Source organism: Anthropogastromicrobium sp. (assembly GCF_037349415.1).
Taxonomy (GTDB): Bacteria; Bacillota; Clostridia; order Lachnospirales; family Lachnospiraceae; genus Anthropogastromicrobium; species Anthropogastromicrobium aceti.
The window spans coordinates 1-51,649 of record NZ_JAXWCK010000019.1; the positions used below are offsets into that span (position 1 = coordinate 1).

The following is a 51,649-nucleotide window of genomic DNA, read 5'->3' on the forward strand; positions in this document are numbered from 1 at the left end:
CTTTGCTTACTCCTGACGGTGCATTTATTTTTGCCGTAACTCGGTAGCCCGATGCGCTAAGTTCCGTAATAGAAACGTCACCGATTGAAAGGCTTGATGACGCAGATGTCGATGCCGGAACTGTTACATTTTCGCCCTTTAGCGCAAACTGTCCCTGTCTGTCGTATACATAAATATGCGTAATATATGCACCGCTTTCTCCTTTATGGGCACTGACTGGAACATAGAATGATGCAGTATTACCACTAACACTTGCCTGATGCCACACAATGTCATCCTGTCCGTTTGCCTCTGTCCATGTCGGCATCATAACACGGCTCACACCTGCATCTGCCGAAAATGTTACATTTACACGATAGCCTAACGAAGACTGTTCTGTTATGCTTGTTGATACAATTCTCACTGGCGCCGCATTTGTCACCACCGGCGCTGCTCCTACTAGCAGTGATGCCGCCAATAGTCCCGCTGCTGTTTTTCTCCTTTTCATACTTTAAAACCTCGCCTTTCCAAAAATAATTACGTTACATTTTCCCTCAGCCACATTATACCGAATGAAGACGACAATTGCAAGAGAAAGAAAGACTGCCCGCGGGCAGTCTTTCTTTTATAAGTATTCATATATCTTTTTCGAATTGTTATTCAGATTTTATGCTTCCTGCAAAGCCTCCTCGTATTTCTCGAGAATAATCTTCTGCACATAATCTCTTGTCTCTGAGTTAATGGGATGTGCGATATCTCGGTATTCTCCTGTCGCCGATTTACGGCTTGGCATCGCAACAAATACTCCCTTTTCTCCTTCGATCACCTTGATATCGTGAACCACAAATTCATTGTCCAGCGTAATAGAGACGATTGCTCTCATCTTACCATCCAGTGCAACTTTGCGCACTCTCACATCTGTAATTTCCATCCCAGTATTGCCTTTCCGTCCTCTGCACGCCTTTGTGCAGCTAATTTTTATTCTTCTTTTATAAATATATAATCCTCATGTTTTTGGCGGGGATCAAGGTCACAAGCTTTCTCATGCAAGCATGATTCGCTTGTGACTTTGATCCCCTGGTATTATCAAATGATGAAGCGGTCTTTCTTCTCTACAACAATGCGAATATCACCTGGCTCTGACTTATAGCATGCATTTGCTTCGATGGTTCCTCTGCTCTCTACGATGCAGTTTTCAATGACTGCATTGTCTCCGATATAAACATCGTTCATGATAATAGAATTTTTGATAACACAATTGTTTCCAATATATGCCTTCTTGAATACAACAGAGTTTTCAACTGTACCGTTTACAATACTTCCACATGCGATCAGGCTGTTTGAAATATTAGCACCCGGATTATATTTTGCCGGCGGCAGATCATCTACCTTTGTGAATACACTGTTGCCTTCCTTGAAGAAATAACTACGGACATCTCTCTTTAAGAAATCCATATTTGTTCTGTAGTAAGCCTCAACTGAGGAGATGTTGTTCCAATATGTTTCAAGCTGGTATGCATAAATTCTCTTGATATCCTTATAACGGATCAGAATATCCTTGACCAGATCATATCTATCTTCCTCTGCTGCACGCTCAATTAACTCAATCAAAAGACGTCTTCTGATTACATAGATACCACATGAAACATTTCTGGAAGTCTCAATCATTGGCTTTTCCTCGTAGCCTCGGATTCTTCCGTCATCATCTGCCTTCACTTGTCCAAAGCGGCTTAAATCCTCTCCCTCTGGCATTTCCTTGCAGACAACAGTGATATCAGCACGCTTCTGAATGTGGTACTCCAGAATCTTATTATAATCCAGCTTATAAATTCCATCGCCAGAAGCCAGAACCACGTATGGTTCATGGCTTCCTTTGAGGAAATGCAGGTTCTGATACAGGGCATCGGCTGTACCCCGATACCAGTTACTATTTTCAGCGGTTATAGTAGGGGTGAATACATATAAACCGCCCTGCTTTCTTCCAAAATCCCACCACTTTGAAGAGTTTAAATGCTCATTCAAGGATACGGTGTTATACTGTGTTAAAACTGCTACTTTCTGAATACGGGAGTTTGACATGTTACTCAGCGCGAAATCAATGCTGCGATAGGTTCCTACCATTGGCATAGCAGCGATCGCACGGTTATATGACAGCTCCTTCATTCTCTTGTTGTTTCCACCGGCTAAAATTATACCAATCGCTTTCATTCTTCCTCGCCTCCCTTGATGATGTATCCGCCGCTTACAAGATTTCCATCCGGATAATCTTCAATAGCGGTCTTTCCGGCAATTGCTACGTTCTTTCCAATTGTAACGCCATCCGGAATTTCGGAGCCTTCTGCAACGGTTACAAGATCACAGCAGTAAACCTTCTTATTATACTGGCTGTCTGCATACTCACCGACACCAATCGTACAATTTTCTCCAACAACTGCATCCTGTGCGATGATTGACTTGTAAATCTTTGTTCCCTTCTTGATTACAGCACCCTGCATCAAAATGGAATCATAAACTTCTGCACCTTCTTCAACAATAACTTCTGGTCCAATAACGCAGTTTCGTACTCTTCCATAGATTTCAGAGCCATCACCTATGATACAGCGCTCAATCTGTGCCGTATCTGCAATATACTGCGGCGGCTGATTATCAGATTTAGTATATATCTTCCAGAACTCTTCATACAGATTAAATACAGGAACGATATCAATCAGCTCCATATTTGCTTCCCAGTAGGAATGAAGTGTTCCAACATCCTTCCAATATCCATTAAATTCATAGCAGAATACTCTGTCACCACGCTTATGGCAATATGGAATGACATGCATACCAAAGTCGCAGTTTGGAATATCTTTATTTGTGATCAATGCCTCACGAAGCACAGACCATGTAAATATGTAAATACCCATGGAAGCTAAATTGCTTCTTGGATGTGCAGGCTTCTCTTCGAAATCAGTGATACGGCCTGTATCATCTGTGATCAGCACGCCAAAACGGCTTGCCTCCTCAATCGGAACAGGCATAGCAGCCATCGTAACGTCTGCATTGTTTGCCTTATGATAATCAAGCATCACTTGATAATCCATTTTATAAATGTGATCACCGCCTAAAATCAATACATACTCTGGATTAAAGCTATCGATATAGCGAATGTTCTGGTAAATTGCATTTGCAGTACCAGTATACCAATCACTGTTCTCGTTTGCTTCATATGGAGATAGTACTGTCACTCCGCCATAATTACGGTCGAGATCCCACGGAATACCTATGCCGATATGGGTATTCAAACGAAGTGGCTGATACTGTGTTAACACACCTACTGTATCCACCCCTGAATTAATGCAGTTACTTAATGGGAAGTCAATAATGCTGTATTTCCCGCCGAAGGATACAGCTGGCTTCGCTACTTCTGAAGTCAAAACTCCAAGACGGCTTCCCTGTCCGCCCGCCAATAACATGGCGATCATTTCCTTTCTAACCACAAAATCACCCCTTTGTTCTTTAATTGTTGTGTTATCAGTTCACCAAGCGCCTGTCATCAAGTGAAATAAACTGTCTAACAGTGAAGGCACATAAGTGCAGTCTTGTGAATAGGCGTTTGGGGAACTGTAATCTTTTAGTACTTGTCGTTATTATAGCACATCTCTTTCAAAAAGTGAACAATTTACAGAAAAAAATTATGCATTTTTATTTATTTGTTACAGTTCACACAACCTGCTAGATCTGGACAAATTTCATGCTTGCATTGAAATTTGACAGATCAGCAGGATGTGGTGAACTGTAATGCAACTAATCCGGCTCATGAAATCCATTCACCTTCGGGCATACTGTAAATATTGCGGTTTTGTGAATAGGCGTTCATTCGCACAGCATAATAACATTTACGCTTTACATTCCTCCAAAATCGAGTATACTTAAATCAAGCAGAATTTGTGTTAAGAAACATCTGTTTTTCAGTATTGACTTTGCTTATTTAACTTGATTATTCGGAGGAAGTACCATGTACCATATTAATTTTAAAAATCCATGCCACATCTATTTTATTGGAATTGGCGGCATCAGCATGAGCGGACTTGCTGAGGTTTTAATGAAGGAGGGCTTTACCGTCAGCGGCTCTGATTCTAAGGAATCACCTCTGACTGACCATCTGTCCTCACTTGGCGCTGTTATCTTTTATGATCAGTCCATCTCTCACATTCCGCAGGGAACAGATGTCGTTGTCTACACAGCAGCGATCCATCCTGAACATCCAGAGATTGTTGACGCAACAAAGCGCAATATCCCGCTGTTAACAAGAGCTGAGCTTCTTGGACAGCTGATGAGAAACTATAAAACGGCAATCAACATTGCTGGAACTCATGGAAAGACAACTACGACCTCTATGGTTACTGAAATTCTTTTGGCTGCTAATACTGATCCGACAATCTCTGTCGGAGGCATTCTTCCAACAATCGGAGGAAATATTCGCGTAGGTGGCTCAAATCTTTTTGTCACTGAGGCCTGCGAATACACAAACAGCTTTTTATCCTTCTATCCTACTATGGAAGTTATCCTGAATATTGAAGCAGACCATCTTGACTTCTTTAAGGACATTGACGATATCCGTCATTCTTTCCGCTTATTTATGGAAAAGCTTCCAAAGGATGGAATACTTGTAATTAACGGTGATATTCATAATCTTTCTGAGTTGATCAATGGACTTGACTGCGAGATTATCACTGTTGGACACGGAGAATCCTGCGATTATCGTGCTTCTAATATCTCATATAATGAATTTGCTCAAGCTTCCTTTGACGTCACAGATGCAAGCAACACTATACTTGGTCACATTCAGTTAAGTGTTCCTGGAGAGCATAATGTTTACAATGCACTTGCTGCCGTTGCCCTTTGCAAAAAGCTGAATATTTCAATGGATGCCATTGTTTCCGGTCTTTTGAATTTCCATGGCACACAGAGACGCTTTGAAAAGAAGGGTGTCGTAAATGGAATTACTATTATTGACGATTACGCACATCATCCGCAGGAAATCACAGCGACACTTACTGCTGCAAAGAAGTATCCTCACAAAAAGATCTGGTGCATCTTCCAGCCGCACACCTATACAAGAACAAAAGCCTTGCTTACTGATTTTGCAAAAGCTCTGTCCTTAGCAGATGAGGTCGTTCTTGCAAAAATTTATCCGGCAAGAGAAACTGATGATCTTGGCATAAGCTCCGACAATATCCGCGTTTTGTTAGAGCAGGCCGGTACAAGTGCTCATTATTTTGAAACCTTTGAAGAAATTGAAAAATTTATTTTGCAGCATGCAGCCTCTGGTGATCTGGTGATCACTATGGGCGCCGGTGATGTTGTAAAAATCGGAGAAGACTTAATTTCTAAATAAGGTATTCGCAAAATCCCCAATTGCTTGCCCTGATCCTAAGGGAAATAATTGGGGATTTTTTATCGCTTTTCAAAAGAAATAACTTGTGCTATACTTTACAAAGATGATACTTGGATTTTGGAGGTTTTTTATGTCCTTTCTTTTACTGGAGAACCGGCTCAGCATAGATACCCTTGTTGTTCCCGGCTATTTTATAGACCGTTTTCTTCCTGCCGCCTCCGGTACGGATGTAAAGGTTTACCTATATTTGCTTCGCGCTGTCTCGACATCAGCCACTGGTTTAAGCAGTGCTTCAATTAGTGACAGGCTTGATATTTCAGAGCGCGAGGTACTTCGTTCTCTTAGTTATTGGGAATCTGTTGGTTTGATGCGCCTTAGCTTTACATCGGGTCACGAATTGTCAGGAGTTGCATTTACAGATCCATCTATTCAGGCAGAGACAGAGGCTTCTGCACAGACTGCACCTACACAGACAGCTGCACCTGCTCCAAGCGTACAATCTGTAATTCCTACGCCCACTCCTGCTTTAGTTTCTCCTGCAAATACAACCATTGCAAATGCTTCTGGCTCAATGGCTTCCACACAAACTACTACACATTCTGCTGCAAATGCGACCCCTTCTATACAGTCACTTCATCTTTCCCAAGAGGAGCTGATTCTTCTTGAGAACGATCCAGAGTTTAACATGTATATGTCGGCATGGCAGCAGTATTTTTCGCATCCGCTTAATTATGCAGACACAGAATCATTTGGCTATTGGTATCTTCAGTTTAACCGCTCACCAGATGTCATTGATTATCTTGTTGATTACTGCGCTAATCACTGCAAGGGCAAGCTTAATATGAAATTTATTGATTCTGTTGCCCAGTCCTGGCATCAAAAGGGTCTTCATACACTTGATGCTATTCGTCAGTACAACCTGCTTCATAATGATACTGTCTATGCTATCATGAAGGCATATGGCTTATACAATCAGACTCCTGCTCCGGCTCAGCTTGAATATATCAATAAATGGATCAAGGATTACAGTTTTCCTACAGATGTCTATGTTTATGCCTGCAATATCACGATGAAAAAATGTCAGCGCCCAAATGTTAATTTTACAGAAAGCATCTTAAAGCGCTGGAAGGAAAAAAATGTGCATTCACTTGCTGATGCACAGGCTGCTGAAAATCAGCGCGATCAAAAGGTAAAAAGTGATGCTGCAAAGCGCACCAGTTCAAACCGTGCTTCTTCTGTCGCAAAGGGTACACAGCAGTTTCGTAATTTTACTGAGCGCAAAAATAATAATTACATGGAAAAGATTTTAAAGCAGTATAGTCAGGATTCAAATGAATGATTATCACAGAAAGGATTGACTTTTTATGGCTCTGACCAATTCACAATATAATGAACTGATGCGCCGCTACAGCCGCATCCGTTTCCAACACCAGCATGAGATGGAAGAACGTCTGCGCCATATATATGCGCAGTGCCCAAGACTTCTTGAGATTTCAAAGCTTCTTCCGACATCTAGCGCTGCTCTTGCAAAGGCTAAAATCACTGGCAATAAAGCGCAGGCTCTAAATGCGCAGATGCAGATTGATGCACTTAGACGCGAGCGCGGTGCGCTTCTTTCTTCTCTTCACTATACACTTGATGATCTTCAGCCAAAGTATAGCTGCCCGGACTGTAAAGATACTGGATATCTTGACGGAAACCGCAAATGTCACTGCTTTGAGCAGGCTGGCATAAGCTTACTCTATGAACAATCTGGCATTAGAGACCGTTTGGAACGTGAAAATTTTAACACATTTGATATAAACCGCTATTCAGATGCACCAAATCCACTTCTTGGCGGAATGAGTAATCGCGCCCATATGCAGCGTCTCAAACTTATTTATGAAAAATATGCTTATCAGTTCAAGGATGGAAACCCTAGTCTTTTAATCTTTGGAAATCCAGGCGTTGGCAAGACATTTCTTTGTAACTGTATTGCAAAGGTTGTTCTTGACAAAGGCTTTTCTGTCTTATATATGACTGCTCCTGAATTTTTTGAATCAGCTATGCAGCATTTTCATTCTAACAACGATGATTCATCAGAAAATGATTCATATGCACTCACATGCAGCCTGTTGATTATTGATGATCTTGGGACTGAAAATCTGACTCCTTTTGTAATCAGTCAGCTGTTTCATGTGATCAATTCGCGTGATCTGTCAAGGAAAACAACTATTATCTCAACAAATCTAAGCCCAGAAGAGCTTCAAAGTACCTACACTGAGCGAATCTCCTCACGACTTATGGGGCAATATACGCCTATCCCTGTTTTTGGAGAAGATTTAAGAAATTCGTAGACATATCTTTTTTTCTAAAAAATAACATGACCCCTGCTAATTCGCTTATGACTTTGATTCTCTGGGGTCATGTTGCACAAATTTTTCTTTCTTTTTACGTAAATTTCTTTTTTATCCATTTCGACGTAAGGCTTGAATCTTCGACATCTTCATGTTATGATTAGTTAAGGTTCGTACTTTTGGACGCAGGTAAGCTGCATATTATAATCATGGAGGTCATCATGCCAAACGAAAAGAATCTGAACACGATACCAGTGGGCACACTGGGTCTTATCCCACTTGAAAGCTGCGCAACCCTTGGACAGAAGGTTAATCAATACCTGACTGAGTGGCGGGCTGAGAGAAGTCATGCACAATCTACTGCGCTTCACTTCTCTGAATACAGCAAGGACAGCTATATTGTCAAAGCAAAGAATCCTCGCTTCGGTTCCGGTGAAGCAAAGGGCGTTATCGAGGAATCAGTCCGCGGCTGCGATCTGTATCTTATGGTGGATGTTTGTAACTATAGCCAAACGTATTCTCTGTGCGGATATGTGAATCACATGTCTCCAGACGATCATTACCAGGATTTAAAGCGTATCATTGCTGCTGTTGAAGGCAAGGCACGCCGTATCAATGTAATCATGCCATTCCTGTATGAAAGCCGCCAGCACAAGCGTACTTCCCGCGAGTCTCTTGACTGCGCTATGGCTCTTCAGGAACTTACAAAAATGGGTGTATCCAACATCATTACTTTTGATGCTCATGATGCACGTGTTCAGAACGCAATTCCACGTGATGGATTTGAGAGCGTTCCGTGTGTATACCAATTTATCAAAGCACTGCTTCGTGCAGAGCCAGATCTGCAGGTTGACAATGAGCATCTTATGGTCATCAGCCCAGATGAGGGCGGCATGGGCCGTGCAATCCAGCTGACTAACTATCTTGGTGTTGATATGGGTATGTTCTACAAGCGCCGCGATTACACCCGCATTGTAGACGGAAAGAACCCTATCGTTGCTCACGAGTTTTTAGGTACCAACGTAGAAGGAAAGGATGTCATCATTATCGACGACATGATTTCTTCTGGTGACAGCATTCTTGATGTTGCACGCGAATTAAAACGCCGTAAGGCACGCAAGGTTTACGCTGCTGCTACTTTTGGTCTGTTTACAAATGGCCTGGCAAAGTTTGATGCTGCTTATGATCAGGGTATCATTGATCATATCCTGACCACTAACCTTGTTTACCAGAGACCAGAGCTGCTATCTCGTCCGTACTATGTAAATGTTGATCTGAGCAAGTATATTGCACTTTTGATTGATAACTTAAATCACAATGTATCAATTCATGGTCTATTAAATCCGACTGACAGAATCAACCGTATTCTTGAAAAGCATCGTGCTGCGCAGGCACAAAAAGCTGCCGAGAATAATATCTCTGAGGAAGCATAATACAAACAAAAAACCTTCAAATACATTTTTTATCGAATGTATTTGAAGGTCTTATTTTTATACTGCTTTATAAACAAGTCCGCATACTGTTCCGTCGGCTGCTGCTGTTGTCAGCTGACGCACCGTCTTAGTACGGCAGTCTCCTGCAGCGTAAACTCCCGGTGTCCTTGTTTTACAATTTTCACCGGCAATTACATATCCAGCCTCATCAAGATCTACGAGATCTCTAAATACTTCATTGTGAGGCTCCATTCCTATTGCAACAAATAAGCCATCTGCCACAAGTGTCTTCTTTTCACCTGAAAGATTTGTAACTTCAAGTTCTGTCAGCTTCTTTTCACCAATAAGTGCAGTCACACGACTTTCCATCACACACTCAATATTCTCTGCAACCATTACCTGATCAATAAGACTCTTCTCAGCGCGGAATGTATCTCTTCTGTGAATCAAATACACCTTGCTGCAAATGCCTGCCAGATACAGCGCATCCTGAAGAGCTGCGCTTCCTCCTCCTACAACAGCCGCTGTTTTCTCCTTAAAAAACGGTCCGTCACATACAGCACAGTAAGAAACTCCTCTTCCAATCAGCTCCTGCTCTCGCTCGATTCCTAGATGACGATGTGCCGCACCTGACGCAATAATAAGATTTTTGCCCTCATATGTCTCACCATCCTCAGTGCAAACTTCAAAGCCATTATCTATTTTTCGTGCCGAAATTACCCTGCCATAAGTAACCTCACCGCCAAGATTTGTCAACTGTGCCATCAGTCCATCTGCAAACTCCATTCCGCTGATCTTTTCAATACCTGGATAATTTTCCACACATGGAGACAATGTAATCTGTCCGCCCATAGCCTCACACTCCAGAATAAGCGGCTTAACGCCAGATCTGAGCGCATAAATTCCTGCTGTCAGACCCGCTGTTCCAGCCCCTACTATAATCATATCGTACATATTCTCTTATTTCCTCTTTTCTTAGTTAATAAATGGTATATATCCTCTAGCTTAATGAATAAATTTCGAGATAAAATCTCTTACCAGACGGCGCGTCTCATCAATTCCATCCGCATGGCCAAATTTTCGCTCTGGATGCCACTGAACACCTAAAATCTTCATCTGTTCAGACTGATATGCCTCGATGGTGTGATTATCTTCATCTATTGCAAGCGGCTCAAAGCAGTCTGCAAGTGCATCCTCGAAAATGACATCCTTATGATAATTGTTAACGTAAATGCTTCGATTTTCTTTTAGCAAACGTACCTTATGATCCTCACCGCGCTCTCTAGGACACGGCAGATCAGGATGATATGCCAATTTTCCGCCGAATAGAACATTCACATACTGCATGCCTCGGCATGTACCTATAATCGGTATTCCATGATTAACACAGTAGTGAATAAGCTTTTCTTCCATCTTATCACGGTATGGCTGTACCGTTTCCTCATGTTTACGGTCATACCACTGCGGTCCAAGTGCACCGCCGCCAACTACAATCAAAAGATCTATTTTTTCATCAAACAGACGCTCGAAGTTTTTAGTATGGTTTGCAACAGGACGCGGAATAAAACCAATAGACTCATAAAATTCAACATATCCAGCCTCTAGTATATCGGTTGGGTCTCCATAATCATTGACACCCTCTCTCTGCGTGATAAGTGCATGGAGATTTGTATATTGAATGCCTTCCTTGATCAGACCATTTCTGCAGTCCATTTCCAAATAGTCAAGCTGTGATACCGTGTCGTAAATTTTCTCACCGCAGCCTATTGCTGCCGGAATATTAAACTCTGCACATCGAATTGCCATGTGAGAAGCAGCACCACCGTACTTTGTGATAAATCCTTTGATATTTTTTGTAAAAATCCATTCGTAGCCTGGGTCAGCTTTTGGCACTACAACAATTTTTCCAGTGATATCAGCATCCGGCTCCTCATCAAGCAACACTACCTCGCCCTCGACTGTCTTTGCCGTGATGAAATTAGGGCGTGCCTCATACACAGGAATCACATCTACGCTCGCACCTGACAAAATAACTTCTGGAAGAAGAATTAATCGGCTGTCATGATTTAAACGGCGCCGCTTTGTGATTAGCTTCATCCAAAGCTTTTTTAAATTTTCTGGATCACAGCCTGACTCATATAGCTTAAAGTCATCTACACACAGCCAAGACAAATCCATAGTACGAATCTCCAAAATTGAGCCAAGCTTACGAATCAGTTCTAATACCATACTAAGCGATTTTGTAAATTCAAATTTAAAATACTCTCGCTGTTCAATTGCGCTGATCCAAAATTTTGCCATACGCTCTGCAGACACATCAAGCTGTGTATCTTCCAGAGCCTGCGTCAAAATACTGATATCAAGATCTTTTTGAATCTTTACCTTATCTTTTTTAATACGCGATGGCGCAGGGCGAAAATTCATCGCATCGTAGCGGTCTGAACGAATATCATATGTTCCGCTTCGAAGATGTCCATACTTAAAGTTAAACTCCTCGCGGCTTATAAGGCCCTCAGAAAAGCGCTCAAAATCATCGTTAAATTCTGATGATACTGTAGAAATTCCCTGCATGAAAGTATCCACATTTTCACTTGTATAGTAGCCAGCATCTACAAGCGTGCGAAGAAATGCTCTTGCGATAAAGGCAAGTCTTGCCTGGCGGGCAAATTGCGGAGTACCATTTGTGCGAATTTCTTTTAACAAAGTCAAAATACTGTCGATGATTCTGTCAATTGACACATCTTGGTACAACAGCTTTTCAATTTCCTCACGGCAATTTTCAAGACGCTTTAGTGCTTCAAGATCTTCTTTTAAAATCTTTTCCTGATTCATTACAGCATCAATCGTAAGCTTTTTTACTTCGCGCACAAGAAGTTTACGTTCTTCCTCGGTAAAACCATAACGAAGCAATTTCTTTGAATTTTCTTCCGTCATAAAATCATAGCTGCTGAAAATGATCTCAAACTCAATTTTATCGTGTGCAGAAAGGTCTTCCTCAAGCCTTGTCTGATAATACTGAACAAGACGAAGTGCGAGCGGTTCCGGAATACTTGCTGGAATCAGTGAATAATAGGAATATGTCAGGTTAATATATGGCTTATTTCCAACCTGATACATAAGATCCTCATTAAATGCACGATAGCCTAATGTACGGATTCCTTCATTCCATGCATGATGCGTTATGATCTCGCGGTACAGTGAATAATCTAACGCCCTTGGATTGCTTCCAATGATCTCAGATGGATTCCAAAAAGCCATATCAGAAAGCTTCATCGGCTTTCCTGTAATTGCATCAAGGTGCTCCTCATACTCCCGGCGAATCTGACCCTTTCTTGCAAAGAAAGAATAATCATCAATATAACGTCCTTCACGATAGCCTGCTGCAAGCGGACGAACCTGAAATAGAATCACCTGATTATGGCTGTCTATGGCAAATTCAATATCAAGCGGAATATCCTCTATGATGCTCTCTACTTCTGTTACTGCTGTAATCAAATTGCGCCAGCGCTCCTCAAGCTGATAAAGTGAAACATTTCTCGCAATCCAAAGCGTTTTGCCGCCACGACCGCTTGTTACACTGTCTGTTGACCCCAAGTCATCGTAATTAACAAGATAATATGGTCGCTTTCCTTTTAAGTCACGTGAAAAGACAACACCGCTGACACACACGTCCATTGCCTGGCGCTGGATCAGTACCTGCTCATTTGAAATACCCTTTATATCTTTTTCATATGACTGAATTACAGCCTCGATTGATTCTACGATCTGCGCACGACTCGCCGAATCTACATCAAGAATACTTTTATAATGTCCTGCATTAGAGGACTTCATACAGTCTTCCTGCGTAGAGGAGCTTCGCACAACGATTCTGCAGCCACCAAATTTTTCCATAATCTCTGTGCAGACTTGATTTTTATTGCGCCAGAAGTCTTCAACTCTAAGGATATACATTTCCTCAATGCTTGCCTTTTTGATCAGGTTTTTCATCGCATACAATGTATTTGCCTTTGTCGAAATAATCTTATTGATACGATTCGCCATATTGCATGTCCTCCCTTGCCTGTACTGCTTTGTCTATTTTTTATCCAGATCTATATCACGAGTGTATCTGTTTTTTTTCTACCATACCAGTTTACCACACTTTTGACAATCCCGCCACATAAAAAGGAACCACCTTGCGGTGATTCCCTTTCTTATTGCTTATTACTCATTTTGTATTTTACTTTACTTCCTGCTGCTTCTTCTCAACCAGTTCACGAATAGCCTTAAGATCTTCGGCTGTCAATTCCTGACTGTCAAGATAAGCACGGATGAACTCTACCGCAGAACCACTAAAGCTAGTCTTCTGATAGCGCTTCATCAACTCTTTCTGATAATCTTGTTCTGAGATTAATGATTTATAAACATATGCATGACTTCTCTTTTCATATGTTACATAGCCTTTGTCACGCAGGTAGGACATAAATACGCTAATTGTTGTTCTAGCATACTCTTTACCATACTCTGTCTTCAGACGCTCTAACAAGTCTGCTACAGCTACATTGTCACCAATTTCCCAGATACATTTCATGATCACTTGTTCTGTGTTTGTTAATTCTAACATCGCGATATCCCTTTCTGTACCTTAATTTAGACAACAGTATCTTCTGTTTTTACAGCTGTTTTTTTGCTCCCAGAATAAATCCTGCCATGTGGGCAATACTTTTTTTCTAAGGCAACGAGATTATATTACCGCATTTTCCTAATAATTACAATGAATAAAATTAGCATTTTATTAACTTTTTGTATTTTTTTGATCAAAAACATGACGGTAAATTTAATCTCTTTTGCAATCCTCGTCAAATTCATTTATTTTGTGACAAAATCTGTGCTTAATCCTGTGCCACAATCTGTGGACGATTTAAGATTTCCATAAATTCCTCACCCGTAATTGTCTCGTGCTCATAAAGGAACTTTGAAATTTCATGAAGTTTATCCATATGACTATTTAAAAGATTCTTTGCCTTTTCATACTGCTTCTGCACAAGTGCCACTACAAGATCATCGATCTTCGCAGCTGTCTCCTGTGAACAGCTCATACTGGTGTCTCCACCTAAGTAAACATTATTTAAGCTTTCCATTGCTACCATACCGAACTCACTCATGCCATATCTGGTGATAATTGCACGTGCAAGCTTAGTTGCCTGCTCAATATCGTTTGATGCACCTGTTGTCACATCACCGAACACAAGCTCCTCTGCCACGCGTCCTCCGGTAAAGGTTGCAATCTTGTTTTCAAGTTCTTCCTTTGTCATCAAATACTTTTCGCCTTCATCAACCTGCATTGTGAAGCCAAGCGCACCTGATGTACGCGGGATGATCGTAATCTTCTGCACTGGTGCGGAATTTGTCTGCAGCGCTGCTACAAGCGCATGTCCGACCTCGTGATACGAAACGATCAGTTTTTCTTTCGTTGAAAGAATACGGTTCTTTTTCTGATAACCAGCAATAACTACTTCAACACTTTCCATTAAATCAGTCTGTGTTGCAAATTTTCTTCCATCACGGACGGCACGAAGTGCTGCCTCATTAACAATGTTGGCAAGCTCAGCACCAGATGCACCTGCTGCTGTTCGCGCAATTGCGTTAAAGTCAACATTGTCTGCAATCTTAATCTTTGCCGCATGTACCTTCAAAATATCCTCACGACCCTTAAGATCAGGCAGTTCAACCGGAATACGGCGGTCAAAACGGCCTGGACGAAGAAGTGCAGGGTCTAGAGACTCCGGACGGTTTGTCGCTGCCAAAATGACAACACCCTTAGAACCATCAAAACCATCCATCTCTGACAGCAGCTGATTTAACGTCTGCTCACGCTCATCATTGCCGCCGATTTGACCACTCTCTCTTTTCTTTCCAACTGCATCAATCTCGTCGATAAAAACAATACATGGAGCCTTTTCATTGGCCTGTTTAAACAGATCTCTTACTTTTGCGGCACCCATACCAACGAACATCTCAACAAATTCGGAACCTGAAATGGAGAAGAACGGAACATCTGCTTCACCAGCTACTGCTTTGGCAAGCATTGTCTTACCAGTTCCAGGAGGGCCTACAAGAAGCGCACCTTTTGGCATTTTCGCACCGATCTCGCGATACTTTTCCGGATTATGAAGGAAATCAACGATCTCCTGAAGAAGTTCTTTGGCTTCCTCCTCTCCGGCAACATCTTTAAATTTAATACCATCAACGGATTTTACATAAACTTTAGCATTGCTCTTTGAACCTCCGCCCATGCCAAAGGTCATCATGCTCTCTCCATCGCCCATCTTGCTCATCATTTTTCTGGAAAGAAACCATCCCAAAAGCGCAAAAAGCGCAATTGGAAGAATATAGCTTATCAACATATATTCAAGCATGCCCATCTGCTGAACAATTGGCTTACTAAATACAGCACCAGCTTCCTCAAGACGATTTACAAGATCAGGATCGTTCATTGTTCCTGTCTTGTAAATATGCTCACCACTCTTGTCTGAGAAGGTAATCTGCGTATCTTCTACACTGACTTCTCCAATGTTCTTTTCCTCGATCATTTGGAGAAATGTGCTGTAATCCGTCTGCTCTACCTGTCGTCTAAACAGATTCGGAAATACAAATGTATTTAAAAGCAAAAACACAATGATGGCAATGACCCAATAGGTCAGCATCGGTTTTTTTGGCCTGTTCGGCCTGTCATCTACTTCCATAAGCACCTCACATTCTGCCTTGGATTTCCAAAGCTTTCGGCATATTTTAGCCTATTCGTATCATACCCCTTTTCATTAGCACTGTCAAGGTGAGAGTGCTAAATTTTGTGTGAAATAAATATGAATTATTCTATTTTTCCGACTGTTTACGTGCTTTTTTTGAATGATCTGTGGCCATTTTTCTTTCGTAATAAAACATATATTGCTGCATGACACCGGCAAATCCTTCGTATTTTTCTACTGGGAAACTTCCATTATAATAGGTTTTCTGGATTCGGTCAATCCATACATCTACCGGAAATGCACCTATACGATGATATCCAAACAACGCCACACAATTTGCAACCTTTTCACCAACGCCATAACATGAAAGAAGTGCTTTATGCAAGTCGTCATCACCAAGCATAGCCCATTTTTTTATGTCTAATTCCCCGGATGCTACCTTTTGGGCAGCTTCATACACATATTTTGCCCGATATCCCAAAGAAAGATCCTGCAGATCAGACAAGCTTAATCCTGCTAGCTGCGTTGGCGTTGGAAATGCAAAAAACTCATTTTCCTTATCTATACATGTTCCGCATGTCGTCGATAAGCTTTCCACTGCCTGACGTATTGCTGGAATATTTTTTCTTTGTGAAATTATAAAGGTGATTAGCATTTCCCATGGATCCTGGTTCAAAATACGGATACCTTTTCCATATGCAAATGCAGACTTTAGATAATTGTCATCCGCATCAATTGCCTTTTCATAACTGCGGTAATCAAAATCCAAATCAAAGTAATGACACCAGAACTGCTTGTATTCCTCTTTGCTGCAAAAGAATATCAGATGGACACCATTCTGGCAAACAAAAACTTTTTTATCTGCAGCCATGACTCGATACCATGCCATGCTTTCACAATTCTCCAAACCCTTGCTTTTGCAAAGCTTTTCCTGCTCCTGCAAAGAAAGTTTATAAATTCTGAAGCATTGTCCACTCTCCATGATCTGTTCAAGGTCAAAGCAATCTGCCTCAACATGAACACATTTTGATTCTATATACTCACATACATTTACATTCTCACTCATTGATACATTTCCTTTCTGCATGCGACTTTTCACATACAATACCATGATAAAGCAAATGCAAATATATGTCAATTGTGTTACAAACGAAGGGCACCGCCCCTGCATTTGTCTTTATCGATGAGCTGGATAGTTGCTCCTTCCAGTTCCTCTCCATCGGCGATATCTACCTTGCTGATCTTAACTGATGTGATTGTATCTTCTAAAAAAAGAGCGCACTTTCGTGCGCTCCTTTCAATAATCTAGTTATTACACCAGATTTTTTATTTTTATATCTGATTACTCTACTGTATATGGCATAAGTGCGATATGACGAGCTCTCTTGATAGCTACGGTCATTGCTCTCTGATGCTTTGCACAAGTTCCGGTAATTCTTCTCGGAAGGATCTTTCCTCTCTCGGAAACATACTTCTTTAACATTGCAACGTTCTTGTAATCGATAACGCCGTTGTTCTCTCCACAGAATACGCAAACCTTCTTTCTTCTGCGAGGTGCTCTTCTCTTCATGGAGGAATCAGTTTTTTCTGCCTTATTGTAAGCCATGTTCTTCTCTCCTTTTTGATTTTCAATCTATCAAGCGATTTTCGCTTTGATTATGGACGTTTTCTCCGTCTGTCTTTGACATCATTAGTTAAATGGAAGTCCTTCGTCTTCTACGCCGTCTGGGATGTTCATAAATCCGCTTGCAACTGCGCTTGCCGGCTCTGGTCTGGACTGAGACATTGCCGGTCTGTAACCGCCATTGTCTGAACCTGCACTTGCTGACTTGCTCTCTGCAAACTCCTGATCCTCAACAATCACATCTGTCGTATAAACTTTCTGGCCATCCTTATTGGTATAGCTGCCGGTCTGAATGCGTCCGGTAACCACTAGCTTTGTTCCCTGATGAAAATATTTCTCAGCAAACTCTGCTGAACGGTCAAATGCTACACACTGAATAAAGTCAGCTGTCTGCTCACCATTGGATGTATTTGCGCGTCCTCTGCGATCTACAGCCAGTGTATATCTTGCAATAGCCATCTGGCGTTCTCCCTGTGAGTAACGAACTTCTGGGTCTCGGGTAAGTCTTCCCATTAAAATAACTTTATTCATAGTTAATAACCATGCCCTTTCTAAAATGCTTAAGCCTGATGCCTAAGCGCCCTGCTTACGCTTCCTGCTTAACGCAAAGATATCTGACAACCGGTTCCATAATGCGGATGTGTCTCTCAACTTCACCTGGACACTCTGCATCACCATCAAACTGGATGAAGTAATAGTAAGCCTCTTTAGACTTCTGAATCTCATAAGCCAGTCTCTTCTTACCCCAATCATCAACGTTGGTAACAACGCCGTTGTAACGGGTGATGTAGCCCTGTACCTTCTCGATTGCTGCAGCTCTCTCTTCTTCCTCAAGCTTTGCACTTAATACAACTGCTAACTCGTACTTATTCATGTTTTCTACCTCCTTCTGGTCTCTGGCCCTCCACCTGCTGGAGAGCAAGGATATGATATTACATCACAGTTTTTAACTTTACCATATCTGCAAAGAAAATGCAAGCACTTTTTTATAAAAAAGTTCACGCGTTCAGATGTGTTCGTACAAATCCCATGCTTGCATGAGGATTGGACGAATCAGCTGAACGAAGTGAACGCACGTTAATGAACAAAACAAAGTTGCGAAGCAACGAAAGCACGTTAGTGCGGTTTTGTGAATGGGCGTTCCGTGAACTTTTCTTGGACTCTCATTCCGCCTTTTTAATACTTTTCGTGTTTTTCTCTACAAGCTTTCTCGGCACCATGATCTGGTGATCGCATCCACAGCAGCGAATACGAAAGTCTATTCCAACACGCAAAACTTCCCATTCCTTGCTTCCACATGGGTGCGGTTTTTTCATGATAATTCTATCTCCAACCTCAAAATCCATTTTCATACTCCTAAGACAGGCCTGTAAAAGCTTACTCTACTGCCTCTGAAAGTGCCTCTCCTATCTTTCTTTTTATAATCAAATCTGCCATGCCATCCCTCACTGTCGCTGCCATATTGATTAAAACAAGCTTGTTTCCCCGGTAATAATCAATCAGTCCTGCCGCTGGGTATACTGTCAGCGATGTTCCGCCTACAATTAGCATGTCAGCCTGACTAATATAGCGCACAGATTGCTCCAATGTCTTCTGATTTAGACTTTCCTCATACAAAACCACATCCGGTTTAATGATTCCGCCGCAGCTACACTTTGGCACTAACTCTTTCTTTTCCATAAGATCTTCCAGGCTATAGAATCTGCCGCAGTGCTCACAATAATTTCGAAGTACGCTTCCATGAAGCTCTAGCACTTCTCTGCTTCCTGCCTTTTGATGCAGACCATCAATGTTTTGTGTGATCACTGCCTTTAATTTTCCCTGCTGCTCCAGCCTTGCAAGCGCTTTGTGCGCTGCATTTGGCTGTGCATTTGGAAACAGCATTTTGTTTCGATAAAACCTAAAAAACTCCTCTGGCTTTTTTTTGTAAAAGCTGTGACTAAGAATTGTTTCAGGCGGATAGGCGTATTCCTGATTGTACAGACCGTCTGTGCTTCTAAAATCCGGGATATTGCTCTCGGTTGACACGCCTGCCCCTCCGAAAAATACAATGTTTTTGCTTGTCTTTATCCATTCTTTTAAAAGTTCCATCTCGTCTGCCATAAAATCATACCTTTCTTAAATCAGACCTTAATTTAACTTAAATCCCTTAAGCAGTGCGCCAAGACCAGTTGCTGCTGCACCGTTATCCTCGTACTCAGCTGGTCCTTCCTCCTCTACCTCACGGCTTGTAAGCTCAGCTGCCTCACGGATACTTAAGGAAATCTTATTGTTCTCGATCTTTATAATCTTTACCTTAACCTTATCGCCTTCCTTTAATACCTGACTTGGATGCTTTAATCTTCTGTCGCTGATCTGCGAAATATGAACCAGTCCTGTAATTCCATCACCAATATTTACAAATGCACCGTAATCCTTTAACTGTTCAACTGTTCCTTCCATAACAGTGCCAACTGTATACTTGTTGATCTTCTTGTTCTTTTCTTCCATAACCTTCGCCAAAAGAAGCTCCTTTGCAGACAGAACTACTCTCTTTGCTCCCTCATCCACTGATATTACCTGAACATCAAGCTCCTTATTTAAGTAATCTGCCGGCTCCTCTACATATTCTAATGCAAGCTTCGATGCCGGGATGAATCCGCGCACACCTTCTACATAAGCTACACATCCGCCATTTACAGCACCTGCCACCTTTACATGGTAAACCTTCTTTGTTTTCTGTGCTTCCTGCAGTTTATCCCATGCCAACTCCTCAGCTGCATCCTTGCAGGAAAGAAGCATATTTCCGGCACCATCATCTGTCTTTACAACTGTTGCAGTAAGTGTATCACCAACTGCGACATTTTCCAGTACATGATATGTTGGATCATCGCTTAACTCAGTCACTGGGATTCTGCCTGGTGCATAGTAATTAAAATCAATTGTCACATCCTGATCATTTACATCGATAACTGTTCCTGTCACGATATCACCTGGACGGATTCTGCGATAGGATGCCTCAAGTGCCTCCTTGTAATCCTCCATTGTTTCAGTTGTTCCCATAGTTGTATTCTTTTCTTCCATGATCTATTCTCCCTTATTATTTAATTCGTAATTATTCAAACCAGAAATAACTAATGCCCATAACACCCTTCATAGAAAGTTTCAATGTAATGATTTCATCCACATATCCCCAGACTGCCATTTCCTCAGAAAGGTTTATGCAAACCTCCTGAATCATGCCCTGCGTGTTTAGCGCAAACATCTGTGAATCTTTATCATTTATGGTAATTTTTAACTTACTGCCTTCTATCGCATAAAGCTTCAAATGAAGCTCGCTGCCAAGGCTGTCATTATCACCCATTGTGTACTCCATCATCGCTTCCTGCGCCTTATTGCTGATGCAGACAACTTGAACACCCTCTCGTTTTGAGATTCTCACATTTCTGCACTCATCATAAAGCCAGGCTCCTGTAATATTGGCAAAATCACGACGAATACGAATATCACCCTCAAGGCAGACAATAGCCTGCGCTGGACGCTTAGTGCCATCACTTTCTATTATCTGTGCCTGTGTATCTGCATCCTCTCCTATCCAGATTCGATATCCACCATCGGAAAGCATCATGCTTTCTGTAATCACATCATAGATCATCAGCTCTCTAAATGGAATTTTAATTGTCACTTCCTTAGATTCATTTGCATGGAGCATAACAAATGCAAAACCGACAAGCTTTTTATCTGGTCGTGTAAGTGACGCTTCCTCCTTTGCCGCATAAATTTGGATAACCTTTGCACCATCACAATTTCCAGTATTTCGCACACGAAGCACAGCCTTAAGCTGCTCCTTTTCCTGCTCCACTGCGAAAATATCATATACAAACGAGGTATAGGACAATCCATATCCAAACGGATATTGTTTTTTGCCTCTATAATATTGATAAGTCTGGCGCGTGCGAATAATATCACATTCATTTTTTGCCGGAAGATCTTCAAATGATGAATACCATGTCATATTCAGTCTTCCTGACGGATTATATGAGCCAGACATAACATCTGCAATAGCTCTTCCCAGTTCCTGACAGCCAGACGGCGTAAAGAGAATGGCTTTTGCTTCCTGTAACGGCATCAGATCGTGCGGATAGTTGCTTACAACAACGACGATCACCTGCTCATTCACCTTTTTCACAGCTTCAAACAATGCTATCTGAGCACTTGGAAGTCCATACTTCTCCCTGTCCTGTCCTATCTGACCATTGATCACTGGATTTGTTCCAAGTACAATAACTACTTTATCAGCCTCTGATGCTAAAGTCACTGCACGAGCCGTACCATCCCAAGTCTGCTCAATTCCAAATAATGCACGATTTTCGCCTGGCCAGCCAATGCCAACCTGCTCATCTGTTGCTGCACGAAGCATACCCTCGCTGTCCCAATACACATCACGTCCACGCCATGTTGTCAGGCGAAAACGTCCATCTGACAGCATCTCCACACAAAAGCATTCTTTTACATGACGCCCAAATGCCTCACTGCGGTTTGCAAATAACTTTCCATTCTCATCTACGCTTGTCAGATAGCATCCTGTCGATGCCGCCTGCAGATTCATTTTTCCCTGTCCCCAGTCAGTTATAACAAATTCCTCAGCCTCTGAGCGCGAACCCAGCGCCAGTCGTCCTTCTTGCGTCAGACAGACAAACCTCTCTCCACAACGAAGACAAAGACGCTTTTTTCCATCTGTGTAAGTCACACAATCTTCACCAAATGCATCTCTTATTCCTTCATACGGTGAAATACGATATGGCGGGATACCTCCATTCCAATCCTTAAACCATTCATTTGCCAATGGTCCTATTACTGCAATTTTTTCGTTTTCTTTTGGAGAAATAGGCAATATCTGTTCTTCATTTTTCAAAAGTACAATTGCCTCTCGTCCAGCCTGACGTGACAAATCAGCATGATCACTGCCGCCTAAAAGTGATTCATCTGGATTTGCAAATGGATCATCTTCTTTTTTATTAAACATACCAAGACGAATCCTTGTCGCAAAGCTGCGGCGCACCGCCTGATTAATGTCCTGCATTGAAAGAAGATTTCTGTCGTAGGCACCGCGCACCGCTGCTTCCACAAACTCAGGCTCATCAGCAAAACAATCCACGCCTGCCTTTATTGCAAGAGCTGCTGTATTTTCCCTGTCAGAAAAACGCTCATCCTGACACAGTTCTTCTAGCGAACATTCATTTCCAACGATATGACCGCTAAAACGCCACTCTTTACGAAGTACCTCCTGTAAATGATCGCCCAAAAGTGCTGGTGTGCCATTGATTGCATTACTTGCTGTCATAACGCCTTCCGCACCGCCTTCTATGATGCACCTGCGATACGGCTCCAAATAATATTCATAAAAGCTGCGCGGATCAATTGATACACGAAGTGGCCGATCTTCTGAATTATAACCGGTAAAATATTTAAGCGTAGCTGCTGTTTTTATATAGTTAGGATTATCACCACGCATCCCCTTTATATAAGCAGATGCCATTTGACCACCCAAATGGGGATCTTCGCCAAATCCTTCTTCTGTCCTTCCAAAACGGGGATCACGCTCTGGCTCCGCCATCGGTGCCCAACGACATAGACCGCCATGTTCACCCTCTCGATAATAGAGGATTCGTGCCTCATCTCCAACGGCTGCCCCCATTTTTTCCATAAGCTTAGTATCCCAAGTCTGACTCATACCAAACGGCTGTGGAAATGTCGTTGTCGGCTTCGGTGCTCCCCAGTTTACGCTTCGATCATGCTTTGCTTCCACACCATGAGCAGCTTCTTCACCCAGATAAGTACTTCGGATTCCAAGACGCGCCACTTCTGGTGTAAGCGTCGAAAACATCCTGCATTTTTCATCCAGATTCAGTGCCTCAAGCAGCCAGTCTAACCGTTCATTGATGTCAAGCGAGGCATCCCACAATGGTGTATTCTGGTTTTCCATAATTCTTCAGATCCTTTCACCTCAATAAATGAGAAAGATGCCGCAGGGAACTCTGCAGCATCTTCTTACTTCTTTTCAAGCTCCTTTATCGCAGCTACAACCTCAGCTGCATTCTTCTTTGAAATTCCTTTAGCCAAGCATGCATACTGCACCAGTTCTTCGAGAGATCCGTCAAACCAGAAATTCATGAATTGCTTTACCTGTGCTTCCAAAAACTTCTTATCATTGATTGCTGAAGAATAGTAGAACACACGTCCTTCTCTTCTTCCATTTACATAACCTTTTTCAATCAAATGTGCAATAAATGTACATACCGTTGAACGTTTCCAGTCCTTCTGGTATTTCTTTTCAAGTTCATCCATGATGCCAACCAGACCAATTTCATTATCAGCTTCCTGAATACATCGATAAACTAGCATTTCACAATCCGTAATATCCGAAAACAGCATAACTTCTCCCTCTCTTTCTCCTAATTTGTTGCTTAATGCAAGCTAAACTTCATAAGAAGCACAAAAACAAGAGCAAAACCAGCTAAAAACAAGAGCGCCTTAATTTTTCCAACTTCACCGCCTACGTAGAACAAAATACCAAATACGATAATCGCCACCACACATGCAAGCAGCAGGTACGCACCTGCAAATGTAACAATAATAGGTGAAATTACTGCACTAAGACCTATCATAAGCAATAATCCAAGATTTCCAGTAGCAAGTGTCAAATGCATTGATACTGGTTTTTGTGTGTTCATCCAGTACTTTCTTGCTACACGCACATACTCTGGAAGTACAAGGCCTACGCCGATCACAGCAACACCAAGCACACCCTGCTCTATGTTCAGCGCATGGGTAAGCGCTGCCGTATTATTCATAAGAAGAACACCGCCAAGACCTGCCAGTGCAAGTCCCACAAGCGTAAACACAATTGCCGGAACAAAATCCGTATCAGGACGGCGCTGAAGCTTACGGTTTTTTCCCATAAAATAAGGAAGCATCCACACAGTAAACGCTACTGCAAGAACACAAAGAAAAAGACCCATTCCCCTAGAGATCGTGCTTGCTGGATGACCTTTACTCCAGGTGTAGTTAGTACAAACAATCAGAAGCACAACGCAAACAAGAAGAAGCACAAGATCGCGAAGTGCATTGCCTGCGAGACGGTACGTTCCAGTGATTCCAAGCATTCCATAGATCAAAAGAAGCTGCAGTACACCAGCTGTCAGCGCTGCTGTAAATACCATGTTCCCAAGACCTAATACACCACCTGAGATTGCTATGCTTAAAAATGGCATCAAGCTAAGTGCAAACCAGGAAAAAATTCGCTCCTGCGCATCGGATGTCGGTCCTTTTCTCATAATAGAAATTCCGCCTCCATTGACTAGCTTTGTACTAAATAACAGTAGAACATATCCTAATACCAATAATAAAATATTCGTTATCCCCATAGAAATAACCACGCCTTTCTGTACACATATATACTTATTCTACCTTTATCTACTATTGATTGTCAAGTAAAAAAGATAGCTGTCCGAAGAATTTTCGGACAGCTATGCATTCTTTTATATTTTATTAAGTATTCAGAAGCGCATTTACAATCACTTTTGTTTTTAGATTTCAAACAGAAGATCGCCATATGTTGGCATCGGCCATACCTTGCGCTCTACTAATACCTCAAGCTTATCAACTGGTGCACGTAGCTCATCCATTGCTTCCTTTACAACATCCTTATAATAGAATGCCTGCTCTTTTCCTTCCATAGCAACAGCCTTTGCGTGAACATCACTTAACTTCTTTAATGCCTTATATGTTTCACCAAGAAGCTCGGCAATCTCATGAAGCATACCCTCCTGAGTGGAGATGTTTGCTGCTGCGTATGCAGACTTAATAGTATTTACAGATGCAGCCAGATTGTTCTCATACTTGATAACAGCCGGAATGATCTTCTTTGTTACCATATCAATCATTGTACCTGCTTCAATATTTAAAGTCTTGCTGTATGTCTCATAGAAGACTTCTGCACGAGCCTCAAGCTCTCTCTTTGTTAAGATGTGGAACTTCTCATACATCTCTACTGTCGTTGGCTCTGTAACAGACTTGATGGAGTCAACCCATGTCTTTACATTTGGAAGACCACGTCTTTCGGCCTCTGCAACCCACTCGTCAGTATATCCGTTTCCGTTAAAGTAGATATCCTTGTTCTCACGGATAAACTCTGCAGTCACTTCGCGAACAGCAACATCTGTGTGCTTACCTTCTCTAAGCTTTGCCTCAATTGCATCTGCTGCATCAGAGAATGCTTCTGCCATCATTGCATTTAATACAATGTTTGGCTCTGCAACGTTGCAGGATGAAGCAACCATTCTAAACTCGAAACGGTTTCCGGTAAATGCAAATGGTGATGTACGGTTACGGTCGGTCGGATCCTTATCAACAGCCGGGCACTCCTTTACACCAAGATCAAGCATTCCAGCTGGAATAGATGAATCTGCATATCCCTTCTCGATAATCTGATCAACTACACCACCAATCTGATCACCTAAGAAGATAGAAATAATTGCTGGCGGTGCCTCATTTGCACCCAAACGATGATCATTTCCTGGGTTAGAAGCAGCGGTACGAAGAAGAAGTGCATGCTTTTTCACTGCCTTCATAACGCAGCCAACAACTAACTGGAAGCGAGTATCAGTCTCTGGCTTCTTGCTTGGCTTAAACAGATTAATACCATCATCTGTGGAAAGAGACCAGTTGTTGTGCTTACCAGAACCATTTACGCCTGCAAATGGCTTCTCATGAAGCAAACATACAAGACCGTGACGTGTTGCAACCTTCTTTAAGGTATCCATTAAAAGCAGGTTGCTGTCTGCTGCAACGTTTGTCACAGAGAAAATCGGAGCAACCTCATGCTGTCCTGGCGCAACCTCGTTATGCTGTGTCTTTGCAGTGATACCAAATCTCCACAGCTCTTCGTTTAGCTCCTTCATAAAGGAACCAACACGCTCCGGAATTACACCAAAATACTGATCATCGAGCTCCTGTCCCTTTGGAGCCGGTGCGCCAAACAGTGTACGACCTGTAAATACAAGGTCATCTCTCTGTAAATATTTATCTCTGTCTACAATGAAATACTCCTGCTCAGGTCCAACACCTGCAGTCACCTTTGTAGATGTAGTGTTTCCTAACAGACGAAGAAGTCTGACACCCTGCTCACTTACTGCGTCCATAGAACGAAGAAGCGGTGTCTTTGCATCAAGTGCTTCACCTGTGTATGAGCAGAATGCTGCCGGGATACAAAGAATGGTTCCAATTGCATCCTCCTTTACGTAAATCGGTGAAGTCATATCCCATGAAGTGTAAGATCTTGCGCGAGAGGTATCACGAATACCACCTGACGGGAAGGATGAACCATCTGGCTCGGACTCACACAATTCTTTTCCGGTAAAATCCATCATGACCTTACCATCTTCATCTGGAAGCGAAACGAAGGAGTCATGCTTCTCTGCAGTAAGCATTGTCAGTGGTTCAAATACATGTGTAAAATGTGTTGCACCTTTCTCAATTGCCCAGTCTCTTACTGCCTGTGCAACGATGTCTGCAGATCCCTTATCCAGCTTGCACGCCTTCACTTCATTATAAACCTTCTTCGGAAGACGAGCCTTCATCTCAGCATCTGTAAAAACATTGTTGTTAAATAACTCTGTAATTCTGCCGCTCATGTTTTCAACCCTCTCATTCTATACTGATATAACGCTCTGTCTGCTGCCTTTTCTTCTGTTAAGCTATTCTGCAGAGCCACCTGACTGAACTGATATATTATCGACCACTTTACTATGATAAAGTAAAAGAAAGAGCGCCCTTATCAACTAAGATAAGAACGCCCTTGTTCCAGTCAGGTCGTGATTGTCTGTTTCAATCACTGATGACAATAAAATACACCTTTTCATTCAGAAAAGCAAGTGTTTTTCCAGAATCGTTTCACTTTTGTGAAATGTTCCTCTTTTTCACGCTAAACCTGAACGATAATTGTCTTATTTGTTTCAAGCCTTACCTACAGAACCGAACAGCTCCATCTTTTCCTTAACGGTAGCCTTGATTGCCTCAGCACCTGGTGCTAACAGCTTTCTTGGGTCAAAGCCCTTACCCTTCTGATCCTTGCCAGCCTCGATATACTCACGAGTAGCTGCTGCGAAGGACAACTGGCACTCTGTGTTTACATTGATCTTGGAAACGCCCAGAGAGATTGCCTTCTTAATCATGTCAGCCGGGATACCTGTACCACCGTGAAGAACAAGCGGCATATCGCCAACCTTCTCGCTTACTGCTGCCAGTGTCTCAAAGCTTAATCCCTTCCAGTTAGCCGGATATACACCGTGAATGTTTCCGATACCTGCTGCCAGCATGGTTACACCAAGATCAGCAATTTTCTTGCACTCTTCTGGATCTGCACACTCGCCCATACCTACAACGCCATCTTCCTCGCCGCCGATAGAACCAACTTCTGCCTCAAGAGACATTCCCATGCCCTTGCATACAGCAACAAGCTCCTTGGTCTTCTCGATATTCTCTTCGATCGGCAGATGAGAACCATCAAACATGATGGAGGAGAAACCAGCCTTGATGCACTTATAGCATCCTTCATAGGTTCCATGATCCAGATGCAGAGCAACCGGAACAGTGATGTTCATTTCCTCAATCATAGCCTTTACCATAGCTGCTACTGTACCGAAACCAGTCATATACTTACCAGCACCCTCGGAAACACCAAGGATAACCGGGCTCTGCAGTTCCTGTGCGGTTGCAAGGATTGCCTTGGTCCACTCCAGGTTATTGATATTGAACTGGCCTACTGCATACTTGCCGGCCTTTGCTTTCTTAAGCATCTCTTCAGCTGTTACTAACATTGAAGTACCTCCTTTAATTGCTTGTGTGATTATTTTTTCACAATCTTCTGTAAGTATAGCATCTTCGCCGATAGATTTCAACTGGATAGTTACAAAAATTTAATGATTTCCTGTTTGCAGCACTTATTGACTTTTATACATAGGCACGGTATCATTTTAATTAAAAATAATATTCGCAGAAAGGCAATGATATGAAATTCAGCATGAAAAAGGATTCTCCTTTTCGCAACAACATTTTTCCGTGGCTTATCTACGGCTTTGGCACAGGCTTCTATATCAGCCTATTACTTGTAAAGATGATTAAGCGTCCAGAACTGCTTTCCCCATGGATCACCATTTTACTTGCGGCTGCCGGCATAGTGCTTGGTGCAGTCTACATGATGTATTTAAAAAAGAAAGTGACAAACCGCCGTCCATACCTTTCTTTAAAACAGGGTATGATCATCGTGTGGGTCGTAGGTCTTTTATGTATTCTTTTGACTCAGATTTCCCACTGGACCTATTGGCTCTGTATTTTCCTGTCAGGAATGAGTGTCGGTTACTTCTTTATTTATATTCCTAAATTCATTGAGATCAAAAATTACCTGACGGATTTGATGAAAGACTATGAAACAGAAAAGTAATGCTTCAGTAAATTTTTCAAAGCGGCATAAGTCATAAGCACCGTTTTTATAATTTACTGGAACAGTACTGGCTCTGACCTATATTCGATTTTAATGACCGCGTATGGATAACTGATATTCGCAGGTTCTTCTCCTTCCGGACCAAGCAATACACTTGTGACAACAATATTCTCTTTTGTCAGATACACGTCTGGAAACTGAATACTGTATCCGCCGGTCAGCTGTTTTCCATAACCAACCACTATGTAGAGTTCATCCTGATCAGCATAGGTCAGTTTGAACTCTCCTGTTTTTTTCTGATCAATGATTGTCTTTAATTCTTCTGGAATCTCATCATCATCCACTACTGTAAAATCAATCTCCTGCAGACGTTCTTCCTTTTTTGATGTACAGCCAAAAGACAGGCAAAAAAGAGCACACAGGCAGATACTAATGACTCGGCAAATCAAGTGATACTGATTTCGATATTGATTTCTTTTGTTGTTCATTCTTAAATTAGCAGCAGACATAAAAAGCCTCCATAAATATGATATCTATCTCATATTTATGGAGGTTTTTCTTAAATATGCCAATCAACGCATTATTCATTCTTAATTGCTCGGAATCTCTTCGCCCTGCTTTACATAACTGCCTGGATTTCTCTTATATGTAACAGTCTGTCCCTTTTCTGGATACATCATGCCTAGCTCGTTGACTGCGTAATCGTAAATACGCTCATAATCAACTGACCCTTCAATTTCACTGCTTTTAGCGTTATTGTCCTCAACAAGGGAAGCATATGTTTTTTGCAATGACGCAAGCTTTGTATTGCTTTGGTTTAACTTTGCCTGCTGACCTACGTAAAAAATACATGCAAATAAAAGCACAGCACACAAAACACCGACTACTGATGCCTCAGCAAAGGTCAGTGCATTTGCTCTTCTTCTGCGCTCTTCAAATTCCTTCTGTACTGCACGTTTGTGAATCTGTTTTTCCCAGCGTTTCTGACGCTCCTGCTGACGCTCAAGCTGTTCCTGCTGGTAGCGATCCAGATAAGGAACTGCCTTGCGCACGGTATTATCGCCGGACACTGCTGTATTAAATTGTCTTTTAAAACTTGGCCAGATTATATTGTCTTTTGGCTCCATGGCGTCCTCATCTCTTCCTGTATATTTCTCGTTCTCACAGTCGTTTCACCGCCATTTCAAGCCGCAGCCCCACGCCATGATCACAAAATTAGTCCATCTTATACGATAAACTATTGTACTCCATAAACGTGAGCTTGTCAATGAAAAGATTACGAAATCCATTCGCCTTCGGGCTTTGCTGTAAAATTAAGCACTAACCTTCCCGATAAACTCTCTTACGCGGGCATTTTCAGATGAAAACAGTTCATCTGGCGTTCCTTCTTCCACGATCACTCCCTGTTCCATAAAGACGATGTGATCGGAAACTTCTTTTGCAAACTGCATCTCATGTGTGACAATAATCATTGTCATATGATTTTGAGCTAACTGGCGGATGACCTTTAACACCTCTGCTGTCAGCTCTGGGTCTAGCGCAGAAGTTGGTTCATCAAAGAAAAGAATCTTTGGCTGCAATGCAAGTGCTCGTGCTATTGAAACTCGCTGCTGCTGACCGCCGGAAAGCTGGCATGGATAGGCATTTTCTTTATCAGAAAGCCCTAGCTGCGCAAGAAGCTTTTTGGCCCGCTCTTTTGCTTCATTTTTACTCACATGATTCACACATACAGGCGCATCGATGATGTTTTTCATAACAGAGTAATGCGGAAAAAGATTAAAGCTTTGGAAAACAAGACCGAAATAAGATCGAATCTGCTTAAGCTTATCCTTTGGCGCATAGACGCAGCGCTTTTGCCCTTTTTTATCATCCTGCTCCCACGCTGCCTTTTCGCCAAGATAAATCAGCTCTCCTGCATCCATCTTTTCAAGAAGCGTTGCACAGCGAAGCAATGTAGACTTTCCAGAACCGGACGGTCCTATAATGGAAACCACCTGACCTTCTCTCACTTTCAGAGAAATATCTTTTAAAACACCACTTTTGTCAAAGCTCTTTTTTACATGCTTCATCTCCAGAAGGACTGTGCCTTCCGCTTTATTATTTTGAACTGCCATATTTTTACCTACCTATAATACGAAAGCCGTTTTTCGATATACTCCATCACTGTTGCCACAATCAGGTTAAATACATAATAGAAAATACCTGCTGCCAAAAGCGGCATTACGCTTGTCTGTGCTGCACCAATTTGCTTGGCGACAGTGAACATCTCTGCAATTGAAATCGTAAATGCAAGCGATGTATCCTTAACAAGTGTAATAGTCTCATTTGTGATGGATGGAAGCACTAGTTTAATTACCTGCGGCAGAATAATGCGAATGAAAGTCTGCGCTTTGTTGTAACCAAGCACCTGTGCTGCCTCGTACTGTCCATTTGGCATGGATTCTATACCAGAACGATAAATTTCTGCAAAATATGCTGCATAATTGATAACAAACGCGATTATAACTGCCGGAAAACGGTAGCTAGGTCCCATCTTCATACGAAACATATAATATGGTGCAAAATATACTACGATAATCTGCAGCATCAACGGTGTTCCTCTCATAACAGAGATGTAAAGCTTTGCAATCAGCTTTATTATTTTGCATCTGGACATGCGCCCAAATGCCACCAACATGCCAAGCGGCAGAGAAAATAAAAGCGTAAGCACAAATATTTGGACAGTCACAAGAAAGCCTTCCGCAAGCTGTGCTGTCATTGCCATTATATCCATAGTCGTTGCCTTTCCAGCTTATGTATTATTTTCCGAGGCAAACACTGTCTGTAAGTCCCCACTTTTCTGCAATCTCTGCAAAGGTTCCATCCTTTACCATCTCATCAAGTGTATCCTGAACTGTATCGCGAAGCTCTTCATTTCCTTTTTTGAAGCCAACTGCATACTGCTCAGATGCTAACTTATTGTCATCACCTGAAAGCATTACATAAGCGCCCTCTTCTCTTTTATCAATCTGATACTGTGCAACACCGATATCAATAGCAACAGCCTCAACTGCTCCCTGCTCAAGATCCATAAATGCTGTATTATAATCAGCATACTCAATAAGCTGTGAGAATGAATCTCTAAGCGCAATATTGTCCTTATTTTCTTCGTCATTAAGTGCTGCCAGTGCGGAAGAATCCTTCTGAACAGCCACTACCTTTCCTGCTAAATCTGATTTATTTTCAATTCCTGAATCTGCTGCAACAACAAATACCTGACTGTTATCAATATATGGATCAGACCATGTATAATCATCCTCGCGGCCATTCATAGTGAATCCATTCCAGATACAATCAATTGCACCAGTGGACAGCTCCATATCCTTAGAATCCCAGTCAATTGGCTGCTTTACTAACTCCCAGCCCTGTCTGTCACAAACCTCTGCCGCTAAATCAAGATCAAAACCAACATACTCTCCGCTCTCATCGCGATATCCATACGGTGGAAACTCTGCATCAAATCCTACTGTAAAGGTCTTCTGATCAGAGGTGGATTCACTCTCTGCCTCATCTGATTTTGCCTTTTCTGTATCTGCTTCATCTGCCTTAGAAGATGCTTCCTTAGTCTTTTCTTCTGTAGATACAGCCTCAGTATCCTTCTCTGTCTCTTTTTCTGTTGCTTTTTCTGTTGCTTTTTCTGTTTCTTTTTGAGTTTCCTTTGATACCTCAGCAGTTGCCTTTGTCGTCTCCTTTGACTCACTCTTTGAACTAGAACATCCTGTTACTGTCATTGCTGCCATTCCTACAGCAAGTGCTGCTGCCACGATTTTTCTCATAATAATAATCTCCTTTTCTTGGCCGCAGAATGCTGCAGCTACTTTACTATGCTAATGTATTAGCACTGTGTTATAGTAGCATATAGAATTTATTTTGTCAATCACCTGAAAGCCACCCGGGACAGTAAAAGAGCCACCGCCTGTCAAAAAAAACCCCGGCAGCCAAACACTGCCGGGGTTTTAATTTAAGATATTCTCTCTTTAATTACCTTTAGTCTCGTGAACTCCTCACGCTCCTTCTCTTCAAGCGCATTTGTAATGTTCTTTACAATTGCTTCGTAGGTCGGAATCGTGATATTCTTTAACGCATTTGCACGCTTCTGCGTCTTTTTAATGTTTGTTGCCAGACGGATCGCTGACGTCTCTATCGTGGAAAGCTTAATGGTTAGCTCTTTAACACGATTGAATGCCTTTTGCGCCTCATCCAGGCTGACTCTGGTGCTGTAGAACGCATAATTCGGCGTTCCTTCGCTAGCCTCTTTATCATACTCCACAAGCGGAATTTCAGTACCCATGATGCTTCGCGTCTTGATCTTTACAGTGTTTTCCACTGGAACTGTCTTCGCGATGTCCTGCACCATATGAATACCCATCTCGATATTGGCCTGCTGCAGCGCTTCATATGCTGCACGGAAAGTCGTATCAATTTCAGTCTGAATGGTGGACGCCTGATCCACAAGATCCATCATTTCTCGCACCAGGATGTTTCTCTTTTTGTCCATCAGGTCATAACCCTGTCTGGCAAGCGCTAACGAGTTCTTGGCTGCGATCAGATTTCCCTTTGTAGGGAACATATTAATATTCATAGCGCCTTCCTCTCTACAGCTTATGCCTGCTTCTTGTCACTGTCTGTATCTGCATCCTTCTTATCGTAATAAACATCAAGAATCTTAGTGTCAATACGGTCGAGTTCTTCTCTCGGCAGCATACGAAGCAGATCCCAGCCAATTTCAAGCGTATCAATGATGCTTCTGTTTTCCTGATCACCCTGTCCTACAAAATGACCCTCAAATGCCTTACCAAATTCCAGATACTTCTTGTCAAGATCAGAAAGCTCATCCTCACCGATAACACTTGCTAAATTTCTGGCATCTCCTACCTTTGCATAGCAGGAGAACAGCTGGTTTGCAACAGACTGGTGATCTGCTCTTGTATAGCCCTCACCGATACCATCCTTCATCAAACGTGACAGAGACGGCAATACGCTGATCGGCGGGTAAATATTGTTTCCAAAAAGGCTTCTGTCAAGAACAATCTGACCCTCTGTGATATAACCTGTCAAGTCTGGGATTGGGTGGGTAATATCATCGTTTGGCATAGTCAGAATCGGAATCTGTGTAACTGAACCATTGATTCCGCGCACAATACCAGCACGCTCATAGATAGTAGCAAGCTCAGAATACAGATAACCCGGATAACCTTTACGAGAAGGAATCTCGCCCTTTGAAGAGGAAACCTCACGAAGAGCCTCTGCAAAGGAAGTCATATCTGTTAAAATAACAAGGATATGCATATGCTGCTCAAAAGCCAGATACTCTGCTGCTGTCAGCGCCATACGAGGTGTGATCAGACGCTCTACAACAGGATCATTTGCTAAGTTTACAAACATAGTAACATGTTCACTTACGCCGCTCTCCTCAAATGTTTTGCGGAAGAACTCAGCAACATCATACTTAACACCCATAGCAGCAAATACGATAGCAAACTTTTCATCGGAATTATCACCAAGTGATGCCTGCTTTACAATCTGTGCTGCCAGCTTATCATGCGGCATACCATTTCCAGAGAAGATCGGCAGCTTCTGTCCACGAATCAGCGTGGTCAGTCCATCGATTGCAGAGATACCTGTACGAATATAGTTACGCGGATACTCTCTCGTTACTGGGTTTAACGGCAGTCCGTTTACATCACGCTTAATTTCGGCGTTGACAGGACCCAGTCCATCAATTGGACGTCCGATACCATCAAAGGTACGACCCAAAATATCTGGTGAAAGCGCTAACTCCATTGGATGACCGGTCAGGCGGGTATGAGTGTTAGTCAAAGACATGTTCTCAGAACCCTCAAATACCTGAATCATCGCCTTATCCTCATAGCAGGCAACGATACGGCCAAGCTTTTTTTGCTTTCCATCTACTACAATTTCAACAACTTCATCATATGCGGCATCCTTCATGCCCTCAATGGCAATCAGAGAACCGTTGATCTGACTTAAACCTAAATATTCAATAGCCATAACGGCTCCTCCTTACGCATTTTTCTCGATGACTTCATCGTAGAATGTATCAATATCTTTCATATACTGATCAAACATATCAAGACGATCATTCGGCACATCATACTTGATATTGATGACACGGTCAAAGATGTTGCTCTGCTTTAAGACGCTCATCGGATGACCCATCGTTACTAGTGATCTAGCACGGTCGTATAAGTAGAGAATGACACGCATCTGCGCTGCCTGCTTTTCAATCGGCACGCATGTATCATCCTTGTGGAATGCATTCTGCTGCAGATATCCCAGACGAACAACTCTTGCGATCTCCAGCGTCAGCTTCTGATCATCAGGAAGTACATCAGAACCGATCAGCTTTACGATTTCCATCAATGCACTTTCCTGATTTAAGATTGCCATCAGGCGATTTCTGTTTGCAATGAAATCCTTTCCAGCCTTTGCATTATACCATGGTGCCAGATCCTGTACATACTCACTGTATGAGGTCAGCCAATGGATAGCCGGGAAATGTCTTGCATAAGCAAGAGATTTGTCCAGTCCCCAGAAGCAGCGCACAAAACGCTTTGTGTTCTGTGTAACAGGCTCTGAGAAATCGCTTCCCTGCGGGGAAACAGCGCCGATAATAGTAACACTTCCGACACTTCCATTTAAATTGTGCATCATGCCGGCACGCTCATAGAATGCAGATAGCTTTGATGCTAAGTAAGCTGGGAAACCTTCCTCGGCCGGCATCTCCTCCAAACGTCCTGACAACTCTCTAAGAGCCTCTGCCCAACGTGATGTAGAGTCTGCCATGATGGCTACATGGTAACCCATATCTCTGTAATACTCAGCCAGTGTCAGTCCAGTGTAGATACTTGCCTCACGCGCTGCAACCGGCATGTTGGATGTATTTGCAATCAAAACAGTTCGATCCATAAGTGGATTGCCGCTCTTTGGGTCAATAAGCTCTGAAAACTCCTCAAGAACCTGAGTCATCTCGTTTCCACGCTCACCACATCCAATATAAACAATAATATCGGCATCAGACCACTTTGCAACCTGATGCTGAGTCATCGTCTTTCCTGTTCCAAATCCACCAGGAATAGCTGCGGTACCACCCTTTGCGATTGGGAACAATGTATCAAGAATACGCTGTCCTGTAATAAGCGGCTCTGATGCTGCATAGCGCTTATTAGTTGGTCTTGGCACACGAATTGGCCACTTCTGAGTCATAGACAGCTCTTTCTTTGTTCCATCATTCTGAATGATCGTTACAATAGTCTCATCAATGGTGTATTCACCATCATTTGCAACGCTCTCTACTGTACCCTCAGTGTCAGGCGGAAGCATACACTTGTGTACAATCATTGGTGTTTCTTGAACCTCAGCGATTACTGTTCCGCCAAATACATGCTGTCCTGGCTTTACTGTAATATGTGCCTGCCACTTTTTGTTGCGGTCAAGTGCGTCTACACTTAAACCTCTTGTGATATACATACCACCGGCCTTTGCGATCTCGCTCAGCGGTCTCTCTATACCATCAAAGATGTTATGAAGGATACCAGGTGCCAGTGTTACAGAAATTGCTGCGCCTGTTGAATATACCTCATCGCCTGGCTTTAATCCTGTTGTCTCCTCGTAAACCTGAATGGTCGTTCTTGAACTGTCAAGACGAATGACCTCTCCTACCAGTTTCTGCGGTCCAACATAAACCATTTCACCCATACGAAAATCAGTCTTTCCTTTAATATAGATAACTGGTCCGTTAATACCGTAGATGATTCCTTTTACATCAGCGGCCATCGTATTCACCTCCGTCAAACTGGAACTCATTTCTAACCTCAGCAATTCTTGAATCCATTGAATTGTCTATGAGTATGCTTCTTGCTGGAATGACAGCTCTCATGCCGCCGCCAAAGGAATACTCGCTCATCGTCAAGGTGCACTTTGTTTCCTCTTCAAGGTCATGCTTTTTAGATGCATCAGCTGGATCCAGATAAATAATAATGTCATCATTTTTTGCAAATGATTTTGCATCTATGATCTGCTTTTTGATCACCTGAACATACTCAGGTGTCTTTTTATAAGCTTCTACAAGAGCAGCAACCTCTTGAAACAGCTTATCTTTAAATTCGGTTTCCTTCTGGCTTAACGCACGTTTATTAACCAGATGCTCATGTGCCAGTTTCTGATTTCCCTGTCTCTTTACAGCTTCCACTTCAACCGCAAGATCTTTCTCTTCCTGAGAAAGAATCATAGCTTTTCGCTCCTCAAACTGCGCATCAAGCGCAGCCTGATATTCCTTAAGCGAGGCATCCATTTCCATTGTGGCATCCTGAACAGATATTTCCATAAAATGGTTTAATTTTTCTTCCAGTGTCAATTAAATCACCTTCCATTCTTTTTCACATTACATCATACTATGGATTATAACTTTAATCCTATTGCTTCGTTTACGTAGGAAGTAATGAAATCTGGCTTGCGGCCTGTTCCATGACGATCAGGAACCTCAATGATCAGAGGCAGCTTGTGATCCAGCTTCACTTTATTGATCAATTCTGGATACTCTCTTCCGAACTTTTCCGTCAGCAGCAGGATTCCGATCTCCTTATCTTCCAGCGCATGGTCTATTGCTTTCTTTAATTCACCCTGTTCGTGAACGACGCAGCCTTCAATTCCGGCCAGACGCATGCCCACAAGGGTATCTACATTGTCACTGACCAAATATATTTTCATATTGAATATGCCTTTCCTGACGTTGTTTCTACTTCTTTACAGCTGACCAAGAATCATAAAGGAAATGATCAAACCATACAGGCAGACACCTTCTGCCAGACCTACGAAGATCAGGGACTTACCAAGAATAGAAGAATCTTCACTAATTGCACCTAATGCTGCGCTTGCTGCACTTGCTACGGCGATACCACCACCGATACAGGAAAGACCAGTTACAAGAGCGGCTGCCAGATAACCCATACCAGTAGAAAGGCCGCCTGCTGCCTGTGCTGTCTCTGCTGCTGCCTCTGCTGCCTGTGCGTTTCCGCTGAACATGAAGCCGCATGCTACTAACATAATTCCGAAGAATGCTGCTGCATTTGTGCCAATTGTGAGCTTATAACGTGCCTTATTCTTTGTTCCGCTTAAGAAATATGCAAATGGAACGACGATGCTTAATAAAAGTGCTGCAAACAATGTAATCTTAACTAACATAATAAAATCCTCCTCTTATCTTTGCTTTGTATTGTGTTTTTTTCAAAAATGTCTTATATCCATGACTGCCTTTGCAGTCTTTTGGATTTCTATTTTTACTGCTTTGTGTTATACGGTTCAAACTCTCTTCCATCACCTTTGTAGAAACGGGAGAACATCTCGTAGTATTCCAGACGAAGTACCTGAATACCAACGATCAAACCTTCCATACCGCATACAAAGAGATTTCCAAGAATAACAACAAGAATATTCGGTGTGCCGCTTTCTGCACCTGCAAGCATCATAACAACCTGCATCATAGCTGCATGGCTGACAGCAAATGCTCCGATACGGACAAACGAAATAGTATTTGAAAAGTAGCTAAGCAGTACCTCGATTAACTCAAACAGTGCCTGAACAACAATCATAACTGGACCTGTTTTCTCCGCTGGCTTTTTCTTCTCACAAAGATCAGTCAGCTGCTCCTTAAATGCAATACACAGAAGCGGTATAATAAACAGTACCGCAAGCAGTGCACCGCCTGGAAGGCTGTGACCTGTCATCAGCATTACGATGGCAAATACAAGCAGTCCGTAGAATACAAGACCGGCAATTCCGTTTGTATCAAAGCACAGATCACCGAGACTGTGATTTTTTGCCGCATTGATAATGTGGATTATCATTGTCAGAAGAATCATTCCCATACCAAATGCAACTGCTACAATAAATACCGTATTCAGTCGTCCGATCATAGGAAGATCAGTCATCTTTGACATTGGTCTTAGCCAAATCGGTTTTATTACATCCTCAAAACCAAAGATACTTCCGAACATAAATCCAAAGAAGGTGGAGAATACACCTGCCATACTTATGATGGCTGCAAGATTCATCTTCTTAAAGTGATACAGCAAAAATCCTCCGATTACGAGCACTAAGCCCTGTCCGACATCTCCAAACATCCATCCAAAGATAAAGGAATATGTCAGTGCAACGAATATGGTCGGGTCAAACTCATTATAATTTGGAAGACCATACATACGAATATACATCTCATACGGCTTAAACAGCTTTGGATTGCGAAGCTTTACAGGCGGCTGTGAAACACGATTTTTGTTGTCATCATGGATAAGACAAATCACATTTGGATCACTTTCAATCTCCGCCTTAAATTTCTTTGCGTCACGCGCTGTCATCCAGAAGCATATAATATAGAAGTTTTTCTTATCTGCGCCTGTAACAGCCGCCAATCTTCTTATATCAAAGTTCTTTGAAAACTGCTTAAGCTTTGCCACTGCATCAAGGATCTTTTCCTTCTTTGAAGAAAGCACATGATCAATCTCGCTCTGCTTTTCCTTTATCTTAGCATCAAGCTCACCAATATGCTTTGTCAAGAGTGCCAGTGCCTCCTCTGGAGTACCCTCATACTCATCCGGAAGGCGAAAACGTTCAAAGTGAAGTGCCTTATAAACAGCATCAATCTTTGCAATCTCATTCTTTGGGCTAAAATATACGCCCCATACATAATCCTGATCCTTTTTGCATTCGTAAAAGATCGTATTGACATTATCGTACGTGTACTGCATAAGCTTTTCCACGTAATCGACTGGGATTCGTCCGAAGCGATACTTTACACACTTAAATGCAAGCAGCTTGTGAACATCATATCCCAAATTATTAAATGGAACAATCTGATCCACTAATGCCTGCAGCTGTGTCTTTTCCTTGTTCAGCGCTTCAAGAGACTTCTCTGCTTCCTTGATCTTAGCATCTGCATCATCAATTAAGGCTACAGCCTCTTTGACATCCATAGAACTATCCGTCTTTGTTTCCTTTGCTCCCATTGCGGACATAAGCTGTGTAGCTTTGTTTAAGGTCTCGCGGTACGGATTGATCTCAATGAACGGCTTAAGTCCAGTTGTCTCAGAAAGCTCTGTCATTGTGCTTTCCAACTGAAACTCATACTTGGACAAATGCTGTTCAATTGCTCTGTCAATATCATCTTTGGGTCCCGTAATGCTTAAGAATTGCATTTTTTCTATCATGGTTACCCCTCGACTTTCCTAAATAAACTTACTTTCTGCACAAAAATGACAATCACTGCGTTACTGCGTATTTCATCAGTTTTGCTGTTGGGATTCCATAGCGTATTCCCTCGATAATTGATGTAATACGTGCAATTTCATGCTCTTTGCGGTACAGCAGCGCATTGAGTGGTGCAACTGAATATGGATTTTTTCTGCCGGCAAGCTCAAAAATATGCTCTACCAGCTCAGTGTACATCTTTTCCACAAAACGAATCTCAGCAAAATCGTCTGCGTACTTCTGACCATAGTAGCCGTTTACAATGAGTAATCTCGCTTCCTCATACGTAGGCGCCTCTACAATAGCCGTGATGTCATCTGGTTTTAAATGGTAATAGCTAGGAACAACCATCGCATACAGCTCAGGTGCTGTCATTCGATAGTTTTTCTTTGCACGCATCAGCCACTGGATATTCAGCAGATCGATTCGTCTTCCATAACTGTCCGCAATGATCTGTCTTTCTTTTCCCTTAAGAAGCTTATCTTTCTGCTTCCAGACATAACTGAAATAATACACGTCAAGGCTGCCCTCATAGTCGAACAAACTTGGCTCTTCAGTATGGCGTATGGCGTCAAGCGGATGATAAAACGGTGTATTTTTTAATGCATCAATCAACTCATCCACCGTTGTGCTATTATCAATCGCATCTGTATCCAAATGCGAATGACGCGCAAAAAACGCGCTGCGGTATGCCTGATCCTCTTGGATACTCTGACCGGAAATGACTTTTCGAAGACAACCCTTAAGATATGCCGCCTCATAGTGCAAAAAGTAAAAATCCAAAAACGCTCTTTGCTCTCCTCTGGCGAAACTGTACAGACGATTGTAATCATTGTAAAGCGATCCCATAAGCGTCGCCTCAATCATTCCTCTGTGACTGTCATGTTCATCAAAGTCCCTCAGCAGCGGCTCATATTCGGAAAACTGTCTCAAATAGCCAACTGCTTCACCGACACTCGCACAAGATGCCAGCTGTTCGTACTGCTCCTTCTTTAAGAGCTTTCCTCCCATGGCACGGGCTTTTGCACTGATACCGCTGTAAGATAAGATACCAGAAATAATAATCACCCCTTTTCGTAAGATTTTTTTGGCACAACACTAATGATACCATAAAAGTTATTGCGCCACAATCTTTGCCAGCAACTGTCTGGCGATCGCCGAATGGCTTTCCTCATAAATACGGTCCATATGAGCAAGCTGTTTTTCAAGCTCCTCCTTCTGAGCTTCAAGTTCTTCAGCGATCTTTTTCTCAAGCTCTGCCTGCTGAGCGCTGATTTTCTTTTGTGTCTCTTCATGAACCTGCTTTTCAAAGGCTGCAATTCTGGCATCCTGGTCTTTGGCCATCTGCTTTTTCTTTGCACCTGCCTCCTCAATAATTGAAGATGCTGCAGTTTCTACTTCACTTAATCTTTGAATAATCTTATTCATCTGCATACCTCCTTTTTCGCACATTCATTATAGTATGATGATACAAAATTGTCATTGGCGAATTGTTTTAAAAAACTCAAATAAATTTCATATTTTTTTTGTTAATTTTTTGTCATACTGTGACGTTTTTCCTCGTTTACGATCGTTTTTGACGCGTTGACTTTTTAGTAACTATCATATATACTTCTTATATAAGAAGCTTTGTGGTTTGCAATTCCATTGTTTTTTGATTTGCAGACCGCTGCAATTAAGTTTGAGGGAGGTTGGAATATGAAACATTTTGCTGTTACCATTACCAGAACCTGCGGTGCCGGTGGTACTTCCATCGCAAAGATTCTTTCCGCTCATTATGGAATTGAATACTATGACCGTATGCTGCTTCGCCTGGCTGCCGGAAACAGTGGCATCAATGAAGCAGTCTTTGCTGCAGCCGATGAGGATACAAAGAAAAGCCCACTATTTAACGCCTTTAAGAAGGTCTATAACGGCGAGCATATCCTTCCGGAAAAAAGCGAATATGCGACAAGTGATGACCTGTTTGCCTATCAGGCAAAGGTTATGAAAGAATTAATCAAGGAGAACTCTTTTATTGTAATCGGAAGAGGCGGAGATTATGTATTAAAAGATTATCCGTATTTAGTTCGTGTATTCGTTCACTCTCAGTATAAGGATTGTCTTGCGCATGAAATGGAAATTATGCAGTGCAGTGAAAAGGATGCTGCCGAGCGCATCGCAAAGACAAACAAATACAGAAGTGATTATTACAAGCATTTCACCGGAAGAGAATGGATGGATGCAAGAAATTATGATCTCGTTTTGGATACAAGCCGCTATACCTACCAGCAGTGCGCAGAGATGATTGAAGCAATCGTTGCAGAGCGCATGAAAGACTGAGAGGTCGGGGATGAGATTACGCAACGTCAGAGGCGCACGTGAGGAAATGCTTGTAAATCCCTACGTGATTCAAGAGCCACAGCAGTACAAAGGACATGTTGCTGTTCAAATTTTTGGCAACAACAATCCGATCTTCATTGAGGTTGGAATGGGCAAGGGACAATTTATTACATCACTTGCTGCACTTCATCCAGAAATAAACTACATCGGAATTGAGAAATACTCTTCTGTTTTGATCCGTGCCATTGAAAAGCAGGAAGAGCTTCAGCTTCCGAATTTAAAGTTTCTTCGCTTTGACGCAGAATATCTTCCTGATATTTTTGCACCAGGCGAAATTGCTCACATTTATTTAAATTTTTCCGACCCATGGCCAAAAGACCGACATGCAAAGCGCCGTCTTACAAGCAGCCGATTTTTAGGGCTGTATGACCAGATTTTAGCAGACGGCGGTATTGTCGAATTTAAGACCGATAATCAGCCGCTATTTGATTTTAGTCTGGAATCTGTAAAAGAATCTGGCTGGACACTTCTTATGCAGACACGCGATCTTCACCATAGTGAGTTTGCTGAGGGCAATGTCATGACAGAATATGAAGCAAAATTTTCTGCCATGGGAAACCCAATCTATAAATTAGAAGCCGTTCACGATAAAAAAGCTTAATTATGCAAATGATCACAAAATGCTCCTGCCGCATATCTTGTGGCAGGAGCATTTTATTGGGAGGTCTCCATGCATTGTCATCATTTTCGCAAATTTGTTATTCGTCACAGCTGCTGTCCTTTTTTCGACTGCACTCTGTTACATTTATATCGCTGTTTTCAAACTGCCGCCAAAGCCTGTGCCCACTCAAATAAAAAATGTTCTTCAAAGCGGCCTTGAAAATATTTTTAATTTTTTTAAAAAAACTGTTGACAAATCAATTGAGCTATGATAGTATATAGGAGTCGCGTGAGTGACAAACAAAAAGAAGCGCCTCTAGCTCAGTTGGTAGAGCACCTGACTCTTAATCAGGGTGTCCAGGGTTCGAACCCCTGGAGGCGCATGATTTAGAAGCATCCGAGTTAATCGGGTGCTTTTTTTATGCTATCGCAAAGCGTTCAGTTTCAATGCATTAAAAAAAGATGGCACAGCGTACTGCACCATCTCTATTTGATTAAACCTCATCTTCGTTTGTCAGCACATCCTTCTCTATAAAAATAGGACGCTGTTTTCCCTGAATATACATTCTTGCTATATATTCTCCCATAATTCCCAAAATTAAAAGTTGGATACCTCCAATTAAAAGAATCAATGCGACAATTGTTGCATATCCCGGCACATCTACACCGCAGATCAGCCGCTGCAAAACAACCACAATAAAATAGATAACAGCAAGAAGTGACGTGAATGATCCAAGCACAGTTGCAATTTTTAACGGTGCAGTTGAATAGCCAATGATACCCTCAACCGCATACTTAAACAGTTTCCAGAAGCTCCACTTTGTCTTTCCTGCATGACGCTCCTCGGCAACATAAGGAATATAGTAAGTATCAAAACCAACCCACGAAAAAATACCCTTTGAAAAGCGATGATATTCTGGCATGCTCAAAATTGCATCAACCATTTTTCGTCTGCACGTGCGAAAATCACTCGCGCCATTGACAAACTCTACCTCACTCATTCGATTGATAAGGCGATAAAATTCACGTTTAAAGAAAGACAGACCTCTTCCTTCATTTCGCTCTTTTTGAAAAGCGGCAACACAGTCATACTCTGGATGCTCATCCAATATCTGAACCATCTCGCGCACAATTTCAGGACGCTGCTGCAAATCAGCATCAATCAATGTTACAAGATCACCCTTTGCATGCTTCATTCCTGCCAGGATTGCTGCTTCCTTTCCAAAATTACGTGAAAACTGAACGATTGTGATCGGTGTTTCTTCTCTTTTCTCATAAAACAGCTTTTTTAACTCAATCCCGGTATTATCCCTGCTTCCATCATTTACCATAACAAGCTCATACTCATAACCACAGCCCAAAAACGCATTTACAGCTGCATCATAGAATGCTCGGACATTATCCTGCTCGTTATAGCATGGAACCACCAGTGATAATTTCATCCTACTACCTCCTGTCTTGCCTACTTGTCTTTCATATTTAAAAACCAGATTTATCATCCATCGCAATCTGGTCGGATAGCCCCACTTTTTTGCTTCATCGCCTACTATAACACAATTATGCCCTATTGGAAAGTATATTTTACGTATTTCCTTTTCTTTTCAGCATTTTTATGTTATGATAAAGGCCAGTCTGACTGACTTATCAATGTTTCACGGTGCAAAACTGTGCCCATTATGGAAAGGTGTGAATATTGTTTATGAAAACTGTTTTACGTTCTTCTTTTTCTTTATGCCTATGCATATGTCTTCTTTTACTGCCATGCCATGCCACAAGTGCTGCAACAAAGGCTGAAATTGACACCATGCAGGCACATCTGCCTGACGAATGGCCTGATGCGCCTGAAATCACAAGTGAGGCCGCAATCCTCGTTGATATTGATACTGATACAATCCTATACGCAAAGAATGCGACAAGCTCCATGTATCCTGCCAGCACAACTAAGCTGATGACAGCCTATCTGACTCTGTCTAACACTTCTTTGGATGATATTGTCACATTTTCAAAGAACTCTATTTATAGTCTTCCAAGCGGCAGCAGCCACATTGGTATGCATATTGGGGAATCCTTAAGCGTTAGAGACTGTCTGTATGGTCTTTTACTTCCTTCAGCAAATGAAGTAGCAACTGCACTTGCTGAACATGTCAGCGGCTCTGTATCTTCCTTTGTGGAACTAATGAATAGTACTGCTGTAAGTCTTGGCTGCGTAAACACAAACTTTGCAAATGCCAATGGCCTTCAGGATCCAAACCACATGACATGCGCCTACGATTTGTATAGAATTATGCTAGGCTGCCTGCAGTATTCTGATTTTATCTCTATTTCATCCACACCAGCTTATTATAGAAAGGCCGATTCCATTCTAGACCGCGATATTCCTATGGGCACTACAAATAAGCTTATTAAAAAAGATTCCGACTACTACACACCGTTTGTTGTCTGTGGAAAAACTGGCTGGACCGAGGAAGCTGGACGCTGCCTCGTTACGTATGCTTCAAAAGATGGACGCAATTTAATCTGCGTTACAATGAACACAGAAGATCCAAACCAATATAAAGACACTATCCAGCTTTTTAATTACGGATTTGACCATTTCAATGTGGCAAAAGCTTCTGAGCAGGATCAGACCTATAGCACACAGGCGCTTATCTCTAACAGCCCACTTGGTCTTTCTGAGCAAAATTCCTCTTTTCTGACACTGGACAGCGCTTCACGCATCACCGTGCCAGATACTGTTTCACTAGATGACCTTACACGCCGTCCCATTACAAATGAAGATGGCACACATATGCTCTCATATGAGCTTCATGGATATCCACTAGGAACTGCAATGATTATCAACCAGGTCGCACAGGACACAAGCGACCTCTATGTGGCATCTGGTAATTCATTGTCTGACGTGCTTCAGACAAAACCTTTCCACGAAATAAAAATCTGGCTTGTTGCATGCATGCTTGCTGTAATCATTTTGATTATTCTTCTCGTTGTCTTTTTAATTCGCTACAAAAAGATGAATAAAAACAATCGGCAGACACCTCCAAATCACCAATATCGTATGCAATAAATATTTTATAATACATGTAATTAATCAGAAAAAGGGCTGCGCATTAGCTTCGCAGCCCTTTTTCTGCCGCCTTCTCCATGCGGCGTTTTTTCATTAATTCTGATTTTGCCTTAATCTTTCTGGCTCCCTCTGCATCAGTAAGCTTCATTGTTTTTATCATAAAAACCTGTCCGTCACAGTGCTTTACCCTGATTTTTCCTTTTAACCATCCGTGTCTAGGACAATATGCCAAGCCAAAATACTTGCGGTTGTTATCCGAAAACCAGTTCATTCGTCTTGTGACATTTCGCCCGCATTTATAGCAGACCATTGAACTGACATTTCTTGCTTCCATTGCTTCCTCACGGCTTTGATAAAGCTGTGAGACAAACTTTGAATAACGCTCAAAAACAAGATATATCTCCTCCTGTGCATTTTTCGGAGGTCTATAATAATCTACTGATACCATGCTCTGCCAGCTCTGCTTTTCAAGCTGACTTAACACGCAGCCTGTATAAGCTGCATCATACACAGCACGATGAAACGGCCATTTCTTTGGCAGTGCCAGCGTCTCAATCACACTCTCAAGAGATGCACGCGCGTGACCATCCAGACAATACAGGCTGTAAAGCTTTTGAACATCATAATAAAACAGAGGGAATGCAAACGGATTTTCCATTCCAAAATAAGCAATGTTTCGCTGCAGCTCCGTCAGATCCATGTCGCCCCACGTAAAGAACACAGGATCCTTTCCACACCATTTCCAGAAGCGTTCCATCGCGTCCAAAAACGGTATGCCTTCAGCTTCTAGCTGTTTCATGCTAATGCCAACCACTTCCCACACGCGGTAAAACAATTCTGTGTACACGCACGGCCGGATCAGGCAGCTAAAGCTGTCTGTCTGGTTTCCGTGCTCATCTAGGCGTACTGCGCCAATTTCAATCACCTCAAACGTAAGTCCTGGTGCTTCCCTATCACGCGTCTGTGCCTGATTCCATTCTAAATCTAATACAATTGAATTCATAAATAATAAATCTTTCTAATATATGCATTATAGCCTTACAGTTAAGCCTCTGCGCCTGGCACAAGCATTTCCAAGCCTTCTACTCCTTCTACTGCATCGCTTATGGAGCTTGCCACATGACGAAGCGATACAAGTCTTGAGTAAAATTTTGCGTAGCCTGGCTGAACCTCACAGCCGCGGCGTCCATAAAAGTAACTTCTCATCATCTCCTCTGCAGCCAGTGTGATGCCGTTTCCTGCGGCCTGATCCATCGCATCCAAATATAGCTCTTGATCTGTCTGTGCCGCCAGGCCAAGGAGATATTCACCCACTCCATACATTCCGCAATACTCTGCACACAAAATGCTGATCGTATGCTGCAGATTTTTTCTTTCCTTTTCATCTAATGTCTCAGATAGCACCTGATGCAGCTGATTCATTTGTGCAAGAATCTCTGTTACTGCCGGCACCATTGTCTCATAAATCTTCTTTCCATTCTTCTCACTTGCAAGAAGCGGTGCAAATACAGCCATCTCAAGCATTGCTGTGCTTGTAACATCCTCACCTGCAATCTGTTCACACCGTTTTTTTACCTTCGTTACAGCAGCCTCATCAAAATGATTCAGATATAGTGAAGCCAGTTCCTCGAAACCATCCTCCAAAAAACCACACAATACATTTTCCATCAGCTTTGCCGTATCATTCTCTCCATTTTTTTCCATATCAAGATCAGGATGCAAAAGCGGCAGCAATTCATCTGTAACCATCTGTGTATTTAAAGAATCCTGTGCCTGAAGATATTTCATAACGCGTGAAAAATTCAGATACAGATATAAAAAGCTTTCCGTTAACAGCAGATGCTTTGCTTCCAAAATATCTGGCTCATAGCCGCTGACACTATTTTGATCTGTCACCTGTGACACAGGTGCAAACTCCCAATAAGACCGTAAATGAGGAAAATCAAGTCCCTGCTTTTCACGATACTGTGCCTGTGGCAAACGCCTCGATGCATCACGGCGCATCTGCATCAGATTTTCACGATATTTATCTGGCTGGCCAAAACACTCTTCCTCAAAATAATCGAGCACATCGGTGATTCGGTCATCACTGATATCAGCAGCCTCATTGCTGTAAAGCCATACAAAATCACTTACAGCATCTTTTAGACGGTGCATAGAATGCTGTGCATGCTTATACATCACCTGATCTAACGCAAGCTTCAGTACAACAGCAGCCTTCTCATAATTCCCCTTTGCAATCAGTCTGTTTCCCTCTTCCTGAAGTGCACGAAAGTCCCAGTTTTCATCATTATACTCCTCGTACCACAGATCTGTCTTACAACTGGGACAAAAATGAGGATTTCCCCAAAAATGTGTATGGCAATTCCTGCATCTTCCCATTTGTATCACTTCCTTTCTTATTTCTTCTTTATCTTGAATAGTCACATTTTAACACAAATTAATAAAAATAGCAATGTAGCCACTTTCTATTTAAAATGGATTGTGCTATTATGATGACAGTTCATATGTCAACCCATTAAGATGTCAATTTGATATCAATTTTAGGAGGTAAATTATGCAATTGAAGGAAATTGAAAAGCTGGCAGCTTCTGTCATGGAAAAGGCAGTTGATGCAAAAGAAGTAGCTGGTGTCAACCTGCTTGTTTTAAAAGACAAAGCGCCTGTATTGTCACTTCATGCAGGCTACGCTGATCTGGAAAATAAGGTTTTAATGGAAGACGATACTATCATGCGCCTGTACTCCATGAGTAAACCAGTTACAGCAGCCTGCATGATGATTTTAATGCAGCGTGGTCTCGTTGATTTGAATGATCCGGTATCAAAATTTATTCCGGCTTTTGCAAATCAGACTTACGTAAACGGCAACACACTTTCCCTTGTGCAAAGACAGATGACCGTACATGATCTTTTATTTATGACATCCGGTCTTTCCTATGGAAGCGATTCCGCTGCCGGAAAAGCAACGTCTGATCTTTTTGCAGAGATGGATACACGTCTTTCTACAGAGGATGCTATGACAACACGTGAGTTTGCTGACCGAGTTGGAAAAAATCCACTTGAATTTGAGCCATCATCTAACTTTATGTACGGTGTTTCCGCTGATATTCTTGGTGCACTGATCGAGGTGATCTCTGGAATGAGCTTTGCTGAATTTTTAAAGAAAGAGATCACAGATCCTCTTGAGATGCCAGATACAGGTTTTTTCGTTCCTGCGCAAAAGCAGTCTCGTCTTTCTAAGGTTTATGCACGCACAGAAAATGGATTAACGCTTTATACAGGAGATCATCTGGCAATCCAAAATAAAATGGCTACCCTTCCGGCATTTCAGTCAGGCGGTGCCGGTCTTGTTTCTACATTAAAGGATTACGCAAACTTCGGCACTATGCTGCTTAACGGCGGAAATTTTAAGGGACACCAGATTTTAGAGCCAGAAATTGTACGCTATTTCACGCAGGGAACACTGCAGCCTTGGCAGCAGGAGTCACTGTCTCGCGGCTGGGGTGGTCTTGAGGGCTATAGCTATAGCAATCTTATGCGTGTTATGAAGGATCCTTCTAAGGCGATTATGTACACAACACTTGGCGAGTACGGCTGGGATGGATGGCTTGGACCTTATTTTTCCAATCATCCAGGCTGCAATATCACTTTCCTTGCTGGTATTCAGCTTACAGATGCCGGTACTACACCAACTGTAAGAAAGCTTAGAAATGTCGTTTTACCAAATCTTTTAAATAACAGGTGATGGAATCTATGGATGAACTGATTTCACAGGCTGCTGATTTTATTAGCAGCCTGCTGCCGTTTCTCAATAATATAAATATTGTCGGTCTTATTTTATCTTTTGTCTCACTAGTATTATCGGTACTTTTATGCTTTTGGGGCTATCGCCTGTTTACCTGCTTTGCAGCCGGCATCGGCTTTGTAACCGGCGCCTTTTTAGGATTTTTACTGTCTGGTCATTTTACAGATGAGTTATGGATTATTCTTTTAAGTGCACTGATTCTTGGTCTTATACTTGGCTTTTTGGCAACCAGGCTAATTCTTTTGTCCACATTTTTTGTCGTCTTAATTCTTGTTTCAGTCTTTTCATGCGGTCTTCTGGTTTCATTTGTCCCTTCACTTTCAAACGTGACGGCCGGCATAATCAGCTTGATTCTTGGAATTGTCGCTGGTGTGATCTGTATAAAACTGCAAAAACCTATCATAATTCTCGTCACTGCCTTTTGCGGTGCACTCGGCACGGTACAAATTTTATTTCAGCTTTTAAAATTTGAACAGATTACAATCTTTTACGGTGCTTTCTTATCACTTGCTATGATCGGAAGCATTGTCCAGTTTTTAAGTACAAGGCGAGACGCATAAAAAAGTGCGCGTAGAAAATGATTTTTTCATCTTTTACACGCGCTTTTTAATATTATAAAATCTTTTAATCTTTTTCCAACAAATATCCTACATTTCGCACTGTGCGGATCATCGAACCTTCCTCGCCAAGCTTTTGACGCAACGTCTTTATATGCATATCGAGTGTACGGGACTCTCCTTCAAAATCGGTTCCCCACACACGTTCCATGATTACCTCTCTTGTCAGTACCATGCCGCAATTAGCCATAAGAAGCTTCAAAAGCTCATACTCTTTAAATGTAAGCTCGCAGTTTTCTCCCTTTACCATCACGAGATGACGCTCATCATCTAATACCAGATTTCCAACCTCAAGACGCTTTGTCTGCGCACCTGCACTACGGCGAAGCAATGCCTTCACACGCGACAGCAGTTCCATAATGCCAAATGGCTTTGTCATATAATCATCTGCTCCTATGTCAAGCCCACGCACCTTATCAAGCTCTGTAGTCTTTGCCGTTACCATCATAACTGGCAAATGCTTTGTCTGTGGCATTGCCCTAAGCTTCTTTACAATTTCTAAGCCATCCTCATCCGGCAGCATAACATCAAGCAAAAAAAGATCTGGCGTTTTCTTTTCCAATCTCTCGTAAAGTGCTTTTGCATCCTCAAATTCTTCAATTTCAAAACCGCCGCATTTAAGTGCATATGCCTCAATCTGACGAATATCATTGTCATCCTCTACAATAAAAACTAGTGCCATCTTATTACCATGCCTTTCCGCAAAATTTTGCTTATCTTTTGTGCTTTTGCTATTTTACTTTGACATCATTAAGTCACTACTATACTGCTTCTTTTTTAATTCTACATCTTTTTTATTTGACATACTCCCACGGTTAAAACCGTGGGAGTCCTTAGATTCTGGCAGCATCATCCAGCCATATAGACTGAAATATAGCCACTGTGTTCAGGATTTATGCTGATGGGATTTCATAC

General features: G+C 42.1%; 48 protein-coding genes and 1 tRNA gene. 11 read left to right on the plus strand and 38 right to left on the minus strand.

Going from position 1 to position 51,649, the window contains the following annotated elements:
* The 4 genes from WJP93_RS02600 to WJP93_RS02615 all read right to left on the minus strand — a co-directional run.
* Window positions 1–487 (minus strand): GBS Bsp-like repeat-containing protein (locus WJP93_RS02600; RefSeq protein ID WP_337546744.1); only part of this gene is annotated, 487 nt, incomplete at its 3' end.
* A gap of 159 nt (window positions 488–646) precedes the next feature.
* Complete coding sequence (spoVG, locus tag WJP93_RS02605) at window positions 647–910, minus strand: septation regulator SpoVG (RefSeq protein WP_118612569.1); 264 nt, start codon at window positions 908–910, stop codon at window positions 647–649.
* A gap of 155 nt (window positions 911–1,065) precedes the next feature.
* Window positions 1,066–2,187: a glucose-1-phosphate adenylyltransferase subunit GlgD gene (gene glgD, locus WJP93_RS02610; RefSeq protein WP_227102516.1), complete on the minus strand. Its 1,122-nt coding sequence runs from the start codon at window positions 2,185–2,187 to the stop codon at window positions 1,066–1,068.
* Complete coding sequence (locus WJP93_RS02615; protein ID WP_118612570.1) at window positions 2,184–3,458, minus strand: glucose-1-phosphate adenylyltransferase; 1,275 nt, start codon at window positions 3,456–3,458, stop codon at window positions 2,184–2,186. Before WJP93_RS02615 ends, glgD begins: the two co-directional genes overlap by 4 nt.
* A 518-nt stretch (window positions 3,459–3,976) precedes the next feature.
* Between WJP93_RS02615 and murC the strand changes: the two genes are divergently transcribed.
* From murC to WJP93_RS02635, 4 genes are all read left to right on the plus strand, one after another.
* Window positions 3,977–5,359 carry a UDP-N-acetylmuramate--L-alanine ligase gene (murC, locus tag WJP93_RS02620; protein WP_337546747.1) on the plus strand — a complete coding sequence of 461 codons (1,383 nt, stop codon included), beginning with the start codon at window positions 3,977–3,979 and terminating at the stop codon, window positions 5,357–5,359.
* Between the two features lie 130 nt (window positions 5,360–5,489).
* Window positions 5,490–6,698, plus strand: a complete 1,209-nt coding sequence (locus tag WJP93_RS02625; RefSeq protein ID WP_227102518.1) for a DnaD domain protein — start codon at window positions 5,490–5,492, stop codon at window positions 6,696–6,698.
* A 25-nt stretch (window positions 6,699–6,723) separates the two neighbouring features.
* On the plus strand, window positions 6,724–7,695 hold the full coding sequence (locus tag WJP93_RS02630; protein WP_337546748.1) for an ATP-binding protein: 972 nt from the start codon (window positions 6,724–6,726) through the stop codon (window positions 7,693–7,695).
* Between the two features lie 218 nt (window positions 7,696–7,913).
* Entirely contained in the window at window positions 7,914–9,128 is a 1,215-nt protein-coding gene (locus tag WJP93_RS02635) for a ribose-phosphate pyrophosphokinase (RefSeq protein WP_227102522.1), read from the plus strand.
* 57 nt (window positions 9,129–9,185) lie between these two features.
* On the opposite strand, the gene WJP93_RS02640 is transcribed toward WJP93_RS02635, so the two are convergent.
* The 16 genes from WJP93_RS02640 to fba form a co-directional block, all read right to left on the minus strand.
* The gene (locus WJP93_RS02640; protein ID WP_337546749.1) at window positions 9,186–10,082 is read right to left on the minus strand and encodes an FAD-dependent oxidoreductase; all 897 of its coding nucleotides are present in this window, start codon (window positions 10,080–10,082) and stop codon (window positions 9,186–9,188) included.
* Window positions 10,083–10,133: 51 nt separating this feature from the next.
* Window positions 10,134–13,169: a gamma-glutamyl-gamma-aminobutyrate hydrolase family protein gene (locus tag WJP93_RS02645; RefSeq protein ID WP_337546750.1), complete on the minus strand. Its 3,036-nt coding sequence runs from the start codon at window positions 13,167–13,169 to the stop codon at window positions 10,134–10,136.
* A gap of 178 nt (window positions 13,170–13,347) precedes the next feature.
* A complete protein-coding gene (locus WJP93_RS02650; RefSeq protein WP_337546751.1) occupies window positions 13,348–13,731 on the minus strand; it encodes a BlaI/MecI/CopY family transcriptional regulator in 384 nt (127 codons plus the stop codon).
* Between the two features lie 268 nt (window positions 13,732–13,999).
* Window positions 14,000–15,853, minus strand: coding sequence for an ATP-dependent zinc metalloprotease FtsH (gene ftsH / locus WJP93_RS02655; RefSeq protein ID WP_227102615.1), 1,854 nt, complete (start codon window positions 15,851–15,853; stop codon window positions 14,000–14,002).
* 130 nt (window positions 15,854–15,983) lie between these two features.
* Window positions 15,984–16,922, minus strand: a complete 939-nt coding sequence (locus WJP93_RS02660) for a DNA glycosylase (protein WP_337546753.1) — start codon at window positions 16,920–16,922, stop codon at window positions 15,984–15,986.
* 276 nt (window positions 16,923–17,198) lie between these two features.
* Window positions 17,199–17,462: a 30S ribosomal protein S18 gene (gene rpsR / locus WJP93_RS02665; RefSeq protein ID WP_066561531.1), complete on the minus strand. Its 264-nt coding sequence runs from the start codon at window positions 17,460–17,462 to the stop codon at window positions 17,199–17,201.
* A gap of 84 nt (window positions 17,463–17,546) precedes the next feature.
* Entirely contained in the window at window positions 17,547–18,011 is a 465-nt protein-coding gene (locus tag WJP93_RS02670) for a single-stranded DNA-binding protein (RefSeq protein ID WP_066561530.1), read from the minus strand.
* 55 nt (window positions 18,012–18,066) lie between these two features.
* Window positions 18,067–18,354, minus strand: a complete 288-nt coding sequence (gene rpsF, locus WJP93_RS02675; RefSeq protein WP_118612583.1) for a 30S ribosomal protein S6 — start codon at window positions 18,352–18,354, stop codon at window positions 18,067–18,069.
* Between the two features lie 289 nt (window positions 18,355–18,643).
* The gene (locus WJP93_RS02680) at window positions 18,644–18,832 is read right to left on the minus strand and encodes a DUF951 domain-containing protein (RefSeq protein ID WP_118612584.1); all 189 of its coding nucleotides are present in this window, start codon (window positions 18,830–18,832) and stop codon (window positions 18,644–18,646) included.
* A 25-nt stretch (window positions 18,833–18,857) separates the two neighbouring features.
* Window positions 18,858–19,583, minus strand: coding sequence for an NAD-dependent protein deacylase (locus WJP93_RS02685; RefSeq protein ID WP_289045723.1), 726 nt, complete (start codon window positions 19,581–19,583; stop codon window positions 18,858–18,860).
* 27 nt (window positions 19,584–19,610) lie between these two features.
* Window positions 19,611–20,543, minus strand: a complete 933-nt coding sequence (locus tag WJP93_RS02690) for a S1 RNA-binding domain-containing protein (RefSeq protein ID WP_308731512.1) — start codon at window positions 20,541–20,543, stop codon at window positions 19,611–19,613.
* A gap of 31 nt (window positions 20,544–20,574) precedes the next feature.
* The gene (locus WJP93_RS02695) at window positions 20,575–23,445 is read right to left on the minus strand and encodes a glycoside hydrolase family 3 C-terminal domain-containing protein (protein ID WP_337546757.1); all 2,871 of its coding nucleotides are present in this window, start codon (window positions 23,443–23,445) and stop codon (window positions 20,575–20,577) included.
* A 65-nt stretch (window positions 23,446–23,510) separates the two neighbouring features.
* The gene (locus WJP93_RS02700; RefSeq protein WP_118612588.1) at window positions 23,511–23,894 is read right to left on the minus strand and encodes a BlaI/MecI/CopY family transcriptional regulator; all 384 of its coding nucleotides are present in this window, start codon (window positions 23,892–23,894) and stop codon (window positions 23,511–23,513) included.
* A gap of 32 nt (window positions 23,895–23,926) precedes the next feature.
* The gene (locus WJP93_RS02705; protein WP_337546759.1) at window positions 23,927–24,886 is read right to left on the minus strand and encodes a hypothetical protein; all 960 of its coding nucleotides are present in this window, start codon (window positions 24,884–24,886) and stop codon (window positions 23,927–23,929) included.
* A gap of 162 nt (window positions 24,887–25,048) precedes the next feature.
* A complete protein-coding gene (locus tag WJP93_RS02710; protein WP_227101940.1) occupies window positions 25,049–27,154 on the minus strand; it encodes a glutamine synthetase III in 2,106 nt (701 codons plus the stop codon).
* Between the two features lie 321 nt (window positions 27,155–27,475).
* Window positions 27,476–28,339, minus strand: coding sequence for a class II fructose-1,6-bisphosphate aldolase (fba, locus tag WJP93_RS02715; RefSeq protein ID WP_066561515.1), 864 nt, complete (start codon window positions 28,337–28,339; stop codon window positions 27,476–27,478).
* 191 nt (window positions 28,340–28,530) lie between these two features.
* On the opposite strand from fba, the gene WJP93_RS02720 reads away from it, so the two are divergent.
* Window positions 28,531–28,962: a hypothetical protein gene (locus tag WJP93_RS02720; protein WP_337546761.1), complete on the plus strand. Its 432-nt coding sequence runs from the start codon at window positions 28,531–28,533 to the stop codon at window positions 28,960–28,962.
* A gap of 53 nt (window positions 28,963–29,015) precedes the next feature.
* On the opposite strand, the gene WJP93_RS02725 is transcribed toward WJP93_RS02720, so the two are convergent.
* From WJP93_RS02725 to WJP93_RS02790, 14 genes are all read right to left on the minus strand, one after another.
* A complete protein-coding gene (locus tag WJP93_RS02725) occupies window positions 29,016–29,471 on the minus strand; it encodes a protease complex subunit PrcB family protein (protein WP_337546763.1) in 456 nt (151 codons plus the stop codon).
* Between the two features lie 81 nt (window positions 29,472–29,552).
* A complete protein-coding gene (locus WJP93_RS02730) occupies window positions 29,553–30,089 on the minus strand; it encodes a septum formation initiator family protein (RefSeq protein ID WP_118612593.1) in 537 nt (178 codons plus the stop codon).
* Window positions 30,090–30,275: 186 nt separating this feature from the next.
* A complete protein-coding gene (locus WJP93_RS02735; protein ID WP_227101938.1) occupies window positions 30,276–31,076 on the minus strand; it encodes an amino acid ABC transporter ATP-binding protein in 801 nt (266 codons plus the stop codon).
* A gap of 8 nt (window positions 31,077–31,084) precedes the next feature.
* Window positions 31,085–31,735, minus strand: coding sequence for an amino acid ABC transporter permease (locus tag WJP93_RS02740; protein WP_308731509.1), 651 nt, complete (start codon window positions 31,733–31,735; stop codon window positions 31,085–31,087).
* Window positions 31,736–31,760: 25 nt separating this feature from the next.
* Window positions 31,761–32,777 (minus strand): amino acid ABC transporter substrate-binding protein, encoded by a 1,017-nt coding sequence (locus WJP93_RS02745; RefSeq protein ID WP_337546767.1) that lies wholly within the window; start codon window positions 32,775–32,777, stop codon window positions 31,761–31,763.
* A gap of 185 nt (window positions 32,778–32,962) precedes the next feature.
* Window positions 32,963–33,583, minus strand: a complete 621-nt coding sequence (locus WJP93_RS02750) for a V-type ATP synthase subunit D (RefSeq protein ID WP_066557673.1) — start codon at window positions 33,581–33,583, stop codon at window positions 32,963–32,965.
* Window positions 33,584–33,603: 20 nt separating this feature from the next.
* Window positions 33,604–35,013, minus strand: a complete 1,410-nt coding sequence (locus WJP93_RS02755; RefSeq protein ID WP_066557674.1) for a V-type ATP synthase subunit B — start codon at window positions 35,011–35,013, stop codon at window positions 33,604–33,606.
* A gap of 12 nt (window positions 35,014–35,025) precedes the next feature.
* Window positions 35,026–36,798 (minus strand): V-type ATP synthase subunit A, encoded by a 1,773-nt coding sequence (locus tag WJP93_RS02760; protein ID WP_337546773.1) that lies wholly within the window; start codon window positions 36,796–36,798, stop codon window positions 35,026–35,028.
* Window positions 36,788–37,378 carry an ATPase gene (locus WJP93_RS02765; RefSeq protein ID WP_118612603.1) on the minus strand — a complete coding sequence of 197 codons (591 nt, stop codon included), beginning with the start codon at window positions 37,376–37,378 and terminating at the stop codon, window positions 36,788–36,790. Before WJP93_RS02765 ends, WJP93_RS02760 begins: the two co-directional genes overlap by 11 nt.
* Before the next feature lie 44 nt (window positions 37,379–37,422).
* Window positions 37,423–37,731 (minus strand): V-type ATP synthase subunit F, encoded by a 309-nt coding sequence (locus WJP93_RS02770; RefSeq protein WP_066557684.1) that lies wholly within the window; start codon window positions 37,729–37,731, stop codon window positions 37,423–37,425.
* A gap of 36 nt (window positions 37,732–37,767) precedes the next feature.
* Window positions 37,768–38,205 carry an ATP synthase subunit C gene (locus WJP93_RS02775; protein ID WP_118612604.1) on the minus strand — a complete coding sequence of 146 codons (438 nt, stop codon included), beginning with the start codon at window positions 38,203–38,205 and terminating at the stop codon, window positions 37,768–37,770.
* Between the two features lie 95 nt (window positions 38,206–38,300).
* Window positions 38,301–40,226, minus strand: coding sequence for a V-type ATPase 116kDa subunit family protein (locus tag WJP93_RS02780; protein ID WP_337546777.1), 1,926 nt, complete (start codon window positions 40,224–40,226; stop codon window positions 38,301–38,303).
* A 52-nt stretch (window positions 40,227–40,278) separates the two neighbouring features.
* Window positions 40,279–41,334: a V-type ATPase subunit gene (locus WJP93_RS02785; RefSeq protein ID WP_337546778.1), complete on the minus strand. Its 1,056-nt coding sequence runs from the start codon at window positions 41,332–41,334 to the stop codon at window positions 40,279–40,281.
* 48 nt (window positions 41,335–41,382) lie between these two features.
* A complete protein-coding gene (locus WJP93_RS02790) occupies window positions 41,383–41,694 on the minus strand; it encodes an ATPase (RefSeq protein WP_337546780.1) in 312 nt (103 codons plus the stop codon).
* A gap of 270 nt (window positions 41,695–41,964) precedes the next feature.
* Between WJP93_RS02790 and WJP93_RS02795 the strand changes: the two genes are divergently transcribed.
* From WJP93_RS02795 to WJP93_RS02805, 3 genes are all read left to right on the plus strand, one after another.
* A complete protein-coding gene (locus WJP93_RS02795; protein WP_118612608.1) occupies window positions 41,965–42,588 on the plus strand; it encodes a cytidylate kinase-like family protein in 624 nt (207 codons plus the stop codon).
* A 10-nt stretch (window positions 42,589–42,598) separates the two neighbouring features.
* On the plus strand, window positions 42,599–43,249 hold the full coding sequence (gene trmB, locus WJP93_RS02800) for a tRNA (guanosine(46)-N7)-methyltransferase TrmB (RefSeq protein WP_227101931.1): 651 nt from the start codon (window positions 42,599–42,601) through the stop codon (window positions 43,247–43,249).
* 309 nt (window positions 43,250–43,558) lie between these two features.
* Window positions 43,559–43,631 (plus strand) — tRNA-Lys (locus WJP93_RS02805).
* A 111-nt stretch (window positions 43,632–43,742) separates the two neighbouring features.
* Here WJP93_RS02805 and WJP93_RS02810 read toward each other — a convergent pair.
* Window positions 43,743–44,690 (minus strand): glycosyltransferase family 2 protein, encoded by a 948-nt coding sequence (locus WJP93_RS02810; protein WP_262536231.1) that lies wholly within the window; start codon window positions 44,688–44,690, stop codon window positions 43,743–43,745.
* 257 nt (window positions 44,691–44,947) lie between these two features.
* Here WJP93_RS02810 and WJP93_RS02815 point away from each other — a divergent pair, with 257 nt between their 5' ends.
* Window positions 44,948–46,312: a D-alanyl-D-alanine carboxypeptidase family protein gene (locus WJP93_RS02815; protein WP_337546783.1), complete on the plus strand. Its 1,365-nt coding sequence runs from the start codon at window positions 44,948–44,950 to the stop codon at window positions 46,310–46,312.
* Window positions 46,313–46,355: 43 nt separating this feature from the next.
* Here WJP93_RS02815 and WJP93_RS02820 read toward each other — a convergent pair whose 3' ends face one another.
* Both WJP93_RS02820 and WJP93_RS02825 read right to left on the minus strand, forming a co-directional pair.
* Window positions 46,356–47,315, minus strand: a complete 960-nt coding sequence (locus WJP93_RS02820) for a 3'-5' exonuclease (protein ID WP_337546785.1) — start codon at window positions 47,313–47,315, stop codon at window positions 46,356–46,358.
* A gap of 41 nt (window positions 47,316–47,356) precedes the next feature.
* On the minus strand, window positions 47,357–48,694 hold the full coding sequence (locus WJP93_RS02825; protein WP_262536228.1) for a hypothetical protein: 1,338 nt from the start codon (window positions 48,692–48,694) through the stop codon (window positions 47,357–47,359).
* 175 nt (window positions 48,695–48,869) lie between these two features.
* On the opposite strand from WJP93_RS02825, the gene WJP93_RS02830 reads away from it, so the two are divergent.
* Window positions 48,870–50,057, plus strand: coding sequence for a serine hydrolase domain-containing protein (locus WJP93_RS02830; RefSeq protein WP_337546788.1), 1,188 nt, complete (start codon window positions 48,870–48,872; stop codon window positions 50,055–50,057).
* A gap of 8 nt (window positions 50,058–50,065) precedes the next feature.
* Window positions 50,066–50,677 (plus strand): DUF4203 domain-containing protein, encoded by a 612-nt coding sequence (locus WJP93_RS02835; RefSeq protein ID WP_262536226.1) that lies wholly within the window; start codon window positions 50,066–50,068, stop codon window positions 50,675–50,677.
* Between the two features lie 64 nt (window positions 50,678–50,741).
* Here WJP93_RS02835 and WJP93_RS02840 read toward each other — a convergent pair whose 3' ends face one another.
* The gene (locus WJP93_RS02840; protein WP_262536225.1) at window positions 50,742–51,416 is read right to left on the minus strand and encodes a response regulator transcription factor; all 675 of its coding nucleotides are present in this window, start codon (window positions 51,414–51,416) and stop codon (window positions 50,742–50,744) included.
* Window positions 51,417–51,649 lie beyond the last annotated feature (233 nt).

Bases quoted from the DNA above. Each gene is read 5' to 3' on its own strand.
- WJP93_RS02685 (WP_289045723.1), bottom strand. From the start codon at position 19,583: ATGGCAGACGAGATGGAACTTTTAAAAGAATGGATAAAGACAAGCAAA.
- WJP93_RS02705 (WP_337546759.1), bottom strand. From the start codon at position 24,886: ATGGGGATAACGAATATTTTATTATTGGTATTAGGATATGTTCTACTG.
- rpsF (WP_118612583.1), bottom strand. From the start codon at position 18,354: ATGAATAAGTACGAGTTAGCAGTTGTATTAAGTGCAAAGCTTGAGGAA.
- WJP93_RS02740 (WP_308731509.1), bottom strand. From the start codon at position 31,735: ATGGATATAATGGCAATGACAGCACAGCTTGCGGAAGGCTTTCTTGTG.
- WJP93_RS02835 (WP_262536226.1), top strand. From the start codon at position 50,066: ATGGATGAACTGATTTCACAGGCTGCTGATTTTATTAGCAGCCTGCTG.
- WJP93_RS02770 (WP_066557684.1), bottom strand. From the start codon at position 37,731: ATGAAAATATATTTGGTCAGTGACAATGTAGATACCCTTGTGGGCATG.
- spoVG (WP_118612569.1), bottom strand. From the start codon at position 910: ATGGAAATTACAGATGTGAGAGTGCGCAAAGTTGCACTGGATGGTAAG.
- WJP93_RS02690 (WP_308731512.1), bottom strand. From the start codon at position 20,543: ATGGAAGAAAAGAATACAACTATGGGAACAACTGAAACAATGGAGGAT.
- WJP93_RS02820 (WP_337546785.1), bottom strand. From the start codon at position 47,315: ATGAATTCAATTGTATTAGATTTAGAATGGAATCAGGCACAGACGCGT.
- WJP93_RS02760 (WP_337546773.1), bottom strand. From the start codon at position 36,798: ATGGCCGCTGATGTAAAAGGAATCATCTACGGTATTAACGGACCAGTT.
- WJP93_RS02755 (WP_066557674.1), bottom strand. From the start codon at position 35,013: ATGGCTATTGAATATTTAGGTTTAAGTCAGATCAACGGTTCTCTGATT.
- WJP93_RS02680 (WP_118612584.1), bottom strand. From the start codon at position 18,832: ATGAAAATGGATTTTGAGGTTGGAGATAGAATTATCATGAAAAAACCG.
- WJP93_RS02695 (WP_337546757.1), bottom strand. From the start codon at position 23,445: ATGGAAAACCAGAATACACCATTGTGGGATGCCTCGCTTGACATCAAT.
- murC (WP_337546747.1), top strand. From the start codon at position 3,977: ATGTACCATATTAATTTTAAAAATCCATGCCACATCTATTTTATTGGA.
- WJP93_RS02710 (WP_227101940.1), bottom strand. From the start codon at position 27,154: ATGAGCGGCAGAATTACAGAGTTATTTAACAACAATGTTTTTACAGAT.
- WJP93_RS02745 (WP_337546767.1), bottom strand. From the start codon at position 32,777: ATGAGAAAAATCGTGGCAGCAGCACTTGCTGTAGGAATGGCAGCAATG.
- WJP93_RS02630 (WP_337546748.1), top strand. From the start codon at position 6,724: ATGGCTCTGACCAATTCACAATATAATGAACTGATGCGCCGCTACAGC.
- WJP93_RS02790 (WP_337546780.1), bottom strand. From the start codon at position 41,694: ATGAATAAGATTATTCAAAGATTAAGTGAAGTAGAAACTGCAGCATCT.
- WJP93_RS02725 (WP_337546763.1), bottom strand. From the start codon at position 29,471: ATGTCTGCTGCTAATTTAAGAATGAACAACAAAAGAAATCAATATCGA.
- WJP93_RS02795 (WP_118612608.1), top strand. From the start codon at position 41,965: ATGAAACATTTTGCTGTTACCATTACCAGAACCTGCGGTGCCGGTGGT.
- WJP93_RS02750 (WP_066557673.1), bottom strand. From the start codon at position 33,583: ATGAATATTAATATGTTCCCTACAAAGGGAAATCTGATCGCAGCCAAG.
- WJP93_RS02645 (WP_337546750.1), bottom strand. From the start codon at position 13,169: ATGGCGAATCGTATCAATAAGATTATTTCGACAAAGGCAAATACATTG.
- WJP93_RS02625 (WP_227102518.1), top strand. From the start codon at position 5,490: ATGTCCTTTCTTTTACTGGAGAACCGGCTCAGCATAGATACCCTTGTT.
- WJP93_RS02815 (WP_337546783.1), top strand. From the start codon at position 44,948: ATGAAAACTGTTTTACGTTCTTCTTTTTCTTTATGCCTATGCATATGT.
- WJP93_RS02825 (WP_262536228.1), bottom strand. From the start codon at position 48,694: ATGGGAAGATGCAGGAATTGCCATACACATTTTTGGGGAAATCCTCAT.
- WJP93_RS02780 (WP_337546777.1), bottom strand. From the start codon at position 40,226: ATGATAGAAAAAATGCAATTCTTAAGCATTACGGGACCCAAAGATGAT.
- WJP93_RS02670 (WP_066561530.1), bottom strand. From the start codon at position 18,011: ATGAATAAAGTTATTTTAATGGGAAGACTTACCCGAGACCCAGAAGTT.
- WJP93_RS02640 (WP_337546749.1), bottom strand. From the start codon at position 10,082: ATGTACGATATGATTATAGTAGGGGCTGGAACAGCGGGTCTGACAGCA.
- WJP93_RS02700 (WP_118612588.1), bottom strand. From the start codon at position 23,894: ATGCTGTTTTCGGATATTACGGATTGTGAAATGCTAGTTTATCGATGT.
- WJP93_RS02775 (WP_118612604.1), bottom strand. From the start codon at position 38,205: ATGTTAGTTAAGATTACATTGTTTGCAGCACTTTTATTAAGCATCGTC.
- WJP93_RS02720 (WP_337546761.1), top strand. From the start codon at position 28,531: ATGAAATTCAGCATGAAAAAGGATTCTCCTTTTCGCAACAACATTTTT.
- ftsH (WP_227102615.1), bottom strand. From the start codon at position 15,853: ATGGAAGTAGATGACAGGCCGAACAGGCCAAAAAAACCGATGCTGACC.
- WJP93_RS02840 (WP_262536225.1), bottom strand. From the start codon at position 51,416: ATGGCACTAGTTTTTATTGTAGAGGATGACAATGATATTCGTCAGATT.
- WJP93_RS02735 (WP_227101938.1), bottom strand. From the start codon at position 31,076: ATGGCAGTTCAAAATAATAAAGCGGAAGGCACAGTCCTTCTGGAGATG.
- fba (WP_066561515.1), bottom strand. From the start codon at position 28,339: ATGTTAGTAACAGCTGAAGAGATGCTTAAGAAAGCAAAGGCCGGCAAG.
- glgD (WP_227102516.1), bottom strand. From the start codon at position 2,187: ATGAAAGCGATTGGTATAATTTTAGCCGGTGGAAACAACAAGAGAATG.
- WJP93_RS02730 (WP_118612593.1), bottom strand. From the start codon at position 30,089: ATGGAGCCAAAAGACAATATAATCTGGCCAAGTTTTAAAAGACAATTT.
- WJP93_RS02660 (WP_337546753.1), bottom strand. From the start codon at position 16,922: ATGAGTGAGAATGTAAATGTATGTGAGTATATAGAATCAAAATGTGTT.
- WJP93_RS02810 (WP_262536231.1), bottom strand. From the start codon at position 44,690: ATGAAATTATCACTGGTGGTTCCATGCTATAACGAGCAGGATAATGTC.
- WJP93_RS02650 (WP_337546751.1), bottom strand. From the start codon at position 13,731: ATGTTAGAATTAACAAACACAGAACAAGTGATCATGAAATGTATCTGG.
- rpsR (WP_066561531.1), bottom strand. From the start codon at position 17,462: ATGGCTTACAATAAGGCAGAAAAAACTGATTCCTCCATGAAGAGAAGA.
- WJP93_RS02830 (WP_337546788.1), top strand. From the start codon at position 48,870: ATGCAATTGAAGGAAATTGAAAAGCTGGCAGCTTCTGTCATGGAAAAG.
- trmB (WP_227101931.1), top strand. From the start codon at position 42,599: ATGAGATTACGCAACGTCAGAGGCGCACGTGAGGAAATGCTTGTAAAT.